Raw genomic sequence first — 56,743 nt, 5'->3', positions numbered from 1 at the left:
ACCTCGCCGGCCTGAGCATGCTGGGTTATCTGGCGACCGATATGTACCTGCCCGCCTTCGGCGCCATGCGGGAGGAACTGCAAATTTCCGCCGGCGCGGTCAGCGCCAGCCTGAGCATCTTTTTGGCCGGCTTCGCCTTCGCGCAGCTGCTGTGGGGGCCGCTCTCCGACCGTCTGGGGCGCAAACCGGTATTGTTGATTGGCCTGACGCTGTTCGCGCTCGGCTGCCTAGGCATGCTGTGGGTGGAAAATGCCGCGCAGCTCTGGATACTGCGCTTTATTCAGGCCGTAGGCGTCTGTTCCGCCGCCGCCATCTGGCAAGCGCTGGTGGTCGACCGCTATCGTGAAGGCCAGGCCAACCGCGTATTCGCCACCATCATGCCGCTGGTGGCGCTATCGCCGGCGCTGGCGCCGCTGCTGGGCGCCTGGCTGCTGAACCACGCCAGCTGGCGCGCGATCTTCGCCGTGCTGCTGGCCATCACCGCCTTGTTGCTGCTGCCGACGCTGCTGCTCAAAGAGAACGCCAGGCCAAAACCCGCCGTCGACGCGCCAAAAAGCAGCGTCAGTTTTTGGCAATTATTGAAATCCCCGGTATTCAGCGGCAATGTCGCCATGTACGCCGCCTGTTCGGCCGGTTTCTTCGCCTGGCTGACCGGCTCGCCGTTTATCCTCGGTGATATGGGCTACGGCCCGAGCGACATCGGCCTGAGCTATGTGCCGCAGACGCTGGCCTTCCTGCTGGGCGGTTACGGGTGCCGCGCCGCGCTCAAGCGCATCAATGGCAAAACCCTGCTGCCGTGGCTGCTGGTAGCTTATGCTGTCAGCATGGTGGCCCTGTATCTGGTGGCAACCCTGACCAATCCGACGCTCACCACGCTCCTGATCCCGTTCTGCGTGATGGCGCTGGTCAACGGCGCCGGCTATCCGATCATGGTGGCCAACGCGCTGATGCCGTTCCCGGACAGCAGCGGCAAAGCCGCCGCGCTGCAAAATACGCTGCAGCTGGGGCTGTGTTTCGTGGCGAGCATGCTGGTATCGACGTTTATTGCGCAGCCGCTGTTGGCGACGGTGACGGTGATGGTGTCCACGGTGATACTGGCCGCGCTGGGGTATTTCCTGCAGCGGGGAAAAGCGGCCAAGGCGCCGCAAGAAACGCCGCGCGAACATGCTAACTCAGCGTCATAATTGCCAAGCTAAATAATCACTTAAAGAATATGCGTGCCGAGTGCGATTTACAGTTGAGTCAATGCCTCGGCGCGCCTATACTCAAAAACAACCTTGTAAAGTAACACCTTATAATCTCTATATCTCAATTAGCTGTTGTGTACGCGTCTTGCGTCACACTCTTTTTTTGAAGAGGCGTTTATCCTGCGCCGTTTGCGTCGGGTCGCTTCTTTAAATTTCCTCTGTTCATAGTCGGATATCAGACGCCGCGGGCTTATTTCCCGTCGGTATACGTATGCACCCGCAGAAATTGTCTAAGCTGTTTCCTAACGGGTCATCAGTCAGAAGAAGGTGATGGAGAAGCTATGAGTTCATCGTGTATAGAAGATCTGAGCATCCAGGATAACCAGTGGTACCGTATCGCGCACGAAATGCTCGGTCTGGCCGGTATCGAAATTAACGGATCGCGCCCTTTCGATATTCAGGTTAAAAACCCCGAATTCTTTAAACGCGTTTTGCAGCAAGGCTCCCTGGGTCTAGGCGAGAGCTATATGGATGGTTGGTGGGAATGCGAGCGGCTGGATATATTCTTCCAGCGCGTGGTCAGCGCCGGGCTGGAGAAGAAGCTCCCCCACCACCTGAAAGATACCCTGCGTATCGCCGCGGCGCGCCTGACCAATCTGCAATCGAAAAAGCGCGCCTGGATCGTCGGCAAAGAGCATTACGATCTTGGCAACGATCTGTTTACGCTGATGCTCGATCCTTACATGCAGTACTCCTGCGGCTACTGGAAAGACGCCGCCACGCTGGAGGAAGCGCAAGAAGCGAAATTGCGGATGATCTGCGAAAAACTGCAGCTGCAGCCGGGCATGCGCTTGCTGGACATCGGCTGCGGCTGGGGCGGCCTCTCCGCCTATGCGGCGAAAAATTACGGCGTGTCGGTGGTCGGCGTGACCATTTCCGCCGAGCAGCAGAAGCTGGCTCAGGCACGCTGCGCCGGGCTGGACGTGCAGATCCTGCTGCAGGACTATCGCGATCTGCATCAGCAGTTCGATCGTATCGTCTCGGTCGGCATGTTCGAGCACGTCGGGCCGAAAAACTATCGCACCTATTTCAACGTGGTAGAGCGCAATCTGGCGCCGCACGGCCTGTTCCTGCTGCACACCATCGGTTCCAACAAGACCGACATGAACGTCGATCCGTGGATCAACAAATATATCTTCCCGAACGGCTGCCTGCCCTCGGTGAGGCATATCGCCGAGGCCAGCGAAGGCCATTTCGTGATGGAAGACTGGCACAACATCGGCGCCGACTACGATCGCACGCTGATGGCCTGGTTCGAGCGCTTCAAGCAGGCGTGGCCGCAGCTTGCTCCACGTTATTCCGAGCGCTTCGAGCGGATGTTCAGCTATTACCTGAACGCCTGCGCCGGCGCGTTTCGGGCGCGCGATCTGCAGCTGTGGCAGGTGGTGTTCAGCCCGAAAGGCGTTGAAGGCGGCATCCGCGTCGCACGCTGAACGCTCCCCTAATAAAAAAAGCCCCGGCAACCTCATCGCCGGGGCTTTTTTTGCTCTTTCGAACCAGGCGGCTTAGCCGCAGTAAACGCGGATGATTTTATCGTTGCTATCGCCGAGGAAGTTCAGACGGCGCAGGTTGAAATCCATGGTGACGGCAGAGTTGTACGGAATGGCGCGCACCTTGGATTCGATCCGCACGCCTTCCAGCGACGTCATCGGCTTGCCGACGTAGTTTTGATACTGCGAAGCGCCGCAGGTATCGTCCGCATCGGCCACTTGCGCGCCGCCGCCCTGCTCAGGTGAACTGCTGCAGGCGCTCAGCGCCAGCAACGCGGTTAACAACAACGTTTTCCCATAAAACTTCACGCGTTTCTCCTCTCTGCTTATGATTCGACTCCGGCGGCAACGCCCGAATCGCTGTCAGTCTTTGTGCGCCGGCGCCACCGCCGCCGCCAGCGTCGCTTCCCGATTGGCCAGCACGCGTTCGACGGTGTCCACTACCGCCTGCGTCTGCGGATCGATCTCGATGTTCACCTTATCGCCCAGGCGTTTTTTACCCAGCGTAGTGCGCTCCAGGGTTTCCGGGATCAGATGCACGCAGAAACGGTTATTCACCACTTCGCCGATGGTCAGGCTAATGCCGTCGATGCCGATGAAACCTTTGTGCAGCACATATTTCATCAATTCCGCATTCGGCATGCGCAGCCATACCTGACGGTTATTTTCCGAGGTATAAATTTTGGCCACTTCCGCCGTGCAGATAATATGGCCGGACATCAAATGACCGCCAATTTCATCATTGAATTTCGCCGCGCGCTCGATATTGACGATGTCGCCCAACGCCAGATCACCGAGGTTGGTCAGGCGCAACGTTTCCTTGATCAAATCGAAGCTGACGCGGTTGCCTTCCACCGCGGTGACGGTCAGGCAGCAGCCGTTATGGGCCACCGACGCGCCCAGCTCCAGCCCCGGCAGCAGTTCTGCAGGCATCTCGATCACATGGGTGCGGAAATTGGGTTTCTCATCAATGGCGACCAGCGGCGCGGTGCCTTGTACGATACCGGTGAACATATGTGCCTCTTCTTACTCAATAGATTAAAACGCTTCCGGCAGTTTGCCCCAGTTGGCGCTGAAAACCAAATCCGCGACGGCAAAAAACGCGTCCCTGCGCATTTAATAACTATTTATCTGCGGCGTTTGCTTAACGACGCCGAGCAGGTACAATATTTTTGACAAAATTCCGCTATTTTAATTGTTGTCCTCTCGCGGCAGCCCTCCCTCCCACATATATAAAATAGAAAGGTGTATGCGTGCAGAAGTACTTAATTGAAGCGCGTAGTTTATTGGCTCTCGCTATCCCGGTGATCATCGCGCAAATCTCGCAAACCGCCATGGGCGTGGTGGATACCATCATGGCCGGCGCTTACAGCGCCACCGATATGGCGGCGGTTGCGGTCGGCACCTCTATCTGGCTGCCGGCCATCCTGTTCGGTCACGGCCTGCTGCTGGCGCTGACCCCAGTGATCGCCCAGTTAAACGGCGCCGGCCGTCGCGATCGCATCGCCCATCAGGTGCGTCAGGGCTTCTGGCTGGCCTCCGGCGTTTCCGTACTGTTGATCGTCGTGCTGTATAACTGCAAATTCGTCATCGACATGATGCACAACATCGATCCGCAGCTGGCGGATAAAGCCGTCGGTTATCTGCACGCCATCATGTGGGGCGCGCCGGGCTATCTGTTCTTCCAGGTGATGCGCAACCAGTGCGAAGGGCTGTCCAAAACCAAGCCCGGCATGGTGATCGGCTTCCTCGGCCTGCTGGTGAATATCCCGATCAACTACATCTTTATCTACGGCAAGTTCGGCATGCCGGAACTGGGCGGCGTGGGCTGCGGCGTCGCCACCGGCAGCGTCTACTGGATCATGTTCCTGATGATGCGCTGGTACGTGAAGCGCGCACCGTCGCAGCGCGACATCAAGCGCCAGACAGGCGATCTCGGCGGCCCTGACTGGGCGGCGCTGAAGCGCCTGATCGGCATCGGTATGCCGGTGGCGCTGGCGCTGTTCTTCGAAGTCACCCTGTTCGCCGTGGTGGCGCTGCTGGTATCGCCGCTCGGGATCGTCGCGGTCGCCGGCCACCAGATCGCGCTTAACTTCAGCGCGCTGATGTTCGTGTTGCCGCTGTCGCTGGGCGTCGGCGCCACCATTCGCGTCGGTTATCGTCTGGGAGAAGGGTCGGTAGAAGGCGCGCGCGTCGCCGCATACTCCGCCATCGGCGTCGGCATCACCATGGCCGTCTGCACTGCGCTGTTTACCGCCACCTTCCGCGAACCGATCGCCCTGCTGTACAACGACAGCCCGGCGGTGGTGGCGATGGCCTCGCAGCTGATGCTGCTGGCGGCGCTGTATCAAATCTCGGATTCAATCCAGGTGATCGGCAGCGGCGTGCTGCGCGGTTATAAAGATACTCGCGCGATCTTCTTCATCACCTTCATCGCTTACTGGGTGTTGGGCCTGCCGAGCGGCTATCTGCTGGCGCTGACCGATGCGGTGGTGCCGGCGATGGGGCCGAGTGGTTTCTGGATCGGCTTTATCATCGGCCTGACCTTCGCCGCCATCATGATGGCGCTGCGCATGCGCTGGCTGCAGAAACAGCCGACCACCGTCATCCTGCAGCGTTCTACCCGCTGAGTCCGTTCCCGGCCGGTTTTCTCCCCGGCCGGGCAGCGGGTTGCGGAAAAAAACGCCTGTCTGCGCACAACCTCAGCAATCGCGTGAAATACCGAATAAAATTGCGTTTTTCCCCTTGCCAGCACGCGGGTAGCTCGTTAATATTCGTCCCCGCTGTCAGCCATGACAGACAGGAAAAGATGCGTCCGTAGCTCAGTTGGTTAGAGCACCACCTTGACATGGTGGGGGTCGGTGGTTCGAGTCCACTCGGACGCACCAAATTCCAGAAGCAGTACAGTGCGTCCGTAGCTCAGTTGGTTAGAGCACCACCTTGACATGGTGGGGGTCGGTGGTTCGAGTCCACTCGGACGCACCAAATTTCAGAAGCAGTGCAGTGCGTCCGTAGCTCAGTTGGTTAGAGCACCACCTTGACATGGTGGGGGTCGGTGGTTCGAGTCCACTCGGACGCACCATATTGCTGATTCACCTCTCCCCCTATCGCGTTATAATTCTCGCTGTTTCGTCTCTGCCCGACCGCTCGATTTTTCATGTCGATTGCGCCGAACTATCGCCATCAGCCATCAGGAACGCCACATGACCACCTTCACCGCCAACACCCCCTTTTTACCGCTCGACAATGGCCTTGCCCGTCGTGAAGGCGTGATGAGCGACGGTTCGCCGGCAGCGGAAGTGCGTTTCGAGACCGGGGCCTTCGGCCAGCTGCAAAAGCCCGCGCACGCGCTGCAAACCCGGGTGATATCGGGTGAATTCGAGTTCACCCTCGGCGGCGACACGCGGATAGTGCGGACCGGCGAGAGCCTGACCCTGCCGGCCAACGTCGCCAGCGGCTGCTTCTGCCTGAGCGCCGGTGTGCTGCTGGAAATCCCGCAAACGCGCTAAGCCGCATTTACAGCAAGGTTATTTGCGCAACAAGCCGTACGCAACGCGTTGCATTTGCGCCACATTTGCCCTCGTTTTGACATATCCGCCGCACCGCCGCGGTTTTTTATTTTGTTTCCCGCCGCTTAGCCTTTATAATGCGCAACGTCTATCAGTTGAATGGTTTCAGCCCTTGATCTGCGAAAACGCAATAACAACACGATTTAATCTCACCCCGTTGCGCAGCATCCCCGCGCCCCCGCGCGGGCTGAATTTTTCCGCCCCACATCAACTGTCGTCACCTATCCTTAACTATGTTTTTCACCACCAGGCACGGCTCAAATTCCCTATCGGCGTAAACAACGCCGGTCAAATTCGTTTTTTTATCCATCACAACTTGTAGAAAACTCCGCCATGAAAAAGACCAAAATTGTTTGTACCATCGGTCCAAAAACCGAATCGGAAGAAATGCTGACCAACCTGCTCAATGCGGGCATGAACGTGATGCGTCTCAACTTCTCTCACGGCGACTATGAAGAGCACGGCAACCGCATCAAGAACATGCGCGCCGTGATGGCGAAAACCGGTATCAACGCCGGCATCCTGCTGGATACCAAAGGCCCGGAAATTCGCACCATGAAACTGGAAGGCGGCAAAGACGCCTCTCTGGTCGCCGGCCAAACCTTCACCTTCACCACCGACCAGAGCGTGATCGGCAACAGCGAACGCGTGGCGGTGACCTACGCCGGCTTCGCCGCCGACCTGAAGATCGGCAACACCGTGCTGGTTGACGACGGCCTGATCGGCATGGAAGTCACCAACGTGACCGAGAACGAAGTCGTTTGCAAGGTGCTGAACAACGGCGACCTGGGCGAGAACAAAGGCGTCAACCTGCCGGGCGTGTCCATCCAGCTGCCTGCGCTGGCCGAGAAAGACAAACGCGACCTGATCTTCGGCTGCGAGCAAGGCGTCGACTTCGTGGCGGCGTCCTTCATCCGTAAACGCTCCGACGTGCTGGAGATCCGCGAGCACCTGAAAGCGCACGGCGGCGAGCAGATCCAGATCATCTCCAAGATCGAGAACCAGGAAGGCCTGAACAACTTCGACGAAATTCTCGAAGCGTCCGACGGCATCATGGTTGCCCGCGGCGATCTGGGCGTTGAAATCCCGGTAGAAGAAGTGATCTTCGCCCAGAAGATGATGATCGAAAAATGCAACCGTGCGCGTAAAGTGGTGATCACCGCCACCCAGATGCTCGATTCCATGATCAAGAACCCGCGCCCTACCCGTGCGGAAGCCGGTGACGTCGCCAACGCCATTCTGGACGGCACCGACGCCGTCATGCTGTCCGGCGAAAGCGCCAAGGGCAAATACCCGCTGGAAGCGGTCAACATCATGGCGACCATCTGCGAACGCACCGATCGCGTGATGCCAAGCCGCATCGATACCCTGAACGATCGCCGCAAGCTGCGCATCACCGAAGCGGTATGCCGCGGCGCGGTTGAAACCGCCGAAAAACTGGACGCGCCGCTGATCGTCGTCGCCACCAGCGGCGGCAAGTCAGCGAAATCCGTGCGTAAATACTTCCCGAACGCCGTGATCCTGGCGCTGACCACCAACCAGACCACCGCGCATCAGCTGGTGCTGAGCAAGGGCGTTATCCCGCAGATGGTCAAAGAAATCGCCTCCACCGATGACTTCTACCGCATTGGTAAAGAAGCCGCGCTGGCCAGCGGCCTGGCGCAAAAAGGCGACGTCGTGGTGATGGTTTCCGGCGCGCTGGTGCCGAGCGGCACCACCAACACCGCCTCGGTACACGTGCTGTAATATAAAACGTGACATAATTATCTTGATCAAAACGCCGCTTTGCGGCGTTTTTTTTATCGGCAGTAAACTATTTTTCTCAAAACGCAACCGCGATCTGCTCATTATTTAGCTAATAACAAATCGGAGTAGTCCCATGGAAGCCGGCTGTTTTCCCTCGTTTTTTTAACTAATTTGTAAAACCAGATGCAAGTTTGAGCGAACGATCAAAATAAAGCACCTCAACACTAAAAAATTATTCTCTTTCGAAAAAAGTTTGTGTAATACTTGTAACGCTACATGGAGATTAACTCAATCTAGAGGGTGTTATAATGAATCGTACTAAACTGGTACTGGGCGCGGTAATCCTGGGTTCCACTCTGCTGGCTGGCTGCTCTAGCAACGCTAAAATCGATCAACTGTCTTCTGACGTTCAGACTCTGAACGCTAAAGTTGATCAGCTGAGCAACGACGTGAACGCAATGCGTTCTGACGTTCAAGCGGCTAAAGACGACGCAGCACGCGCTAACCAGCGTCTGGACAACCAAGCTCACGCTTACAAAAAGTAAGATAGCTTTGGTTATTGAAAACGGCGCACATTGTGCGCCGTTTTTTTTGTCTGTTTGTCGGCCTGGGCTTTCCAGCGCGGCGGGCAAAAAAAAGAGGTTCAGCACGCTGAACCCCTCTTCGACCGCTCAATCCGGCAAACTTAGTTCACCGAGCTGATTGGCGCTGCCTTGAATGGGCTCTTATTCGCCGCAGGAGCCGCTGCAGGCGTTAAACTCACCTCAGACGGGCTCTCCCCTACGTTGACCAGCACCGGCATGCCAGAGCGGCGTACAACCGCGCTATCGAACACGGCGCGATCGGTTTGCCCATCGGCAGCAAAGGCTTTCTCCGCTTTAGACAACGCGATCGGCATGGTCTGCGGATCGTCGCTTTCCACCCGCGACAGCGGCTGGTGCACTTCCACATAGCGTTTGCCGTCCGGCTCGACCGAAATCTTCACCGGATCGTTGATCACTTGCACCCGCGTACCGCGCGGCACCATGTTGAACAGCGCCTCGATATCCGTCGGACGCAGGCGAATACAGCCGGAGCTGACGCGCATGCCGATACCGAAGTTGGCGTTGGTGCCGTGGATCAGGTATTCACCGCGCCCCATCGCCAGACGCAGGGCGAACAGCCCCATCGGGTTCTCAGGGCCGGCCGGCACCACCGCAGGCAGCGTCACGCCCTGGGATTGATAGCGCTTGCGGATGTTGGCGGTGGGCGTCCAGGTCGGGTTAGGGATCTTTTGGCTGATGGAAGTCACCTCCAGCGGCGTGTGCATCCCGGTCTGGCCGATACCGATCGGATAGACGATCACTTTATTCTCGCCTTTCGGATAGTAGTAAAGGCGCAGCTCGGCCAGGTTGACGATGATCCCTTCACGCTTGGTGTCAGGCAGCAGCATTTGGGTCGGAATGGTCAGCACCGTACCCGGCTTAGGCAGGAACGGATCGGTGCCGGGGTTGGCTTCCAGCATGCCCAGCAGGCCAATCTTGTAGTCGGCGGCGATCGCCTCCAGCGGACGGCCGTCGTTTGGCACGGTATAAGTGGTGTTTTCGCCGATCAGACGGCTGTCCGGCGGCGGCAGCGGGTATTCGGTCGCACTGGCGGCCTGCGTGCCGGCCAGTACGGTGGCGAAGACCATGCCCATTAAACTCAACGCACGTTTCATTATCATCCCTATATTTTTTATGACGGTTCGCCCCCAAGGCTAACGAGCGCCTGGCGGTGGGTAAATCAGACAATACCTGATTAATACTAGCAACGCTGGCATCAAAGGCAATAAGTTCTCTAAAAATCAACACGTTATAACGTAATCGCCGTCGTTGATTGTCAACGAAACGTCAATGGGTAAGCTGCTGAAATATCACTGAATTGGGGGATAATCCCTAGGGGAAACGGTGTATTGTAAAGACTCATTGACAAAGCGAATATATCAATGAGCCTTTAAAGAGCAGTGGCGTTAAGGATCAGGCCAGCTGAGCGGCTTTACTGCGAATGGCGCGGATCATCGCCTCCAGCCCCTGTGAGCGCGAAGGCGTCAGATGTTGGCTGAGCGCCAGCTCGGTGAAAAACGGCCGCACGTCGAGCTCGACGATTTGCTGTGGCGTCAATTGACGATAAAGAATAAACACCACCGCCAGCAGCCCTTTGACGATCGCCGCGTCGCTATCGCCATGGAATTCGACCTGCCCTTGCTCATCGCAGCGCATCACGATCCACACCTGGCTCTGGCAGCCGGAAATCAGGTTCTCGGCCTGCCGCTCGGCCTCGTCCAGCGGCGGCAATTTGGCGCCGAGTTCAATCACGTACAGGTATTTCTCCTCCCAGTTCAAACAGCGGGAGAAATTACGCACCAATTTGTCTTTGTCCGGCAAATTCGCCATGGGGATCCTTTTGTACCGCCGAGGACGCGCCCCGGCTAGCCTAACAGCTGATGAATGCGTTGCAGCCCGGCCACCAGCCGGTCCACCTCTTCGCGGGTATTATATAACGCCAGCGACGCGCGGCACATGCTCGGCACCTGATAAAACGCCATCAGCGGCATGGCGCAATGGTGGCCGGTGCGAATAGCGATGCCGTACTGATCGAGGAAGCTGCCGACGTCATAGGCGTGGTGTTCCCCCAAATTGAAGGCGATCACCCCGGCCCGATGCGCCGGACCATAGATTTTCAGCGTCGGCACCTGCTTGAGCGCCTCAAGCGCGTAATGCATCAGCGACTGTTCATAATCGCGGATCGCATTCAGCCCCAGGGCTTCGACGTAATCGAACGCCGCGCCCAGCCCCATGATGCCGGCGGTGTTCGGCGAACCGGCCTCGAAGCGCCAGGGTGGATCGGCGAAGGTGGTGCCCGCCGTCAGGCTGACCTGACGGATCATCGAACCGCCCCCTTCCCACGGCGGCATCTGCTGCAGCAGCGCCTGGCGCCCATACAGCATGCCGATGCCGGAAGGGCCATACAGCTTATGCCCGGAAAATACGTAGAAATCGCAGTCCAGCGCCTGAACATCGACGCGTTGGTGCATCACCGCCTGCGCGCCGTCCACCAGCACGGTCAGATCCGGCGCCAGGGCTCTGGCGCGGGCGATGATGTCGCGCACCGGGTTGACGGTGCCCAGCACGTTGGAGACCTCGGTCAGCGCCAGCAGTTTACAGGACGCGTCGATCAGTTCCGGCAACTGCGCCAGATCCAGCGTGCCGTCGGGCTGCAGCGGCCAAACCCGCAGCTGCAGACCGCGCTCCTGCGCCAGCATCTGCCAGGGCACGATGTTGGCGTGGTGCTCCATCTCGGTGATGAGAATCGCGTCGCCCGGCTGCAGCCGGTGGCGGCCAAAACTGTTGGCCACCAGGTTGATGCCTTCGGTGGTGCCCTTGACGAACACCATCTCTTCCGCCGAGGCGGCGTTGATAAAGCGCGCCGCCTGTTCCCGCACCGCTTCCATCTGCTGAGTCGCCTCGGCGCTCAGGGTGTGGATGCCGCGATGCACCGCGGCATAGCCGTGGCGATAGAAATCCAGTTCGCGGTCGATCACCGTCTGCGGTTTCTGCGCGCTGGCGGCGCTGTCGAGGTAGGCCAGCGGTTGGCCGTTCACCTCGCGCGCCAGCAGCGGGAAGTCACCACGCACGCGTTCAATCGGATAACTCATGCAGCCTCCCCCGGCAGGCGCTGGGCGATGCGCGCCAGCACCCGTTCCCGGATGGTGTCGTTGGCGATGCCTTCGGTCAGCTCGGCGGCGAAGGCGAAGATAATCATCTGCTGCGCCGCGCGTTTGTCGATGCCGCGCGACTGCAGATAAAACAGCTGTTCTTCATCGATACGCCCCACGGTGGCGCCGTGGCTGCACTTGACGTCGTCAGCGTAGATCTCCAGCTGCGGCTTGGTATCCACTTCCGCCACTTTCCCCAACAACAGATTGTGGTTGGTCATCTGCCCGTCGGTTTTGATGGCGTGTTTGGCCACTTTGATCATGCCGTTGAACACCGCTTTGCCGCGATCGCTGACCACGGTTTTATGCAGCTGGCGGCTTTCGCAGTAGCCCTTGTTGTGTTCCAGATAGGTGCGGGTATCGCAGATCTCCTTGCCCACCGGCAGCACCAGGCTGTTGATCACCAGATTGGCACCTTCGCCGTTCAGCTGCGCGCTGGTGTTGTGGCGCGTCAGGCCTGCGCCCAACAGGAAGCTGTCGCTTTTCACCCGCGCGTCGCGGCCGATGACCAGATCGTTATGGGCAAAGTGGTAGCTCGGCCGGCTTTCAAACGCCAGCTTGCAGTGCAACAGCCCGGCGTTGTCCGCCACGTTGGCGGTCAGGCGCGCGCCGGTAAAGTGCGCGGCCTCGCCCAGGCTGACATAGTGTTCAATCACTTCCGCCTCGGCCCCGCGCCCGATCTCCAGATGATGACGATGATGCACGGTATTCACTTCCCCCGTCACGCCGCGGCCGCTGCTGATATGCAGCAGGTACAACGGACGAGCCGGGGCCTTGCCGGCCGGCAAGCGAATCAGGCTGGTTTCCTGCGCCAGGCTTTCGGTCAGATGCAGGAAGACTTCGGGCTGAATGGGCTCCGGCAGCGCCTGCGGCGTGCCGTAGGCGGTCAGCTCGAACTGGTAGTCGCCCAGATCGCCATCGCTGAGCGCGGCACTGTAGCGGCCATCGATAAACACCAGCCGGCAGGCGTCGATACCGAGCGCCAGCGCCTCGAGCTGCGCGGCGTTCACGGATGCGGGCTGCGGCTCAAGGAATTGCTGCTCCAGCAGCCCCTCGAGCGGCGTGTATTTCCAGTTCTCATGTTTGCGCGTCGGCCAGCCGAGTCTCAGCGCCTGCTGCCAGTGCGCCAGCGCATGGGGCGAACGCTCGCCGCCGCGGCCTTCGAACAGACGATACAGCTGCTGCAACGCGTTGGCGTTACTGTTGGTCGGTAAGCCAGCCATAGCCTTGCTCCTCCAACTGTTTCACCAGCGAGAAATCGCCGGATTTGACGATGCGCCCCTGGGACAGCACGTGTACGTAATCCGGCTGGATGTAGTCCAAAATGCGCTGGTAGTGCGTGACGATGATAAAGGCGCGCTTGCCGTCCCGCAGCGAGTTGACGCCGTTGGCGACGATTTTGAGCGCATCGATGTCCAGACCGGAGTCGGTTTCATCGAGAATGCACAGATCCGGCTCCAGCGCCGCCATCTGCAGAATGTCGTTGCGCTTTTTCTCGCCGCCGGAGAAACCGACGTTGACCGAACGCGTCAGCAGATCGGCCGGCATATCCAGCAGCGCGATCTTCTCTTCGATGAAATCGGCGAAATCGAAGCGATCCAGCGGCTCCTGTTCGCGGTATTTGCGCACCGCGTTGACCGACGTCTGCAGGAAGAAGTGGTTGCTGACGCCGGGGATCTCCACCGGGTACTGGAACGCCAGGAACACGCCTTCGCCCGCGCGATCTTCCGGATCCAGCTCCAGCAGATCCTTGCCCTTGAAGGTGACTTCCCCTTCGGTCACTTCGTACTCTTCACGCCCGGCCAGCGTGGCGGACAGCGTGCTCTTACCCGAGCCGTTCGGCCCCATGATGGCGTGCACTTCGCCCGGTTTGATCTCCAGATCCAATCCCTTGAGGATCTCGTTGCCTTCCACGCTGACTTTCAAATTCTTGATGCTTAACATGCTGTGTCCTCAGATAGCGCCGACGGCGCTAAAAATGCGGCGATTAGCCCACGCTGTGTTCCAGGCTGATGGCCAAAAGTTTCTGCGCCTCGACGGCGAACTCCAGCGGCAGCTCGGAGAAAACGTCCTTGCAGAAACCGTTGACGATCATCGAAATGGCGTCATCCTCGCTGATGCCCCGCTGCAAGCAGTAGAACAGCTGGTCGTCGCCAATCTTCGAGGTGGTGGCTTCGTGCTCCAGCTGCGCGCTGTTGTTGCGCGCTTCAACGTAAGGGAACGTGTGGGCACCGCTGTCCGGCCCGATCAGCATCGAGTCGCACTGGGTAAAGTTACGGGCGTTTTCCGCCCCCGGCAGGATTTTCACCAGGCCGCGATAGGTGTTCTCGCTGTGGCCGGCGGAAATGCCTTTGGCGATGATGGTCGACCTGGTGTTTTTGCCGATGTGGATCATCTTGGTGCCGGTGTCCGCCTGCTGATGGCCGCTGGTCAGCGCCACCGAGAAGAATTCGCCGATCGAATTGTCGCCCTGCAGGATCACGCTCGGGTATTTCCAGGTGATGGCCGAGCCGGTTTCCGACTGGGTCCAGGACATTTTCGAGCCGGCGCCTTCGCACAGCGCGCGCTTGGTGACGAAGTTGAGGATGCCGCCCTTGCTCTCGCCGCCGGAGAACCAGTTCTGCACCGTCGAGTATTTCACTTCGGCGTCTTTATGCAGGATCACTTCCACCACCGCCGCGTGCAGCTGATAGCTGTCGCGAACCGGGGCGGAACAGCCTTCGATGTAGCTGACGTAGCTGCCTTCGTCGGCGATCAGAATGGTGCGCTCGAACTGGCCGGTTTTGGCGGCGTTGATACGGAAATAGGTCGACAGCTCCATCGGACAGCGCACGCCCTTCGGCACGTAGACGAAGGTGCCGTCGGAGGCCACCGCGGCGTTCAGCGCGGCGAAGAAATTATCGTTGGACGGCACCACGCGCCCCAGATACTGGCGCACCAGATCCGGGTATTCCTGGATCGCTTCGCCGAACGAGCAGAAGATCACCCCGCTCTCCGCCAGTTTTTCACTGTAAGTGGTGGCGACCGAGACCGAGTCGAAGATAGCATCCACCGCCACCTCGCTGCCCTCGCGCACCGGCACGCCGAGCTGGTTGAACGCCAGCTCCACTTCGCTGGTCAGGTAATCTTTTTCCGTCGCCGCGCCCGGTTGCTGCTCGGCGCCGGGCTGCGAACCGCAGGCGTCGTCGCAGCTGCCGCAGGACGGCGCCGAATAATAACTGTAGTCCTGGTAGTTAAGGCGTTCGTAATTGGCCTTCAGCCAGTGCGGCTCTTCCATCTGCAGCCAGGCGCGGTAGGCCTCGAGGCGGAATTCCAGCATCCACTCGGGTTCGTTGCGCTTGGCCGAGATAGCGCGCACCACCTCTTCGTTGATGCCCTTGGCCAACTCATCGGTTGCCAGCTGGGTGAAGAAACCTTCTTTGTAGCGACCTTCGCTGACCCAAGCCTGCACTTCATTAGGCATTTCTACATTGCTTCGTGTCATGTTGATTGCATCGCTCAAACGCCAAAACTCTCGCCGCACCCGCAGGCATGCTGAGCTTTAGGGTTATTGAATTTGAATATCTGATTCAGCCCTTCGCGGACATAATCTACCGTGGTGCCGTCAATAAACGGCATCGCCTTCAGCGGCACATAGAGTTTGGCGCCGTCGCGCTCAAACAGCAGATCGTCATCGGCGGGTTCGCGGGTCAGATCCAGCACATAGGCAAAGCCGGCGCAGCCGGATTGTTTTACCCCTAGCTGCAGCCCTTTCACCTGCGGATCCTGCTGCATCAGTTTCGTTATTTGTCGTACGGCGCTGTCGCTGAGCGAAATGCCTTGCCAGACATTCTCGTCCAAAGAAAAAGTGCCGACATTTTCCGTTTGCATAGGGTCTACCTCACACTCGTGTTTGGCCACAGCCAATCTGGGTTACTTATATGTTAGTGATAACGATTATCACTTCAACCGTTTGTTTTGCGGGGGTATCCGCCGCGAGCGCGGTTTTTCGCTGCGGCGTGCGGCAAGCCAGCGGGACATCCGTGGCGGCTTGCGGCGTGTGGCGGCAAGGCGTGCATGCTATCCCTATGAATTTGTTCTTTATCCTGCATCACCGTACCGCACTCCCCGGTGGCCCGTCAGCGTTACAGCGCCGCGGTGCGTTGCCGATCTAAACATTCATAGAAAATACCTATTTCTGCATTCTGTCTGTCGTAAATGTGCGTTTATCGGCATTTTGCGCCGCGGCGCAAGGCGCGGCCTTTAAGTTAAAGTTTAGTCGCTCTGGGTTAAGTTGGGCCGTCGATGGCCTTTTACCCCCATGGAATGAAAAAACGCCGCCACGGGGATTGATCGGCAACGCGGCAGTTTATATGATAATGATTATCATTCAATTTGAATTTGAGCGCGAAGCCAATGACTCTTTCGATCAACGCATGGTTGCTGGGCAAGATTGATGACTACAAATTCAGCGTGCGCGACGCCACGGTGGACTTTTATATGGCCGAAGCGGCGCTGCGCCGCCCGGAATGCAATATTGATCATCTGAAGCGGTACAACAGCGTCAGCCTCACCATGGCCAATCTTTGCCTGGAGAACGGCGATGATGACAGCTATCTGCACGCGCTCAGCAAGCTGCACAACCGGCTGATCGTCGAGATCAACAATCCGCAGCGCTGCCAGCTGTTTCGGGTGCAAAGCTACCACTTCGCCCGCCACACGCTGACGCTGATCTGCCAAAAATATGCGATGGAAGGCACCTGGGAGAAGGCGAACGCGTTTCAGAAGGACTTCGTCAAACGCGTGCCGTTTCAGCTGTAAAACGAAGCGCTCCGCAGGCCGATCGCCTGCGGAAACCGGCGGGGATCAGTCGATGACCGCCGTGGTCAGACGCGAGGTGCAGCACAGCCGATCGCGCGCGTCGAAGATCTCTATCTGCCACACCTGATGACGGCGGCCAACGTGCAGTGCGCGGCACACCCCGCGCACCTGGCCATCGAACACCGCCCGCAGGTGGTTGGCGTTGATCTCCAGCCCTACCACCTTCTGTTCGCCTTCGCTGCACAGGTAGCCGGCCATCGAGCCCATCGATTCCGCCAGCACCACCGACGCCCCGCCGTGCAACAGCCCGAACGGCTGCCGGGTGCGGCCGTCCACCGGCATGGTGGCTTCCAGGAAATCCTCGCCCAGCTGAGTAAACTCGATGCCCACATGGCTGACCATGCAGCCGTCGCCGGCGCGGTTCAGCTGCTCCAGCGATGTTTCACGTTTCCACAATTTCACTCAATCATCTCCAGAAGTGCCTGTAATGGGTGGCGCACGCCATTGCCCTCAATGCGTTTCACCTGGCTGCGGCAGGAATAGCCGGTCGCCAGGCAGCGCTGACGCGGCAAACGCTGCAGCGTCGGATGCCATGATAGCTCATAAATACCGAGCGAGTTTTGCAGGTTCTTGGCTTCATGGCCGTAAGTGCCGGCCATGCCGCAGCAGCCGACGCTGACGTTCTCCAGTTTGGCGCCGAAGCGGGCGAAGATCGCCGCCCACTGTTGGCCGCTGGCCGGCAGCGCGGTGGTTTCAGTGCAGTGACCGAACAGATACCAGGGTTCGCCGGTCGCCGGCTGTTCGGCGCGATCCGCGATCCGCTGCTGCAGCCATTCATGCACCAGCTGCACCTGAAAATCGCCGCGCTCGGGGCCGAGGATCTCGCGGTATTCGTCGCGATAGCACAGCACCAGCGCCGGATCGACGCCCACCAGCGGCATGCCGAGCTGCGCCACGCGGTTGAGGAAATCGGCGGTTTTGCGCGCGGTGCGGGCGAACCGCGTCAGGAAGCCCTTCACATGCTGCGCCTTGCCGTTCGGCGAGAACGGCAGCAGCACCGGTTTATAGCCGAGCTTTTCCACCAGCCGAACGAAATCCGCCACCACTTTGGCGTCGTAATAGCTGGTGAACGGATCCTGAACAATCAGCACGTGTTCTTCGCGTTGCTCGGCGTTCAACCCTTCCAACTGTTCCAGCGTCAGCGTGGTCGCCCGGTGGCCTGACAGCTGCTGACGCAGCGTCGGGCTGGACAACAGCGGCAGATCGACCATGCCGACGGCGTTGCGGCTCATCTCCCGCAGCCACGGCTGGCGGAAGAAGAAGTTGAACACCTTCGGCGCGCGGGCCATCAACGGGGTATAGCTCTCTACGCCGGCGACCATGTAGTCGCTCACCGGGCGCAGGTAGCGGGTATGGTAAAGCTGCAGGAAGCGCGAACGGAACCCCGGCACGTCAATTTTGATCGGGCACTGGGTGGAACAGGCCTTGCAGGCCAGACAGCCGGACATCGCCTCTTTCACTTCGTGCGAAAAGTCGTACTCGCCCTTGCCGGCATGCCAGCTGTTGCGGGTTTTCTCGATTAGACCGCGCAAGCTGAGGCGCTGCTGCGGCAGCTGTTTCTCCAGCGCCAACGGATCGACGCCCTGCTCGGCCAACAGACGCAGCCACTCGCGCACCAGCGTCGCCCGCCCTTTCGGCGAATGGATGCGGTTGCCGCTGATCTTCATCGACGGGCACATCGGGCTGCGCACGTCGAAGTTGAAGCACAGACCGTTGCCGTTACACTCCAGCGCGCCGCGGAACGAGGTGCGCACCTCGACCGGTATCTGGCGATCGAAGGTGCCGCGTTTGACCGCATCCACCTGCATCATCGGCGCATCCACCGCCAGCGGCGCACAGATCTTGCCCGGGTTAAGACGGTTATCCGGATCGAACGCCGTCTTGATGCGGCGCAGCTCCTCGTACAGCGTTTCCCCGAAGAATTCAGGGCTGTACTCGGCGCGGAACCCCTTGCCGTGCTCGCCCCACAGCAGGCCGCCGTATTTGGCGGTGAGCGCCACCACCCGATCGGAGATCTGCTTCATCAGCACTTCCTGCTGGGGGTCGCACATGTCGAGCGCCGGACGCACGTGCAGCACCCCGGCATCGACGTGGCCGAACATGCCATAGCTCAGCTTGTGGTCGTCGAGCAGTTGGCGGAACTCGACGATATAGTCCGCCAGGTGCTGCGGCGGCACGCAAGTATCCTCGGCGAACGGGATCGGCTTGGCGCGCCCTTTGGCGTTGCCCAGCAGCCCGACCGCCTTCTTGCGCATGTTGTAAATGCGCTCGATGCCCGCCAGGTCGCCGCAGATCTGGTACCCGATCACGCCGGCCTGCCGCTGGGCGATCAGTTCATCCAGCCGTTGGCACAGGGTCTCCATCTGGCCGTCGATCAGCGCGCGATCGTCGCCGGCGAATTCGACGATGTTCAGCCCAAGCATCTCTTTGTCCGGCACGTCGGCGATCAGTTCGCTTACCGAATGCCAAACGATATCTTCACGCGCCAGATTCAGCACCTTGGAGTCGATGGTTTCCACCGACAGCGCCTTGGCCTCGACCATAAAGGGCGCATTACGCAGCGCCGAGTCGAAGGAGTCGTATTTCACGTTAACCAGACGACGCACCTTCGGCAGCGGCGTGATGTCCAGCCGCGCTTCGGTGATAAAGGCCAGCGTGCCTTCCGCACCGGTGAGGATGCGCGTCAGATCGAAGGTTTGCAGATCGTCGCTCAGCACGTGGCGCAGATCGTAACCGGTGAGGAAGCGGTTGAGTTTGGGGAATTTTTCCAGGATCAGCGCGCGCTGCTCGCGGCAGCGATTCAGCACCGTGCGGTAGATGCGCCCTTCGGCTGTCTCTTCCAGGGCAATCGTTTCCGCCAGCGCCGTCGGCATGGCGCGGGTGTCGATCATCTCGCCGCCCAGCAGCACCGCCCGCAGGCCCAACACGTGATCGGAGGTTTTGCCGTATACCAGCGAGCCCTGGCCGGAGGCGTCGGTATTGATCATGCCGCCCAAGGTGGCGCGGTTGCTGGTGGACAGTTCCGGCGAGAAGAAGTAGCCGAACGGCCGCAAATATTGATTCAGCTGATCCTTGATGACCCCGGCTTCGACTTTCACCCAGCCCTGTTCGACGTTGATCTCCAGAATGCGGTTCATATGACGCGACATATCGACCACGATGCCGGTATTGAGCGACTGACCGTTGGTGCCGGTGCCGCCGCCGCGCGGGCTGAAGGTCAGCGTATTGAAACGCTCTTCCCCCGCCAGGCGGGCGATCAGCGCCACGTCGGCGGTGGAACGGGGAAACACCACCGCATCGGGCAACAGCTGGTAAATGCTGTTGTCGGTGGCCATCGTCAGCCGGTCGGCGTAGCTGGTGGCGGTATCGCCGTTGAATCCGTTTTGCTTCAGTGCTTCCAAAAAGTCGAGCACCCGTTGAACGAGGCCGGGCGCCTGAGAAATCTGTGGGATCATTCGCTTTTTTGACCCTGTCCGTCTATTTTTTATGCGCTGATGTACGCTGAATCGGGCCTTTAATTCAGACCCACCCTATTTTTTAGTGACACTAAAAACTAACATACTCGTTTAGTGAAGGCATTCACATTATTACCGCCCTGCGAGCGCCGCCACAGGCGGCCGCCCGGCGGTGATAAACCGACCGACAGGCACCCCGATTCGCCGGTGCCAGGGATTTAATTGACCAGGATGAGAACCCACTGATGCCACTCCCGCAATCGCGTTACGACTTACCGCGAATTATTTTCGGCGTGCTGTTTATCGCCATCATGATCGTCGCCTGTTTCTGGGTGATCCAACCGTTTATTCTCGGCTTCGCCTGGGCGGGCATGGTGGTCATCGCCACCTGGCCGCTGCTACTCAAACTGCAAAAGCTGCTGTGGGGACGCCGCTCGCTGGCGGTGCTGGTCATGACCCTGCTGTTGATCCTGCTGTTCATTCTGCCCATCTCCCTGCTGATCAGCAGCGTGGTGGATAACAGCGCGCCGTTGATCGCCTGGGCCAGCTCGCCAGGCAAGTTGCATATTCCCGACCTCGCCTGGCTGCAATCCGTCCCGATGATCGGCGACAAGCTCTATACCAGCTACCATACGCTGGTTAACGCCGGCGGCGCCGCGCTGCTGGCGAAGGTACAGCCATACTTCGGCCAGACCGCCACCTGGTTCGTGGCGCAGGCGGCGCATATCGGCCGCCTGCTGCTGCACTGCGCACTGATGCTGCTGTTCAGCGCCTTGTTGTACGCGCGCGGCGAACAGGTCGCGCTGGGTATCCGTCACTTTGCGGTACGCCTCGGTTCCGCGCGCGGCGATGCGGCGGTGCTGCTGGGCGGCCAGGCGATCCGCGCGGTCGCGCTGGGCGTGGTAGTGACGGCGCTGGTGCAGTCGGTGCTGGGCGGCATCGGTCTGGCGGTAAGCGGCATTCCGGCCGCCACCCTGTTGACGATGCTGATCTTCATCTGCTGTGTGGCGCAATTGGGGCCGCTGTTGGTGCTGGTGCCGGCCATCATTTGGCTGTACTGGCACGGCGACACCACCTGGGGCACCGTGCTGCTGGTCTGGAGCTGCGTGGTGGCCACGCTGGATAACGTGCTGCGCCCGGTGCTGATCCGCATGGGCGCCGATCTGCCGCTGCTGCTGATCCTGTCCGGCGTTATCGGCGGTTTGCTGGCCTTCGGCATGATCGGCCTGTTCATCGGCCCGGTGGTGTTGGCGGTGTCTTATCGACTGCTGACCGCCTGGATGGATGAAGCGCCGGAGCCGACCACCGCGCCGGAGCAAGTGATCGAAGAACTGGAAAAACGTTAATCGCCCTCCCTTCCGCCCGCATCGCCGGGCGGAAGAGTTTCCCCTCTCACTACGCCTACCTCATTCGGGTAATATCTTCGCCAAATATAATGCCGTTGTTTATTGATTAAGGCGCGGCAAATGGAAAGGTGCAATGTAAATCCGTGTTTGCTGCAAAATGCAAAAAGAGATAACGCCCGCAAATAAATGGTGATACCGCTATCGATTAGGATGATTCTTAATGACTAGTCGCGTTCAAATATCTAGTATTATGGCCATCTATTGCTTCAAATCACTGATTTTAAAGCAACCTTTCTGAACAATGTAATGCCATACATGTGAATTGCTGTGTGTAGTCTTTGCCCATCTCCTACGATGGGCTTTTTTTTATTCTTTTTTCGCCAAATTGATTATTTAACGCGCCGTTATTTACATTCAGAAATAAAAAGGCCGCAGCGTAAACTGCGGCCGGGTATTAATGCCTTAGCAACGCCGAAGCCTTATTTCTTTTTCGACAAGTTGATCCAGGTCTGCACTACGGTATCCGGATTGAGCGACAGGCTATCGATGCCCTGCTCCATCAACCACTCGGCGAAGTCTTCATGGTCGGACGGCCCCTGGCCGCAGATACCGACGTATTTGCCGTGGCGTTTGGCCGCCTGGATCGCCATCGACAGCAGCGCTTTCACCGCGTCGTTGCGTTCGTCGAACAGTTCCGACACCACGCCGGAGTCGCGATCCAGCCCCAGCGCCAGCTGGGTCATGTCGTTGGAGCCGATGGAGAAGCCGTCGAAGTGCTCAAGGAACTGATCCGCGAGCAGCGCATTGGACGGGATCTCGCACATCATGATCACTTTCAGCCCGTTTTCGCCGCGCTTCAGCCCCTGACGCGCCAGCTCGGCCACCACCGCTTCCGCCTGCGCCACGGTGCGCACGAACGGCACCATGATTTCGACGTTGGTCAGCCCCATTTCGTTACGCACGCGTTTCACCGCTTCGCACTCCAGCGCGAAGCAATCGCGGAAGCTGTCGGCCACGTAGCGGCCGGCCCCGCGGAAGCCCAGCATCGGGTTCTCTTCGTGCGGTTCATACTTGTCGCCGCCCACCAGGTTGGCGTACTCGTTGGATTTGAAGTCGGACAGACGCACGATCACGCGCTTCGGCCAGAAGGCGGCGCCCAGCGTCGCGATCCCTTCGGTCAAACGACCGACGTAGAACTCGACCGGGTGGTCATAGCCCTGCATCAACGCGCGAATTTCGTTTTGCAACGCCGGCGTTTGCTGATCGAACTCCAGCAGCGCGCGCGGGTGCACGCCAATCATGCGGTTGATGATGAATTCCAGCCGCGCCAGGCCCACGCCTTCGTTCGGCAAACGCGCGAAGTCGAAAGCGCGATCCGGGTTGCCGACGTTCATCATGATCTTCAGCGGCAGATCCGGCAGTTCGGTCACTTCGGAGCTCTGCACGCTGAAGTCCAGCATGTCGCTGTAAACGAAGCCGGTGTCGCCTTCCGCACAGGATACGGTGACTTTCTGGCCGTCTTTCAGCACGTCGGTGGCGTGGCCACAGCCCACCACCGCCGGAATGCCCAGCTCACGGGCGATGATCGCCGCGTGGCAGGTGCGCCCGCCGCGGTTGGTGACGATCGCAGCGGCCTTCTTCATGATCGGCTCCCAGTCCGGGTCGGTCATGTCGGTCACCAGCACGTCGCCCGGCTGGATGCGATCCATTTCGCTGATGTCGTGGATCACTTTCACCGGGCCGGCGCCGATGCGGTGGCCGATGGCGCGGCCTTCCACCAGCACCGGGCTGGAGCCGTTCAGCTGGTAGCGCTCCATGGTCTGCTCGTTGGAGCGTACGGTCTCCGGGCGTGCCTGCACGATCAGCAGCTTGCCGGTATGGCCGTCTTTCGCCCACTCGATATCCATCGGGCGACCGTAATGTTTTTCGATCAGGATCGCCTGCTGCGCCAGCGCCTGCACTTCTTCATCCGTCAGCGAGAAACGGCTGCGCTGCGCTTCCGGCACGTCTTCGATGCGCACCTGCTTGCCGTGATCCTGCGACGGCGCGTACACCATGCGGATTTTTTTCGAGCCCAGGTTGCGGCGCACGATCGCCGGCTTGCCTTTTTGCAACGTCGGCTTGTGCACATAGAACTCATCCGGGTTCACCGCGCCCTGCACCACCATCTCACCCAGACCGAAGGCGGAGGTGATGAACACCACCTGATCAAAGCCGGACTCGGTGTCGATGGTGAACATCACGCCCGAGGAGGCCAGATCGGAGCGCACCATGCGCTGTACGCCCGCCGACAGCGCGACGCCGCGGTGGTCGTAACCCTGGTGCACGCGATAAGAGATGGCGCGGTCATTGAACAGCGACGCGAACACGTGCTTGATCGCCACCATCACGGCGTCGATGCCCTGCACGTTGAGGAAGGTTTCCTGCTGGCCGGCGAAGGAAGCGTCCGGCATGTCTTCCGCCGTGGCGGAGGAACGCACCGCAAAGGAGGCTTCCGGTTCGCCGTCGGCGAGCTGTTGGTAAGCCTGATGAATTTCACGCTCGAACTCGGCGTGGAACGGCGTGTCGATCACCCATTGGCGGATCTGGGCACCGGCCTTGGCCAGTTGTGCAACGTCGTCAACGTCAGTCTGATCCAGTAACTGATAGATGCGCTGGTTAACACCGCTTTGTTCGAGGAAATCGTTAAACGCCTGCGCGGTGGTGGCAAAACCGTTCGGCACGGCCACGCCCAAATCGGAAAGATTGGTGATCATTTCACCGAGGGAAGCGTTTTTGCCGCCGACACGGTCAACGTCGTGCATGCCAAGCTGGTTGTACCAAAGCACATTACGCAAGTCTGGGCCATTGTTGGACATCGAGACAATCCTTATTGCTATCAGTAGGGTAAAGACGGATTTAATTCGCTTGCTTTACGGCGCCGCTAAACGCGGAGCCGAATCAGACTAGCACACTGATCCGGGGAAAATGGAAAGGTGAATCGATCAACCCACTGAAGAAAGTGGTTTTTAAGAGAATGTCCTAACCGGCTGATTTGCCTGGGAACCGTTCCCAAACGCACGAAAAGCTTAGTTCTCAACAAATTACGTTCTTTTTAAACTTCTGTTTTAATGACCGCGCAAACGCTACCGTTTTTGGTGAAAATAACGGCAAACTCGCGCTTCAGGTGGAAAAGCGCCGCTGGGCCGCACTTTTTATGGCCGCTAATCGCGCTTTCCGCCAGCGCCGCCGCATGGCGGTTTATCGCCCCGCCGTCACAATTTTTTCTCTCGCCCCTTTACCGACGGATCGTCTGCGGCCCATGATATTGACAGTGATGACAGCAGGAACACCGTTTTCAGGTAAGGAGCCTCGGGTGGAAAGAAGCGTTTTTTATATTTCGGATGGTACGGCGATCACCGCCGAAGTGCTGGGACACGCGGTGCTGTCGCAGTTCCCGGTCACGGCGACCACCTATACCCTGCCGTTTGTCGAAACCGAGGCCCGCGCACGCGCAGTTCGCCAGCAAATCGATGATATTTACCATGAAACCGGCGTGCGCCCGTTGGTGTTTTACTCCATCATCTCGCCGGAAGTGCGCGATGTGATCGTCCAGAGCCAGGGCTTCTGCCAGGATATCGTGCAGGCGCTGGTCGGCCCGCTGCAGGGCGAACTGGACGTGGAACCGACGCCGGTGCCGAACCGCACCCACGGCCTGACCGCCAGCAACCTCGGCAAGTACGACGCCCGCATCGCCGCCATCGACTATACTCTGGCGCACGATGACGGCATTTCGCTGCGCAACCTCGATCAGGCACAGGTGATCCTGCTCGGCGTCTCGCGCTGCGGCAAAACCCCCACCAGCCTCTATCTGGCGATGCAGTTCGGCATCCGCGCCGCCAACTATCCGTTTATCGCCGACGATATGGACAATTTGCATCTGCCGGCCTCGCTGAAACCGTTTCAGCATAAATTATTCGGCCTGACCATCGATCCGGAGCGCCTGGCGGCGATCCGTGAAGAGCGGCGCGAAAACAGCCGTTACGCCTCCTTGCGCCAGTGCCGCATGGAAATCGCCGAGGTCGAGGCGCTGTTCCGCAAAAACCAGATCCGCTACCTCAACACCACCAACTATTCGGTCGAAGAGATCTCCACCAAAATCCTCGATATCCTCGGCATGAGCCGCCGCATGTTCTGATCTTTCCCCGCGGGGCCATCGCGCCCCGCCGCCTGCCGTTTATTTCAGCAGCAGCTGATTTTTTTGTGCTTTTTTTCGCGGCTTTGATCAACAGAACGCAATCTCTACGGTTGAATTCAGCGCTTTTTGCGTTATTGTGATCGCCATCACTTCCCGGCGCTCCTGCCGCAGAGAAGAACAGTTTCCAGGGAACAACATGCACAAAACAGATGAACTGCGGACCGCGCGCATCGACAGCCTCGTCACGCCGCAAGCGTTGGCGGATAAGCTGCCGATCTCGGCGGCCGTCGCCGATAACGTGACATCGTCACGTAAACGCATTGAAAAAATCCTTACCGGTGAAGACCGCCGCCTGCTGGTGGTGATCGGCCCCTGCTCCATCCACGATCTCGACGCCGCCGTCGATTACGCCGGCCGGCTGAACACCCTGCGCGAACGCTACCAGGATCGCCTGGAGATCGTGATGCGCACCTACTTCGAAAAACCGCGCACCGTTGTCGGCTGGAAAGGCCTGATCTCCGATCCGGCACTGGACGGCACCTTCCAGGTCAACCGCGGCATCGAAATGGCGCGCCGCCTGCTGCTGGAGGTGAACCAGCTCGGCCTGCCGACCGCCACCGAATTTCTGGACATGGTCGTCGGCCAATACATCGCCGATCTGATCAGCTGGGGCGCCATCGGTGCGCGCACCACCGAAAGCCAGATCCACCGTGAAATGGCCTCGGCGCTCTCCTGCCCGGTCGGCTTCAAAAACGGCACCGACGGCAACACCCGCATCGCCATCGACGCCATTCGCGCGGCGCGTGCCGGGCACATGTTCCTGTCGCCGGACAAACATGGTCAGATGACCATCTACCAGACCAGCGGCAACCCGTACGGCCACATCATCATGCGCGGCGGCAAAACGCCGAACTACCACGCCAGCGATATCGCCGCCGCCTGTGACAGCCTGCGTGAATTCGATCTGCCGGAGCACCTGGTGATCGACTTCAGCCACGGCAACTGCCAGAAGATGCATCGCCGTCAGTTGGAAGTGGCCGACAATGTCTGCCAGCAGATCCGCGCCGGCTCTGCCGCCATCACCGGCGTGATGGCGGAAAGCTTCCTGGTGGAAGGCACGCAGAAAATCGTCGCCGGCCAGCCGCTGACCTATGGCCAGTCGATCACCGATCCTTGCCTGAGCTGGTCCGACAGCGAACAACTGCTGGCGATGCTGGCGGATGCCATCGATAGCCGCTTCTAGCCTATCGCAGGCCGGGGCCACGCCCCGGCTTTATCTCCCCTGTTTCGCTCATCTATACTGATCGCAATCCTTTAACACCCGCCGCAACGCACTGGGAGCCCCGGCATGATTCACTCTCTGTTATCCATCCCCTGCGTCACGCTGCAGGGCGAGCAAAAAACGCTGGGCGATTTCCCGGCGCGCGCTTACCTGGTGGTCAACACCGCCAGCAAGTGCGGCTTCACCCCGCAATACCGCGGGCTGGAAAATTTGTGGCAATACTATCGCGAACGCGGGTTGATGGTGCTCGGCTTCCCTTGCAACCAGTTTGGTTCTCAGGAGCCGGGCAGTCCGCTTGAGATCGCCAATTTTTGCAGCCTCAACTACGGCGTCAGTTTCCCGCTGTTCAACAAAATAGAGGTCAACGGCCCCGGCGCCCATCCGCTGTTCAACGAACTGAAACGCCTGGCGCCCGGCATTCTGGGCAGCCGCCGCATCAAATGGAATTTCACCAAATTCCTGCTCACCGCCGATGGTCAACGTGTCACGCGCTTTGCGCCGATCACCAAACCTGAGCGTCTGTTCGACCGTATCGAAACCCTGCTGAAATAATCCCCTCTTTTTTACGGGCCGAGCGCGTTCGGCCCGTCGCCGGATGTCCGTTCGGCAAAAAGGTTCCATCGGTAAGAAAATTTTCCTTGATGTAACCTTTCCATCACATGATAATGATTCTCAATTTGATATTAATTACCATTTAATGGTCTGTTTTATAAGCACAAAGATGATGGATACTGCCAACACGCCAACTCCCGCCGCCGCGGCCCCGACCGAGCACAGCGCAAACGCGCCGCCCAGCTACGACAGCGCACAGCTGCTCGGCGCCGACGGCATCGCGTTCATTACCCATCAGGGCCAGCGCTATCAACTGCGGCAGACCAAGGCAGGGAAATTGATCCTGACCAAATAACCACAGAATCCTCAAACGCCAGCCACCCCGATCTTGTGATCCAGGCAGCCAGCAAATCTATTGATATGTTTCATTACATACGGAGAGTTGCACCATGCCTCTGACATTTTCCACCCGGCTGCGTTTTTCCGCGTTGAGTCTGGCGATTGCCTGCGCTCTGCCTACGGTGGCCTTGGCACAAAACACCAGCACGACACCCTCTTCTTCCCCCGCGACGCCGGCCAAAAAAGCCAAAGCCGCTGACGAAACCATGACCGTGGTCGCCACCGGCAATCAGCGCAGCAGCTTTGAAGCGCCGATGATGGTGACGGTCATCGAAGGCAGTTCGCCGGAAAGCCAAACTGCGGGGACCGCTGCCGATATGCTGCGCCGCGTGCCGGGCATCACCGTCACGGGCTCCGGCCGCAGCAATGGGCAGGATCTCATGATGCGCGGTTACGACCGACGCGGCGTGCTGACGCTGGTCGACGGCATCCGCCAGGGCACCGATACCGGCCATATTAACGGCACATTTTTAGATCCTGCGTTGGTGAAGCGCATCGAAATCGTGCGCGGCCCTTCTGCCCTGCTGTACGGCAGCGGCGCGTTGGGTGGCGTAGTGTCTTATGAAACTGTCGACGCCGCCGACCTGCTGTTGCCAGGCCACGACAGCGGGTTCCGCGTCTACGGCACCGCCGGCAGCGGCGATCACAGCTTGGGCATGGGCGCCAGCGCCTACGGCAAGACCGATAACCTCGACGGCCTGCTGTCGTTCGGCACCCGCGACGTCGGCAATCTGCGCCAGGGCAATGGCTTCGATGCCCCCAACGACGAAACCATCAACAACGTGCTGGCCAAAGGCACCTGGAAGATCGACGACAACCAGTCGCTGGGCGGCAACCTTCGTTACTACAACAACAGCGCCCAAGAGCCGAAAAACCCACAAACGCCAGCCAGCTCCGCTGGAAACTTAATGACCGATCGTTCGACGATCCAACGCGACGCGGCTCTGAGTTACAAACTGAAGCCGGTCGGCCAGGATTGGCTGGATGCTGAAGCGAAAGTGTATTACTCGGACGTGAAAATTAACGCGCACGCCAGCGGCAGCGAAGATGAAGCGCGCAAACAAACCACTAAAGGCGCCAAACTCGAAAACCGCACACGCCTGTTTGCAGATACTTTCGCTTCGCACCTGTTGACCTACGGCACCGAGGCTTACAAACAGGAGCAAACGCCGGGCGGAGCGACCGAAAGTTTCCCGCACGCAAAAATCAACTTCGCTTCAGGCTGGCTGCAGGACGAAATCACGCTGCGCGATCTGCCCGTCACCCTGCTCGCCGGCACCCGCTATGACAATTACAAGGGCTCAAGTGACGGCTATGCCGATGTGGATGCGAACAAATGGTCCTCACGCGGCGCAGTCAGCATTACCCCCACCGACTGGCTGATGCTGTTCGGCTCCTATTCTCAGGCGTTCCGCGCACCGACGATGGGTGAGATGTACAACGACTCCAAACACTTCTCCATCCCAATGGGGCCTACCACCATCACCAACTATTGGGTGCCGAACCCTAATTTGAAACCGGAAACCAATGAAACTCAAGAGTACGGATTTGGCCTGCGTTTCGACGATCTGCTGCTCGCCGATGATAGCTTGCAGTTCAAAGCGAGCTATTTCGATACCAAAGCCAAGGATTACATCACAACCGACGTCACCATGGAGCTGGGACGCGGCCCGCGCGGCCCTTACTGCATCAGTTGCACCACCTTCTCGACCAATATCGATCGCGCAAAAATCTGGGGATGGGACGCTACGCTCAGCTATAAAACCTCTTGGTTCGGCTGGGATTTGGCTTATAACCGCACCCGCGGCAAAAATGAAGCGACCGGTGACTGGTTGAGCAGCATCAATCCGGACACCGTCACCAGCTCGCTGGATGTGCCGCTGGGCGAAACCGGTCTGTCCGCCGGTTGGGTCGCCACCTTCGCCGAACGCGCCACCCGCGTGCAGACGGGGACGCCGGAGCAAGGCGGCTACGGGGTTAACGACTTCTATCTGAGCTACAAAGGCCGCGACCGTCTGCAGGGCGTCACCACCACCGTGGTGCTGGGCAACGCCTTCGACAAAGAATATTACTCGCCGCAGGGCGTCCCGCAGGATGGCCGCAACGCCAAACTGCTGGTCAGCTACCAGTGGTGATCATTTGACTATCTGGCGGACATCCGGTGTGTCCGCCATTCGCATCACAGCGCAGGAGAATCCCGCATGAGCAACACCCTGTACGAACGTTACCAACAGGCTAAAATCGACCATCCCGGCAAATACGCCCGCGATCTGGCGGCGATCCTTGGCGTCAGCGAAGCGGAGCTGACGCACGCCCGCGTTGGCCACGACGCACGCCGCCTGCAGGCCGACGCCCGCACATTGCTGACCGAACTCGAGCAAGTGGGCGTCACCAAGTCCATCACCCGCAACAGCTATGCGGTGCATGAGCAGATGGGCCGCTACCGCAACCAGCACCTCAACGGCCACGCCGGGCTGATCCTCAACCCGCGCGAGCTGGATCTGCGCCTGTTCCTCAACCACTGGACCAGCGTCTTCGCCATGAGCGAAACCAACAAGCGCGGCGTGCGCCACAGCATTCAGTTCTTTGACCCGCAGGGCGATGCGCTGCACAAGGTCTACACCACCGAGGAAACCGATCTGCCGGCCTGGATGGCGCTGGTGGAACGCCACCTGAGCGAAGAAAACCCGGCGCTGGCGCTGCAGCCCGCCGAGGCGGCCACCTCCGATGAAGCCACGCAGGATCAGGCCAAAATCGACGCTGAATGGCGCGCGATGACCGACGTGCACCAGTTCTTCCAGCTGCTGAGCCGCAATAAGCTGACGCGCCAGCAGGCCTTCCGCGCCGTCGGCGACGATCTGGCCTATCAGGTGGACAACAGCGCGCTGTCGCAACTGCTGGAGACAGCGCAGCAACAGCAAAATGAGATCATGATCTTCGTCGGCAACCGTGGCTGCGTGCAGATCTTCACCGGCCAGATCGAACGCTTGATGCCGCAGGAAGGCTGGATCAACGTGTTCAACCGCCGCTTCACGCTGCACCTGATTGAAAACGCCATCGCCGAAAGCTGGATCACCCGCAAACCGACCAAAGACGGCATCGTCACCAGCCTGGAGCTGTTCGCCGCAGATGGCACGCAGATCGCGCAGCTGTATGGCCAGCGCACCGAAGGCCAACCGGAACAAACCCAGTGGCGCGAGCAGGTCGCCGCGCTCGCCGCCAAGGACATCGCCGCATGAAATCCTCCTTGATCCGCCGCCTGGCGTTGATGGTGACGCTGACGCTGCCGCTCACCGCCGCCGCCGCGCAGCGCATCGTCTCGATCGGCGGCGACGTGACGGAAATCGCCTTTGCGCTCGGCGCCGGCGACGACGTGATCGCCCGCGACAGCACCAGCCTGCATCCGGAAGCGGTGAAAAAGCTGCCGGACGTCGGCTACATGCGCCAGCTGAACGCCGAAGGCATTCTGGCGCTGAAACCGACGCTGGTGCTGACGACCGAGCTGGCGCAGCCGGCGCTGGTGCTCAAACAACTGGCGGACAGCGGCGTCAAGGTCGTCAGCGTGCCGGGTGACACCACCCTGCAGGCGGTGCCGCAAAAAATCGCCGCGATCGCCGCCGCGCTGCAGCGTGATGAGCAAGGCAAGCAGTTGAGCGAGCGCTATCAACAGCAGCTGGCGGCGGTCGATACCACTCCGCTGCCGGTCAAGGTGCTGTTTGTGATGAGCCACGGCGGCATTACGCCGATGGCGGCCGGGCAACACACCGCCGCCGACGCGGTGATCGCCGCCGCCGGACTGAAAAACGCCATGCAGGGTTTTGACCGCTACCGTCCGCTGTCGCAGGAAGGCGTCATCGCCAGCGCGCCGGACCTGTTGCTGGTCACCACCGACGGCGTACGCACCCTCGGCGGCGAACAGCAACTGTGGACGTTGCCGGGTCTGGCGTTGACGCCGGCAGGCAAGCAGCGTCGCGTGCTGATCGTCGATGACATGGCGCTGCTGGGCTTCGGTCTGGAAACGCCGGCGGCGCTGGCCAAACTGCGCCACGCGGCGGAGCAAAAGTAATGCGCTGTCGCACCTCGCCTCAGTTAGCCATCATCGGCCTGCTGGTGCTGCTGACGCTGCTGGCGCTGGTCGCCGCTAACCTGGGCGCGCTCACGCTGTCGTTTGGCACCCTGTGGCGCGAACCCTTCAGCGACGCCGCCTGGCACATCTGGCTGAACATTCGTCTGCCGCGCGTGCTGTTGGCGGTGGTGATCGGCTGTGCGCTGGCGGTATCCGGCGCGGTGATGCAGGGGCTGTTCCGCAATCCGCTGGCGGATCCGAGCCTGCTGGGCATCAGCAGCGGCGGCGCGCTGTTTGTCGCGCTGTTCATCGTGATGCCGCTGGCGTTGCCGGTGACGATCGCGTTGTATGGCCACATGCTGGCGGCGTTCCTCGGCAGCCTGCTGGTATCACTGTTGATCTACGGCATCAGCCGCAGCGGGCACGGCAATCTGTCGCGGCTGCTGCTGGCGGGCATCGCGATCAACGCCCTGTGTATGGCTGCCATCGGCGTGCTCTCCTACATCAGCAGCGATCAACAGCTGCGCCAATTCTCGCTGTGGATGATGGGCAGCCTCAGCCAGTCGCAATGGCCGACGCTGGCCGTTTCCGCCTCGCTGATCCTGCCCACGGCACTGCTGACGCTGCTGCAGGCGCGTCGTCTGAACCTGTTACAGCTGGGGGACGAAGAGGCACACTACCTCGGGGTGAACGTTCAGCGCGCCAAGCTGCAGCTGCTGCTGTTGAGCGCCCTGTTGATCGGCGCGGCGGTGGCGATGAGCGGCGTGATCGGCTTCGTCGGTCTGGTGGTGCCGCATCTGGTGCGCATGCGCCTCGGCGGGGATCACCGCTGGCTGCTGCCCTGCTCTGCTCTGGGCGGCGCCTGCCTGCTACTGGTCAGCGACACGCTGGCGCGCACGCTGGTGGCGCCGGCCGAAATGCCGGTGGGATTGATGACCAGCCTGATCGGCGGCCCTTACTTCTTGTGGCTGGTGATGCGCCAGCGGGAGCGAACCAGTGGATAACGCCGCCAACCTCACGGCCCGGGAGTTGCGCTACAGCCTCGGTACGCGCCGCTTGATCAACGATGTTTCGCTCAGCCTCGCCGGCGGTGAAATGGTGGCGATTATCGGCCCTAACGGCGCCGGCAAATCGACGCTGCTGCGTTTGCTGACCGGCTATTTGACGCCGGACTGTGGCGAATGCCGGCTGCTTGGCCGCCCGCTGGAACACTGGGCGCCGCAGCAGTTGGCCAAAGTCCGAGCCGTGATGCGTCAATACAGCGATCTGGCGTTCCCCTTCAGCGTGGAAGAAGTGGTCAGCATGGGACGCGCGCCGCACGGCAAACGCGACGAGCACCAGGCGATCCAACAGGTTATGGCGCAGACCGATTGCCTGGCGCTGGCGCAGCGCGACTATCGTCAGCTGTCCGGCGGCGAACAGCAGCGGGTGCAACTGGCGCGGGTATTGGCACAGCTGTGGCAGCCGCAGCCGTCCCCCGCCTGGCTGTTCCTCGACGAGCCGACTTCGGCGTTGGATCTTTACCACCAGCAGCATACCCTGCGCCTGCTGCGCTCGTTGACGCGCCAACAGCCGCTGGGCGTCTGCTGTGTGCTGCACGATCTCAATCTGGCGGCGCTGTACGCCGACCGCATCCTGCTGTTGCATCAGGGGCGCCTGGTGGCGAGCGGCACACCGCAGGAAGTGTTGCAGACGGAAATCCTCACCCGCTGGTACCAGGCCGATCTCGGCGTGATTCATCATCCCGAAGTGTCGTTGCCGCAGGTCTATCTGCGCCAATGAAACGTTCAAGGGCGCCATGAGGCGTAATGCCGCTCAGTTAATCCTGAGTGGCATTTTTTTATCCAGCCTCTGGGCGTTCTGTGCAGGGGAATTGCCGTAAATGTCCCGCATTTCTCTGTGGCCAACATGAACGGCAATTGGAGGGGCCGATGGCGCGGCCCCTCCACCCGCGCCTTTGCTTAACACCGTCTGTCCGCTATGCGGATACCCTCGCCGCGTCTGCGTTGTCGGGCGGGTCGGCTGCGACAAACGTCCCTGTTAGTCTCGCCTCAACCGGCCTTCCCTGGCCGGTTGCCCCTGACAACGCCGTCTTGCTCGGCAGCCGGTGATGCGCGCCCAAGGTCAACACCTGAGCTGGCTGCTATCGGGAAATCTGTCGCTTATGAGGTTGTGGTAGAGAAGTTGGAGATGAGCGCGGTGTTGGGCGCCCTTGAAGACGCCGAACGCAGGCATAGCGCATTAGGAGAAACCGCCATGGACGGCGGTTTCAGGTGAGACAGGCAGGGACGCCTGTCGCAACCGGCCTCAATGCGCTATGGCGGAGAGAGGGCAGTTGGCAAAGCCAACCGTCTGACAGGGCAAAGGCGCGGGTTGCCAGGGGCCGCGCCTTCGGCCCCTGGCTCGGTCGAGGTGCGTGAGCCACATGAGGCATCTCACTTTTATCGACCGAAAATTTCACGAACGCCTGCATAAAAACGCTAACTGACCAGCATTACGCCATGAGGCGCCCTTTTTTCATCTCAGCTGGAGCAGGAAATCTCCAGATGTTTGCCCCAGTCCGGCGGCAGCGCGGCGAGATCGTCATACTCCGGCGCATCGTCGAACGGCCGCAGCAAGGCCTGATGCAACCGCTGCAAACGGCCGACGTCGTCTTTCTCCGCATCCTCAATCGCTTGCTGGGCCAGGTAGTTGCGCAGGATCAGCCGCGGGTTCACCGCCTTCATCGCCCGTTGCCGCTCCGCGTCGCTGACCTGCTCCTGCAGCAAACGCTGACGATATTGCTGATACCAGGCGTCGAAGGCCGCGCGGTCGATAAACTCATCGCGCAGCGGCGACTGCGCCTGTTGCTGTTCGGTTTCGCTCAACAGGCGGAACGTGCGGGTATAGTCCCGCCCTTCCTGGGCCATCAGGCTCAACAGGCCGGTCAGCACGTCGTTATCCTGCGCCGTCGGCGTGAAGAAGCCCAGTTTGGCGCGCATCTGTTCGCCATAGGCGCGCATCAACGCCGGTTCATACGCCGCCAACGCCTGCTGCAGCTGTTCGGCAGTCATCAGCCCCGACAAGGTTTGCGCCAGGCGATGCAGGTTCCATAACGCCACCGCCGGCTGATTATCAAAGGCGTAACGCCCTTGATGGTCGGAATGGTTACAGATGTAGCCGGGCTGATAGTCATCGAGGAAGCCGTAAGGGCCGTAATCGATGGTGATGCCGAGAATCGACATGTTGTCGGTGTTCATCACGCCGTGGGCGAATCCGACGGTTTGCCAATGGGCGATCAGGCGCGCCGTGCGTTCGACCACGTCGGTAAACCACAACAGGTAACGATCGGCCTGATCCTGCAACTGCGGCCAGTGACGGGCGATGACGAAATCCGCCAGCTGCCGCACCTGCTCCGGCTGTTTGCGGTAATAAAAGTGTTCGAAGTGGCCGAAGCGCACATGGCTTTCCGCCACCCGCAGCAGCATCGCGCCGCGTTCCGGCTGCTCGCGGTATACCGGTTGTTGACTGGTGACAATAGTTAACGCACGCGTGGTGGGGATCCCCAGATGGTGCAACGCCTCAGAGGCCAGAAACTCGCGGACAACCGAACGCAGCACCGCGCGGCCATCCCCCATGCGTGAATACGGCGTCAGCCCGGCGCCCTTCAGGTGCCAGTCACGGTGACTGCCGTCCGCCAGGACTTGTTCGCCCAGCAAAATGCCGCGCCCATCGCCCAGTTGCCCGGCCCAGACGCCGAACTGGTGGCCACTGTACACCTGTGCCAACGGCTGCATGCCCGGCAGCAGCGTTTCCCCCGCCCAAATCGGGGTTTTATCCTGAGTAAACCAACTGTCATCCAGCCCCAGCTCGCGCGCCAGCGGCTCACTGTGGTACAGCAGGCGCGCATCCTTAAGCGGCGTCGGGTTCAGGGCGGTGTAGAAACCGGGTAATTGTTGGTAGTAAGCGTTATCGAATTGCGGCATAGGCCCTCCGTTTCAGCGTAGTGTAGAGCCTGAACGGGAGGATTAACACCGAAGGAATGCAGGGAGAACGCATCCGCCTGTCACCAGAACGGATGCGGGAGGTTTCGCGTGAGGAAACGCGCTGAACGTCGGCTGACAAACGCGGTTATCAGCAAAACGTGGGGGAATAACGGCGACTGAATCACGCTAAACATCACCCCGTCGCTTATTTACCTCATTGTGTGTAGTTTTTTTGTATCACTTCTTAATTATTAAACTCGCTGGGCATCGCCAGCAAAGCTTGCAGATTATCCACACCAACGCTGGGCCATAAAAAACCTTGCAGGCCTAAAACACCGGCGTATCTGAGTTTATTAAAGTACTCTTTTTTCTCTATTCCTCCGACGATCACGCCTTTACACAACAGGTTGATATTCTTTAACAACGAGTCGATGACCACGTCATACCCCTGATGGGTAAACAGCTGCCAGTAAAAACGCTTGTCTATCTTTACGTAGTCAAACAAACCATCGTACAACGCGGTCAGCGTGGCTTTACCGGAACCGAAATCATCGAGCCACAGCGTAAACAATTCGCTTAATCGCCGCACGCTCGTATTGTTCTTTCCGGCAGAAAGATTCGGAAAACTCTCACTCATTTCAAATGCAATAAAAGGATATTGCCGGATCCTCTGGCACAAGGCCGGATCGGAAAGAATAAGCTCGACGATGGTTTCTTCGATATTGATGGTCAACTGCACGCTGTTACCGGTAAACCAGGCAGCATGCTGCTCCGCCAGTCTCAATTGCTCATTAAATAACTCAATCCTTTGTTCAGGCGCCAATAAATTAATCCCAATTTCGGCCGGCATGGCTAAATCACCGTCGAGACTGTTGAAACGGCTCAACATTTCCACCGCCAACAGCCCGCCCTCCATTGAGTAAACAGGTTGAAAAACATAGCTACTAATAAAGTCAGCTTCGAGTTGGATGTTCATTTTAATGCCACAGGATGAATGGCTAGCGTATCATCGTATATCAATATATTTTATCGATCAATCCTTCTGGGATTAATCGGAAATATCAATGCAAATGCTCGTAAAATATCATTTAATTGATAGATTAAAGCTATACGACAATCGCGAACGGCGCAAAGAAAAGCAGCCGCACTTATGCCAGTTTTCTCGTTCGGCGCGTGATGCGAAAAGATATTTGGCTTAAGTGGAATGGATTTGAGGTCAAATTTGACTTATCTCCTTTGTTTTAATTAAGAAAAATCCTAAATAAAGTAAAATAATCTTTCTGACTTAACGCCAATTTTTCCGGCCGTTAACGATGACTGATTAAATTTAATAACGCATCAATTCCGCCCGTTATTCGCAGCATTGAAAACCTGAAAAAATGCCCACCTTGATTTTCAGAAAATCTGCGCTACGCCCAGCGAAACGTCGCTTTCAGCGATAAAAAAAGGGATGAGCACGCTCATCCCCTCGCAGCCAGACCGCCCGGCTAGCGGATGGTATCGCTCAGCCATTGCCGCAGCTCGGTCAATTCAGCCGCCTGTTGCGGATAGGCCGCCACCAGGCGGTCGCAGCAGGCGGCGACGGGCTCACTGCGGTACGCGCAGCCCACCAGCATGTCCGCCAACCGCTGTAGCGGAGCCGGATTCAGGCTGTCGGTGAATACCTGCGCACGAACAATTGTCCCCTTCTCGACATCGAAGAACAGGTCCACGCCGCCCCAGACGAAGCGTTCATTTAGCAGATGGCTGAACGCCGGCGCCTTGCCGAAATTCCATTCCCAACTGCTCTGTTTGGCGAACTGCGCGGCAAAATCGGGCAGATCGGGGAATACATCCGGCGAAATGATCTCCGGCTCGGCCGTCTCGCCATAGTGGGCGAAGAAGGCCTGCACGATCGCCTCACACACCTGCTCATGGCTGATGCCCGGCAAAAACTCCGCCAGGTTGGCGACGCGTGAACGCACCGAGGTGATGCCCTTGGCCTGCAGTTTTTTGGGATCCGGATTGAGGTAGTCCGCCAGCCGCTCCAGATCGGCATTCAGCAACAGCGTGCCGTGGTGGAAACCGCGATCCTGCGTTTCGCGATAGGCGGAGCCGGATATTTTGCGCGGCCCGTCGGCGGTTTCCATCACCAGGTCATTGCGCCCCGATGCGTCGGCCGTTACGCCCAACTGCCGCAGCGCTTGCAGAATGATGTTCGTAGAGACGCTTTTATCGTACCCCGGCTTGCCGGCCATAAAGGTGAAGCAGGTGTTGCCCAAATCGTGGAATACCGCCCCGCCGCCGCTGCTGCGCCGCGCCAGCCGAATGCCATCCTGTTCCATACGCCGGGTGTTGCACTCTTTCCAGGGGTTCTGCGACTGGCCGATCACCACCGTTTCGGCATTGCGCCACAGGAAGAGGATTTTTTGCGTGGTCATTTCGCGGAAGATGCACTCTTCCACCGCCAGGTTGAACCAGGGATCGTAGGAGTCGGAGATCAGTAAACGCAAACTGTTCATGGCAGGCACCGTTCAAAACACGTGATGCCGCCATGATACACCAAATCAACGGGTTAAGGCTAAATGCGCCGCGCCTGCCAGTACACCCGTTTCCAGTAAACGTTATCGAGCGAGGAGCGGATCACCCCGCGGCTGGTCGAAGCGTGGATAAATTGGTCGTTGGTATCGTAAATGCCGACGTGCAGACCGTTCTCACCGCCGCCGGTTTTGAAAAACACCAGATCGCCCGGCATCAGTTCGTCGCGCGAGACCTTGGTGCCCAGCGAGGTTTGCTCTTCGGTCGAACGGGGCAGCTGCATATCGAAGCGATCGCGGAACGTGCGGTAAACAAAGCCGGAGCAATCGACGCCGCCGCGATCCAGGCCGCCGTAACGGTATGGCGTGCCGTACCACTGGCGCAGTTGTTCATTGAGCTGAGCCACCACCACGATAGAATCCGCCAGGCGGCCGCTGGGTGGCGGCGCATGGCTGCTGCAACCGGCGAGGATTAAACTGGCTAATAAAAACCACACACGCATCCGCATAATATCCCTTCATTGAACACGTTGCCGCATTATGCCATTCGGTACACCACTACACTGCCTGCGAGGCAAAGCCGGCACCACGTAAGGAAAGCGCTATTTTGCGTTAATTTATCTCCCGCACGGGGAAAAAGGCAAGCGCCATGAGGGAGATAATAGCAGGATCGCCGGTTTTGGCCCTATTGCGGCGATTTGGTCTCGGATTTGCTGTTAATCAGCCAGACGCCGAACAGAATAAACAGCGTGCCCAACGTTTTCAGCAGCGTAGCGGATTCGTTAAACCACGGCAGGATCACCGCCGCCAGATAGACCAGCGCGTAGCTGACGCTTAGCAGAGGATAAGCGCGGTTTAACGGCAGGTGGCGCAGCGCAAAGAACCAACACAGCATCGACAGCGCATAACCGAAGATGCCGCCGCCCACCGCCAGAAGCGGCAGCCAGTAGTCGCCGATCAACGCCAACGAGACGTCGGCGAACGACATCAGCGGGATTTGCACCATGCCCCACTTCATCAGCAACTGCGCCAGCGTCACCAGCAGTACGCTGGCGGCGCCCCAGGCATAGCCCCTCATGAATGCACGCTCATCAGCAGGATCCCCAACATAATCGACGCTACGCCACACCAGTGGCGCACGGTCGTCGGCTCATGAAACAGCCAGCGCGCCGCCAGCGTCACCATCACGAAGTTCAGGCTGAGCATCGGGTAAGCCAGGCTGAGCGGCAGGCGTTGCAGCACATTGAGCCACACCGCCATGCCCAGCCCCAGCAGCAGCACCGCCAGCGCCAGCCAACGCAGCGTCTGCTTCAGCCGCGCCTTGTCCGCCCGTTCCCAGCAGTGCGCCGCCTGCTTCTGGCACAGCTGCCCACCACAGGTGAGCAGACTGACCACTATCACCAACAGAAAACCGATCATGGTTGCTGTTTATACCACATCAGCACCAGACGGTTCATGCGATCCACCTTATCTGCGGCAGGCAGTTCCTGCGGCAGCGCTTCGCCGCGGGAGAGCTGCAACACCAGCGACACATTCCCCTGCTTGCGCGCCTGCGCCAGCCACTGCGGGAAGTCGGCGTCGCTGATCAGGTGGCCTTTGGCGTCCGGATACTCCAGACCATAAGCTACCTCGCCTTTCTGGCTGTACATCAGCACGTCGCTACGCTTCAGTTCCCAGGCCAAACCGGCCGCTACCCCGACGCTGTCGGTCAGCACGTAACGGCTGTCGCCCAGCTCGGCCATCGTGGCGCGCGCGAAGTTCTGCGGCAGCTTGGAATCGGTCACCTGTTGCGGGATGGCGTAGCCGATCACCAGGCACAGCAATACCGGGCAGGCCGCCGCCCAGCGCCATTGACGGCCGTTATCGCGTGCGGAAACCAGCGCGAACAGGAGCCAGCCGCCGAAGGCGATCAGGCCGAGCACCACCTTCGGCCACTCTTGCGCGGTAAACAGATGGGCTTTCGGCAGCAGGCCGGAGCTCAACACCACCAGTGCCACGATGCCGATCAGCCCGAACAGGCCGTTCAGCCAGGCATTGGCCTTGAACAGTCTGGCGCGCAGGGTGGCGGCGTAGTCTTCCGCATAGGCGGTCATCAGCAGCGCCAGCGGCGCCATGCACGGCAGAATGTAGGTCGGCAGCTTGCCTTTGGCGATGCTGAAGAAGATCAGCGGCATCATCGCCCAGCTCAGCAGGAAGAACAGCTCCGGGCGCTGTACGCGTTCGCGCCAGCCCTTGAGCAGCGCACCGGGCAGCAGCGCAAGCCACGGCAGCACCGCCGCCAGCAGGATCGGCAGGTAATACCAGAACGGCGCCTTGTGCTGGGCGTTATCTTCGGCGAAACGCTGAATATGTTCGACCCAGAAGAAGTAATTCCAGAAATCGGGTTCGCGTTGCGCGATCGCCAGCGCCCACGGCAGGCTGAGCAACGTAGCGGTCACGATCGCCACCGGGCCGTAGCACAGCAGATCCTTGATGCGACGTTGCTGGATGACGATCGGGATCACCGCGATCACCGGCACCGCCAGCGCCAGGAAGCCCTTGGTCATAAAGCCCATACCGCAGGCCAAGCCCAATAGCGCGTAGGCGCCCAGCTTGCCTTTGACCGAGGTGGCTTTCAGCGTCAGGTAGTAGCTGACCATCGCCGCCGCCAGCCACAGCGAGATCATCGGATCCAGCACGCTGTAGGTGCCGATGCTGAACACCAGCACCATCGACAGGAATATCAGCGCCGCCAGGCTAGCGCGGCGCGCATTGCGCCACATCAGCATCGCCAGCGCGAACACCAGCAGTGCGGTCATGCCGGTGCTGAACACCGAGCCGAAGCGCACCGCAAAGTTGTTTTCGCCGAACAGCCACTGGCTGATGTTATTGAACCAGTAACCCGCCACCGGCTTTTCGAAGTAGCGCAGCCCCAGCAGGTGCGGCACAACCCAATCGCCGCGCTGCAGCATTTCACGGCTGATCTCGGCATAACGCGTCTCGTCCGGCTGCCACAGCAGGCGGCCGTTAAGCGGGATCAGGTAAACCAGAGCAAAAAAAACGGCCAGCAGAATGGCCCAGGATCCTTTTAGCGCCTTCATGTAACGTCCTTCACATCGGTTTGACAGCCCAGCCAACCTTCGCGGCCGGGGAAAGGAGCACGCTTGATGCGGCCCAACGGCAGTGACGCCAAATCTTGTGGTAACAGCGCGCTCAGCGGGCAGAATTCGATGCCCTGCTGCCGTGCGCGTTGCAATAACTGTTCGAACATCGCCGCTTGCGACATGCCTTCCACTTCGGTGTGAATGGTGTACACCGGCACGCCGCGATCGTTCTCGATGGCGCGCAGAATGTAGTCGTTGAAGTCGGCCATGCTGACTTCGCTGCCGATCACTTCGTCGAAGGTCGGCAACGTCACCGGGATCTGCACCGTGCCGTGACGCCCGTCGCTCAGCACCGGACGGAACGGATGGGTGCCGCGGCAATCGCTGTTGTAATGGAAGCCGAAGCGTTGCTTGACCTCCAGCACGCGCGTATCGGCACGCCAGCCCGCCACGGCGGAGCATTTCACCGGCTGGCCGGTGCTGGCGCTCAGGGCATCGACGCCCCGCTGCACTTGTTCGGTCAGCTGCGCCTCGCTCCACTTGCCGACCTTGGCCTGCCACCCCTGGTGATCCCAGGCGTGCAGCCCGACTTCATGGCCGGCTTCGGCGGTGCGCTTCATCAGCGGCCCCAGCGCGCGTGAAATGTTGCGCCCCGGCCACGCGGTGCCGGCCAGCAGAATATCCAGGCCGTACAGCGAAGCGGCGTTCGATCGCAGCATTTTCCACAGAAATTTCGGACGCAAAAGGCGCCAAAGATGGCGCCCCATGTTGTCCGGTCCCACGCTGAAGAAGAAGCTGGCCTGAATGTCGTACTTTTCGAACAGGTCCAGCAACTGCGGCACCCCTTCACGGGTGCCGCTGAAGGTATCTACATCAACCCGCAGACCGACTTTCTTCATGCATCGTTCCCTTCCTGAACGGTAGTGCGCAGGAAGTAGTCCAGCGTATCGGCGACGGTTTGCTTCATCTCGATGGTCGGCTGCCAGCCCAGCAGGCGGCGCGCGTTCTTGATGCTCGGCGTGCGGTGCTCGACGTCCTGGTAACCTTTACCGTAGTAGCTGCTGCTCTCCACGTCCTTGAAGCCGGCAAACGGCGGGAAGCGGTCGCGCAGCGGGTGGTTGTTGAAGCTTTCCAGCAGCATTTCCGCCAGCTCGCGGATGCTCGCTTCGTTGGTCGGGTTGCCGATGTTGACGATCTGGCCGTCGCACAGGCCGTCGCGGTTCTCGATGATGCGGAACAGCGCTTCGATGCCGTCGTTGATGTCGGTGAAGCAACGTTTCTGCGCGCCGCCGTCCATCAGTTTGATCGGCGAACCTTCCACCAGGTTGAGGATCAGCTGGGTGATGGCACGGGAAGAGCCGATACGCGCGGCGTCCAGGTTATCCAGGCGCGGCCCCATCCAGTTGAATGGACGGAACAGCGTGAACTTCAGGCCTTCTTTAGCGCCGTAAGCCCAGATCACCCGATCCAGCAGCTGTTTGGAGACCGAGTAGATCCAGCGCTGTTTGTTGATTGGCCCGACGATCAGGCGCGAATGGTCTTCGTCGAACTCTTTGTCGTCGCACATGCCGTACACTTCTGAGGTGGACGGGAAGATGATGCGCTTGTTGTATTTCACGCAGTCGCGAACGATCTTCAGGTTCTCTTCGAAATCCAGCTCGAACACGCGCAGCGGGTTACGGGTGTATTCGATCGGCGTCGCGATCGCCACCAGCGGCAGCACCACGTCGCATTTCTTGATGTGATACTCGATCCACTCGGAGTGGATGCTGATGTCGCCTTCCACGAAGTGGAAACGCGGGTTGTCGAGGAAACGGCTGATGGCGTCAGAGCCGATATCCAGACCGTAGATGTCGTAACGATCGTCGCGCAGCAGACGCTCGGTCAGGTGGTTGCCGATGAAACCGTTGACCCCGAGGATCAGCACGCGAGTGCGGCGTTTCATCACGGCGTTAGGCTTGGCGGCCAGACGCACGTCGGTGACGATGCCCATTTCCTGCGCCAGGCGGCTGCCCTGCACGTACAGGCCACTTTCGTTCTGCCCGGCGACGATTTCCAGCGCGCCTTCGCCACAGGCGATGACCAGCGGGGCGGTGCTCAGCACGGTGCCCGGTTGTTTATCGTGTTGGGTATCCAGCACGCGGGAACGCCAGACGATCAGCTTGCGCTGGCCGAGGTAGCTGAATGCCCCCGGGTACGGTTCAGTGACGGCGCGCACCAGGTTGTTGATCTCTTTGGCGGATTTGTGCCACAAGATCTCGCCGTCCGCCGCGGTGCGGCGCCCGAAGTAGCTGGCCTGAGACTCATCCTGCTTGGTAAAAGTGGCGGTGCCGTTCTTCAGCTTCGGCAGCTGCTCTTTCAACACGGCCTGCGCGGCTTCCAGCACTTTTTTGTGCAGCGTCAGCGCGGTGTCGTTGTCGGCGATAGCCACTTTCTGCTGGCCCACAATGTCGCCGGCGTCAGGGCGTTTCACCATTTTGTGCAGGGTGGCGCCGGTTTCGGTTTCGCCATTCACCAACGCCCAGTTCACCGGCGCGCGGCCACGGTAGCGCGGCAGCAGCGAACCATGCAGGTTGAAACCGCCCAACGGGGCCAGCGACAAGATCTCGTCGCTCAGCATGTGACGGTAGTAGAACGAGAAGATCACGTCCGGCTGCAGTTCGCGAATGCGATCAACCCACAGCGGGTGGTTCACGTCTTCCGGCGCATAGACCGGCAGATCCAATTCGGCGCCCAAACGGGCCACGGAGGAGAAGAAGTTGTTCTCACCTGGGTCGTCGGTGTGCGTGAACACAGCCTGCACGTCATAACCCGCCTCAGTCAGCGCTTTCAGACCTGCGCAGCCAATATCATGGTAAGCAAATACAATAGCTTTCATCATTCTTCTTCCTGAGTATTGTGGTCTTGCTGTACGCCGACCACTTTCTGAACAAAATAGCGAGGACGTGCGCGCACGTCGGTATAGATGCGGCCGATGTATTCACCCAGCAGCCCCATGCCGACAAACTGGGCGCCGATAAAGGTGAACAGGACGGCGAAAAGCGTGAACACGCCGCCGGCGGCCCATTCAGGACCGAGCAGCAGACGCAGCGCGATCAGCACCAGCGCCAACACGAACCCGGACAGCGCCACGATGCTGCCGACCACGCTGAGCAAACGCAGCGGCGTAGTGGTCAGACAGGTGATCAGGTCATACATCAGGTTGATCAGCTTCATCAGGCTGTATTTGGAGTCGCCGAACTCGCGCTCGGCGTGACGCACGTCGATCTCGGTCGTGCGACGGGCGAAGGTATTCGCCAGGATCGGGATGAAGGTGCTGCGCTCATGACAGTGCAGCATCGCCTCAACGATATGACGACGGTAGGCGCGCAGCATGCAGCCGTAGTCCCCCATCGATTTACCGGTGGCGCGTTGAATCATCATGTTGATTACGCGCGAAGCGCTTTTGCGGAACCAGGAGTCCTGACGGTTGGCGCGCACGGTGCCCACCACGTCATAGCCCTCTTCCGCCACGCTGACCAGCCGAGGGATTTCCTCCGGCGGGTTCTGCAGATCGGCGTCAAGGGTAATCACCAGATCGCCGGTCACCTGATTGAAACCGGCCATGATCGCCGAATGTTGGCCATAGTTGCGGTTAAGCAGGACGGCAATCACGTGACTGTCCGGCTTTTCGGCCGCCGCGGTCAGCATGTCAGCGGAGTTGTCGCTGCTGCCATCGTCGACGAGAATGATTTCATAAGGTTGGGATAACTGCTTACAGGCGGCGGTAGTGCGCTCCAGCAACGCAGGCAGGCTTTCCTGCTCGTTGTATACCGGGATGACTATCGACACTTTTTTGATCGGTTCAACGCGAGACACGTAAAGACTCCACAACAGAAGACAAGGCATTGACCACGCGATCCACATCGGCGTCGGTCATATCAGGGAATAGCGGTAAGGTGCACAGCCGCGCCGAGTTCCATTCGGTATTCGGCAACGACAGCTGCGGATAGCGCTCACGGTAGAATTTCTGGGTGTGCGCCGCACGGAAATGCAGCCCGGTGCCGATGCCAACCTCTTTCAGGCGCTCCATCAGCTGGTCGCGATCGAGGCCGCAGCGCTCGGCATCGACGCGCACCATAAACAGGTGCCAGGCGTGGTCATGCGGATAATCCGGCACGCCCAACGGCTGGAACGGCGAGCCTTCCAGCGCGCTCAGGTAGCGCTGCGCCAGCGCCTTACGGCGCGCGTTCAGCTCGGCGAAGCGCGACAGTTGCACCACGGCGATCGCCGCGTGAATGTCGGACAAGTTGTATTTGTACCCCGGCTCCACCACTTCGGCCTGCGGTTTGCGGCCAAGCTGCTGGCGATCGAAGGCATCGACGGCCAGGCCGTGGAACTTCAGGCAACGCAGGCGATCCGCCAGCGCATTGTCGTCGGTGGCGATCAGGCCGCCTTCGGCGCAGGTCACGTTCTTAATCGCGTGGAACGAGAAAATCGCCGTGCCGCGCGCGCCGACCCATTCGCCGTTGTAACGCGTGCCGACCGCATGGGCGGCGTCTTCGATTAACGGCAGACCATGGCGTTCGGCCACGGCGCGCAAAGCGTCCATCTGCAGGGGGGCGCCGGCATAATGCACCGGAACAATCGCTTTGGTTTTCGGGGTGATGGCAGCCTCGACGTCGGCGGCACTGACCATCAAGGTCTCACGGTCAACGTCGATCATCACCGGCGTAGCGCCCAGCAGTTCGATCATGTTGAGGGTGGAAACCCAGGTTTGGGAAGGGGTGATGACTTCATCGCCGGGCCCCACGCCCAGCGCCATCAAAGTGATGTGCATGCCTGCTGTGGCGGAACTGACGGCGATGGCGTGCTTACAGCCGAAGGTGGAACAGAAGTCGCTTTCCAGTTGCTGATTTTGCGGGCCGGTGGTGATCCAACCGGAACGCAACACTTTCTCTACCGCGGCGATTTCTTCGTCGCCGATGGCTGGACGAGAGAAAGGTAAAAATTGATCCATAGTTAACCCCAAACGTATCGGACTGCTTTTGATGACACTGTAAATCCCTTTCGTTTAACGAATATTAAACGCCAGAGAAGAATCGTTTCCGTGGATTAACTGCCAATGTAAGGCCGCAAGCTTAACTAAACCTTAAGACGAGACTTGTCATCAGTGGGAGAACTGATAGGAAGGTGCCGTCATCATTAATATAATTTTATTATGTAAATCAATTTCTTATATTTTTTAATAATTACTTACGTGTTTTATTTTTGCCGAATCAAGCGTAGCACGTCATCGACGTTTTTCAAGAAAATCGGTATGAAAATGAGAGACCGCACAATATTCGCCGATGCTTATCTGACTATTTATATTCACTATGTTTAGTTTCCGTTTACGTTGCGCCCCGCCGACTGGGTTAATTAAGCCGTGCGGGTCATGATCCAACGCTGGTCCCCTACCCATTGCAGCTGGAAATCCACTTCATAAATCTGCGACAGCAGCGCGGGCGCCATCACTTCACGCGTGACGCCCTGCGCCACAAGCCGGCCGGCATGCAGCAACCAAACCCGATCGGCCTGCTGCAGGGTGTGATTCAGATCGTGCGCGCATACCAGCGCGCTGCGCCCGCTCTGGCAGAATTCGCGCAGCAGGCGATCCAGCGCGACTTTCTGCGCCACATCCAGGCTGTTGGTCGGCTCATCCAGCAACAACAGGCGGCTGTGCGGATTGACGCTGGGCCACACCTGCAGCAAGACCGCCGCCAGCCGCACCCGTTGCCATTCGCCTCCAGAAAGCTGCGTCAGCATGCGTGACAGCTTATCCACCAGCTTCAACCGCCGGCACAGATAGAGGATGGCGTGCTCCACATCGGTTTGCGTTGCCGCCGCAGGCCGGTGCAGCGCCAAATACTGAAACACCGGCATCAGCGACACCGGCGGCTGTTGCTGGCTGAGGTAACCGCGCCGGGATGCCAGTTCGCTCCCCGGATAATCGGAGAGCGCGCGTCCGTCCAGACGAACCTCGCCCAGCCCCGGCAGCATGCCCGCCACCCGCGCCAGCAGAGTGCTCTTCCCGGCGCCGTTTGGGCCGATCAGGTGAACCTGCAACCCGCCGTCAATCTGTGCCGAAAAAGGCGCCAGGCGCCCCGCCACCCCAACCTCAACGAGTTGCAGCATCCGTCTTACCCTGCCAGCGCTTGTTTCACCGCCGCCACCAGCGCCGGATCTTCCGGCGTGGTGTCAGGCGAGAAGCGCTGGATCACCGTGCCGTCGCGCGCGATGAGGAATTTCTCGAAGTTCCACAGAATATCGCCGGCGTGCTTCGGCGCACGCCCTTTGCTGGTCATCCGCGCCAGGAACTCGCTGCCCTGCGGCGCGACAGCAGCCGGCTGCGCGGCAATCAGCGCCTGATACAGCGGATGACGGTGTTCGCCGTTCACCTCAATCTTGGCGAACATCGGGAATTGCACGCCGAAAGTGCCGCGGCAAAACGCCAGGATCTCTTCGTTGCTGCCCGGCTCCTGCCCCAGGAATTCATTGGACGGGAACCCCAGCACTTCCAGCCCCCGATCGCGATAGGTTTCGTACAGCGCTTCCAGCCCTTCATATTGCTTCGTCAGGCCGCACTCCGAGGCCACGTTGACCACCAGCAGCACCTTGCCCTGATAGGCCCCCAGCGTGGTAGCCTGATTTTCGATGGTCTGTAACGGCAGGTTATAAATTGGATTGCTCATCGGTTGTCATCCTGTAGTTTTTTAATGGCAGGTGAATGAAGAAAACTACCTTACGCCTTTTGCCCGGGTCAGTAACCAGATAAATAGCGGCGCTCCCAGCGTAGCGGTCACCACGCCGATCGGCAGTTCGGCCGCCAGCAGCGCAACGCGGGCAATCACATCGGCCACCAGCAACACGCCGGCCCCCGCCAGTGCGCAGGCCGGCAACAGATAGCGTTGGTCGGTCAGGCCGGTGAGCCGCAAAATATGCGGGATCACCAGCCCGACGAAGCCGATCACCCCGGCGAGCGCCACGCTGACGCCCACCAGCCAGCCGATCGCCAGCACCAGCAGGTTGCGCCACAGATGCAGCGACAGCCCGAGCTGCCGCGCCTGCACCTCGCCCAGCGCCATCAGGTTAAGCGCTCGCCCCTGGCCGCACAGCCACAGCAGTACCGGCAGCAGCGCCAACACCAGCCACTTTTGGCGCCAGTCGACGCCGCCGAAGCCCCCCATCATCCAGTACATCAACTGCCGCAGATCGAGACTGGTGCTGAAATAGACCGCCCAGGTCATCAGCGCGCTGCACACGATGCCCAGCGCCACTCCCACCAGCAACAGCCGCGCATTGGTCAGGCGGCGCCGGCGAGCGAAGCCCAGCAGCAAGAACGTCATCGCCAGCGCGCCTGCTATCGCGGCGGCGCTCATCAGCGCTACCGGCAGCAGACCGTGGCCCAGCAGCACCGTCAGCACCAGCGCGACGCCGGCGCCGTTCGCCACCCCCAGCAGGCCAGGTTCCGCCAACGGGTTTTCAAATAGCGCCTGCATCACCGCCCCGGCTACCGCCAGGGCGGCGCCGACCAACATCACCGCCAGCGCACGCGGCAATCGCAGTTGCCAGACGAACAGCTGCGCCCGATCGCTGAACCATTCTGACGGCCATATCCATCGATCGCCGGCGCAAAGGCTAAACAGCAATGCCAGCACCACACCCAGCGCCAACAGAATGACCTGGCGTTTATCGCGGTAACGTTGATGTTGCAACAGTAAGGTGAAGGTACGGCTGGTTGGCATGGCGCGGCGATTCCCTGCCGGCCGCTGTCGTGGCCGGATAATTGACGTCTGAGTCAAATATTAGGGGGTTAACGCCGCAAGGGGAAGCCTTGCGTAAGCGATGGCGCAGGAAAGCAGCGGCTGGCCCTGCCCGTCATCGCCAGGATGATGGCAAAACCAGCCGCCGATAAACTCAGGGGTTAACGATGCTGACCGGGGTTGCCCTGCGGATAGGGCCGGCCGCGGCCGTCATCGCGCCGGTCATGGTCGCCGCGATCGTCATGATCACGATTATCGCGATCGCCGTGGAAAGGATTGCCGCTGCGCGCCGGCTCGCGATGCTCATAGCCGCGCGGCGGCGAAGGCTGCCAGCGCCCGCCGTCCCAGTACAGGCCGCGCGCATTGCGCTCCCCCAAACCGCGGCCCTGGTGTGCATGCCACCATTGCGGGGGACGCCAGTCGTAGCCATCCCAGTAGTAACCACGGCGGTCCTGATCCCCCAAATGTAGGGAAACGCCCGGCACGTTGATATCGACAGAGACATCGGCCTGTGCCGCCAGCGGCAGCAACAGAGGGAAACACACCAGCAACAGGAGCTTTTTCATTTTGCCTTCTCACTCTATTTTTCTTGCTGCAGTGGTTATATCAGTGCGCTTATTTAGCGACTATCTCACCGGTGCCTATTTTCAGATCGTTTTCGACGGCCTTACACAATCCCGACACTGTTTGCCGACGTCTTTAATTATTATTGCCTCTGCCAAGGCTTAACGAATAACTGACATCGCTTAAGCGGCGCGACAATGATAATTAAACGGATCCCCACCGGAGGATAATAAGATGATTAAACGACTCGGTATGCTGCTGGCCGTGGTCGCACTGGCCTCAACCCTTAGCGCCTGCTGCTGGGGCCCTCACGGAGGCGGCGGCCACCGTGGCGATGGCCCTGGCCATTATTACGGGCGTTATTGAAGTGAGAAATAAAAGCCACGCATTACATGAAATAAGATATAAGAATATTCCGCAATTAAGGACAATGATTTTCGCCGTGCCGACTTAACGGCTCAATGAAGTCATGTCTTATCGATTAGGAATAAACTGAATTTTGTCCCAGAAAAGAAAAAGGCCGCGCAAGCGGCCTTTTTTGATGTCACGTCACTCACCCTTTCGGGCTGGCGTTTTCTACCCGGCTTTTCAGCTTCTGCCCCGGACGGAAGGTCACCACGCGGCGCGCCGTAATCGGAATGTCTTCGCCGGTCTTCGGGTTACGCCCCGGACGTTGGTTCTTGTCACGCAGATCAAAGTTGCCAAAACCCGACAGTTTTACCTGTTCGCCATTCTCAAGGGCCCGACGGACCTCTTCAAAGAACAGTTCCACCAGGTCTTTGGCGTCCCGTTTGCTAAGCCCAAGCTTCTCAAACAGGTGTTCTGACATTTCAGCTTTAGTAAGCGCCATAGGTTCAATCCCTCAAGGATGCTTGGAATCGCTGTTTTAGAGCCTCTACGCATTTTGCAACGGTAGCGGCTATCTCCTCTTCTTCCAGTGTACGAGCGGTATCCTGCAATACCAGACTGATAGCCAGGCTCTTGTCACCTTCTGCCACGCCCTTGCCACGGTACACGTCAAACAAGTTTACGCCAACTACCTGATTTGCGCCAACTTTCTTACACTCGGCCAAAATATCTTCTGCGGGGACGTTTTCAGCCACCACAATGGCGATATCACGGCGGTTTGCCGGGAAGCGCGAAATCTCCCGCGCCTGAGGCACGGCGCGGCTCGCAAGCTTGTTCCACTCCAGTTCAAACACCACGGTGCGGCCGTTAAGATCCAGTTTACGTTCAAGTTCCGGGTGAACCACACCGATGAAACCAACGCGTTCGCCGTGCAAATAAATCGCCGCACTTTGCCCTGGATGCAGGGCCGGATTGGCTTCCGCCCGGAACTGAATTTCGGATAATTTACCGGTCAGCTCGAGGACAGACTCCAGATCCCCTTTTAAATCATAGAAGTCGACGGGCTTGCGCGCCAGATCCCAATGTTCATCGTGCGTATGGCCGGCGATCACGCCCGCCAGCATGACGTCCTGACGGATACCCAGATCTGCCGCACTATCAGGCACAAAGCGCAGGCCGCTTTCGAACAGGCGCAGGCGCGTCTGCTGGCGGTTCTGGTTGTACACCACCGCAGACAGCAGGCCGGTCCACAGCGACAGACGCATCGCCGACATTTCGACCGAAATCGGGCTCGGCAGGATCAGCGCTTCTTCATTCGGGTGCAGCAGCGCCTGCACTTTCGGATCGACGAAGCTGTAGGTGATCGCTTCCTGATAACCGTGATCGACCAGCATGGTCTTCACGCGCTTGAGCGTCAGATCGGCTTCGCGATGCTGGGTCATCACCAAATCGGCGCGCACCGGTACATCCGGAATGTTGTCGTAGCCGTAAACGCGCGCCACTTCTTCCACCAGATCCTCTTCGATCTCCATATCGAAACGCCAGCTCGGCGCGACCGCTTGCCAGCTGTCGCTCTGTTCGGTCACCTGGCAACCCAGGCGGCGCAGAATGTCGCTGACCTGCTCGCTCGGCACCACGTGGCCGATCAGGCGATCCAGCTTCTCGCGGCGCAGCGTGATGGTGGCGCGCTTCGGCAGTTCATTCTCGTGAGTCACGTCGATAATCGGGCCTGCCTGGCCGCCGCAGATGTCGAGCAGCAGGCGCGTGGCGCGCTCCATGGCTTTGTACTGCAGCGCCGGATCGACGCCGCGCTCATAGCGGTGAGAAGCATCGGTGTGCAGGCCGTGACGGCGCGCGCGGCCGGTGATCGACAGCGGGCTGAAGAAAGCGCACTCCAGCAGCACGTCCTGGGTTTCGCCGTTGACGCCGGAATGCTCGCCGCCGAAGATGCCGCCCATCGCCAATGCTTTTTGGTGATCGGCGATCACTAAGGTGTCGGCGTTCAGTTTGGCTTCGTTGCCGTCCAACAACGTCAAGGTTTCCCCTTCTTCCGCCATGCGCACCACGATGCCGCCGTCGATGCGGCTCAGATCGAAAGCGTGCATCGGCTGGCCAAGTTCCAACAGCACATAGTTGGTGACGTCGACGACGGCATCGATAGAACGGATACCGCAACGACGCAGTTTTTCACGCATCCACAGCGGGCTTGGCGCCTTGACGTTGATGCCTTTCACCACGCGGCCCAGATAACGCGGGCACGCCTGCGGCGCGTCAACGCGGATCGGCAGCGTGGCGTCAATCGTCGCGGGCACCGGGCTCATGTCCGGCTCGGTCAGCGCAACCTGGTTCAGTACGCCCACGTCACGCGCGACGCCGATGATGCCCAGGCAGTCGGCGCGGTTCGGGGTGACGCTGATCTCGATGGTGTTGTCGTTCAGTTTCAGATAGTCACGGATGTCGGTGCCGATCGGCGCATCCAGCGGCAGTTCGATAATGCCGTCATGATCGTCGGAAATGCCCAGCTCGGAGAACGAACACAGCATGCCTTCCGAAGGTTCGCCGCGCAGTTTGGCGGCCTTGATTTTGAAATCGCCCGGCAGCACCGCGCCCACGGTGGCGACCGCCACTTTCAGGCCGGTGCGGCAGTTCGGCGCGCCGCAGACGATGTCGAGCAAGCGATCGCCGCCCACGTTAACTTTAGTGACGCGCAGTTTATCGGCGTTCGGGTGCTGACCGCACTCGACAACCTCACCCACCACGACGCCGTTAAACGCGCCGGCAACCGGATCCACGCCGTCCACTTCCAAACCGGCCATGGTGATTTGATCGGATAATGCTTCGCTGCTGATGGCCGGGTTTACCCACTCGCGCAACCAGAGTTCACTGAATTTCATGTGATATTCCCGCCTTACTTAAACTGTTTGAGGAAACGCAGATCGTTTTCGAAGAATGCGCGCAGGTCGGTGACGCCGTAACGCAGCATCGTCAGGCGCTCCATGCCCATACCGAAGGCGAAGCCGGAGTAAACTTCCGGATCGATGCCCACGTTGCGCAGCACGTTCGGATGCACCATGCCGCAGCCCAGCACTTCCAGCCATTTACCGTTTTTACCCATCACGTCCACTTCGGCGGACGGCTCGGTGAACGGGAAGTAGGACGGACGGAAACGAACCTGCAGGTCTTCTTCAAAGAAGTTATTCAGGAAATCGTGCAGCGTGCCCTTTAGGTTGGTGAAGCTGATGTCTTTATCGACGATCAGCCCTTCCATCTGGTGGAACATCGGGGTGTGAGTCTGATCGTAGTCGTTACGATAAACGCGGCCCGGCGCAATGATGCGGATTGGTGGCTGCTGGTTCTTCATGGTGCGGATCTGCACGCCGGAGGTCTGAGTGCGCAGCAGGCGCGTCGCGTCGAACCAGAAAGTATCGTGGTCGGCGCGCGCCGGGTGATGCCCTGGAATGTTCAGCGCGTCGAAGTTATGGTAATCGTCTTCAATCTCCGGGCCGGTAGCGACGGAGAAGCCCAGCTCGCCGAAGAAGGTTTCGATGCGGTCGATGGTGCGGGTCACCGGGTGCAGGCCGCCGTTTTCCATGCGACGGCCCGGCAGGGAGACGTCGATGGTTTCAGCCGCCAGGCGCGCGTTCAGCGCGGCGCTTTCCAGCGCGTTCTTGCGCGCGTTCAGGGCGTCTTGCACCTCTTGCTTGGCCTGGTTGATCACCGCGCCGGCCGCCGGACGGTCTTCCGCCGGTACGTCGCGCAGAGACTGCATCTGCAAGGTGAAATGACCTTTCTTGCCAAAATATTCGACGCGCACCAAATCTAACGCGGCAACATCCTGGGCATCTTCTACGGCTGCCTTGGCATTGGCAACCAGCTCTGCGAGATGTGGCATTGCTTTCCTCTTCCTCTGGCCGGGATGGCCCTAAGTAATTGTTATCTATTATTCGAACACGCCTTTGAGCAATCTTCAAAGACTTTTCAATGCGTTGCCGGCCAGGCAGCTCGCCTGCGCGGCGCAGGGCCGGCTGAGTACCCGCCGTTCTCACCGCAACGCTTTGCAAGGCGGGACGATGGCCAAAAACAAAAAAGCCTCCACGAGGGAGGCTTAGGCGCTACTTTTCGTTTCTTTTCTTACGCGCAAAGCCTCCTGAAGTCAGGCGCTAAAGTAAAAAAAGAAACGAAAAATAGCTGCGTGCATGATTGCGGTACCTTGTCGATGATTGTCCACCAGTGATATAGCGGCGGGCAATGAAAGTCAATATTTGTCGCTGAAAACAAAGATTAAAAGAGGGAGCAAGCTCCCTCTTCTACTGACTTACGCCAGAGCTGCTTTCGCTTTCTCAACCAGTGCGCCGAAGGCCACTTTGTCGAAGACTGCGATGTCAGCCAGGATCTTACGGTCAATTTCGATCGAGGCTTTTTTCAGGCCGTTGATGAACTTGCTGTAAGACAGACCGTTCTGACGAGCAGCTGCGTTGATACGTGCAATCCACAGCTGACGGAACTGACGCTTACGTTGACGACGGTCACGGTAAGCATACTGACCTGCTTTGATTACTGCCTGGAAGGCAACACGATATACGCGCGAACGGGCACCGTAGTAACCTTTCGCCTGCTTCATGATTTTCTTGTGACGTGCGCGTGCAATTACACCACGTTTTACGCGAGCCATATGCTCTCTCCTAAAGTCTTATTCTAAATTCAAAAAAAATGGCTTATGCGTACGGCAGGCACGCGGTAACCAGGACCAGATCGTTTTTAGACACCATGCCTTTCGGACGCAGGTGACGTTTACGCTTGGTTGCTTTTTTGGTCAGAATATGACGCAGGTTGGCATGTTTACGCTTAAAACCACCGCTGCCGGTTTTTTTGAAGCGCTTGGCTGCACCACGTACAGTTTTAATCTTTGGCATTTTAATTAAATCCACTTCGCATTGTTAAACAACGAATCAGTTGGGCGAATAAAACCCACACAGCGCAAGCGCCGCGCGGGTTCCATTACTTGTAAGCCTTACTGTTTCTTCTTAGGAGCGAGCACCATAATCATCTGGCGGCCTTCGATCTTCGTAGGGAAGGACTCGACCACTGCCAGATCCATATCTTCACACAGGTCTTTACGGACGCGGTTAAGCACTTCCATGCCGATCTGCTGGTGCGCCATCTCACGCCCGCGGAAACGCAGGGTGATTTTGGCTTTATCGCCATCTTCCAGAAAGCGAATCAGGTTGCGTAGTTTGACCTGATAGTCGCCATCATCGGTGCCAGGACGGAATTTGATTTCCTTGACCTGGATAACTTTTTGCTTCTTCTTCTGTTCTTTCGTCGACTTGCTCTTCTCGTAGAGGAATTTGCCGTAATCCATGATTCGGCAAACTGGCGGTTCGGCATTTGGGCTGATTTCTACTAAATCAACGCCCGCTTCCTCAGCTTTTTCAAGAGCTTCATTCAGACTGACAATACCAATCTGCTCGCCATCGACGCCGGTTAGGCGAACTTCTTGCGCGCGAATTTCTCTGTTAATGCGATTAGGACGCGCCGGTTGAACTCGTTTTCCGCCTTTAATACTTTATTCCTCCAGTTGATGAAGACTACGGCTGCGAATCTCTTTCAGCAGCTTGTCTACGACTTCGTTTACGTCCAGGCTTCCCAAGTCTTTGCCACGGCGGGTACGAACGGCAACTTTGCCTGCTTCGACCTCTTTGTCACCGCACACCAACATGTAAGGGACTCGACGTAAAGTATGTTCGCGAATTTTAAAGCCAATCTTCTCATTTCTCAAGTCCGCTTTCACGCGAATACCTGCATCCTGCAGTTTTTTGGTCAATTGCTGGACGTAATCAGACTGGCTGTCGGTGATATTCATCACCACCACCTGCACCGGAGCGATCCAGGTCGGGTAGAACCCGGCATATTCTTCGGTAAGGATACCGATGAAGCGTTCCATGGAGCCCAAAATGGCGCGGTGAATCATTACCGGCACGACGCGATCGTTGTTTTCGCCAACGTACGATGCGCCCAAACGGCCCGGCAAGAAGAAATCGAGCTGCACGGTACCACATTGCCATGCGCGATCCAAACAATCATGCAGGGTAAATTCAATTTTCGGTCCGTAGAAGGCGCCCTCGCCCGGCTGGTACTCGAACGGAATGCCGTTCTCGGTGAGCGCGGCGGCCAGGTCTTCTTCTGCACGGGTCCACATGTCGTCGGTGCCGATACGTTTTTCCGGACGCGTGGACAGCTTGACGGCGATCTTGTCGAAGCCGAAAGTGCCGTACACGTCATAGACCATGCGAATGCATTCGTTCACTTCGGCGCGCACCTGCTCTTCGGTACAGAAGATGTGGGCGTCATCCTGCGTGAAGCCGCGCACGCGCATCAGGCCGTGCAGGGAACCCGAAGGCTCGTTGCGGTGGCAGCTGCCGAATTCGCCCATGCGCAGCGGCAAATCGCGGTACGACTTCAGGCCCTGGTTGAAGATCTGCACGTGACCCGGGCAGTTCATCGGCTTGATGCAGTATTCGCGGTTTTCCGACGCGGTGGTGAACATGGCGTCTTTGT

At 59.2% G+C, this 56,743-nt stretch carries 52 protein-coding genes, 3 tRNA genes, 1 other RNA gene and 1 other annotated feature (2 of these 57 only partly in view); of the genes, 21 read left to right on the top strand and 35 right to left on the bottom strand.

Annotated features, from left to right (window positions below):
• Both punC and cfa read left to right on the top strand, forming a co-directional pair.
• Nucleotides 1-1,184: the 3' portion of a purine nucleoside transporter PunC gene (gene punC, locus ACP3TA_RS16915; RefSeq protein WP_042784368.1), read on the top strand. The gene continues 28 nt to the left of window position 1, outside the view; 1,184 of the gene's 1,212 nt are visible here — the last part of the coding sequence; its start codon lies beyond the left edge, outside the window; it ends in the stop codon at nucleotides 1,182-1,184.
• 344 nt (nucleotides 1,185-1,528) lie between these two features.
• A complete protein-coding gene (gene cfa, locus ACP3TA_RS16910; RefSeq protein WP_033642914.1) occupies nucleotides 1,529-2,680 on the top strand; it encodes a cyclopropane fatty acyl phospholipid synthase in 1,152 nt (383 codons plus the stop codon).
• A gap of 72 nt (nucleotides 2,681-2,752) precedes the next feature.
• On the opposite strand, the gene ACP3TA_RS16905 is transcribed toward cfa, so the two are convergent.
• Both ACP3TA_RS16905 and ACP3TA_RS16900 read right to left on the bottom strand, forming a co-directional pair.
• Entirely contained in the window at nucleotides 2,753-3,046 is a 294-nt protein-coding gene (locus ACP3TA_RS16905) for an I78 family peptidase inhibitor (protein WP_033642913.1), read from the bottom strand.
• 54 nt (nucleotides 3,047-3,100) lie between these two features.
• Nucleotides 3,101-3,751 carry a riboflavin synthase gene (locus ACP3TA_RS16900; RefSeq protein ID WP_033642912.1) on the bottom strand — a complete coding sequence of 217 codons (651 nt, stop codon included), beginning with the start codon at nucleotides 3,749-3,751 and terminating at the stop codon, nucleotides 3,101-3,103.
• 239 nt (nucleotides 3,752-3,990) lie between these two features.
• On the opposite strand from ACP3TA_RS16900, the gene ACP3TA_RS16895 reads away from it, so the two are divergent.
• The 7 genes from ACP3TA_RS16895 to ACP3TA_RS16865 all read left to right on the top strand — a co-directional run bounded on the left by ACP3TA_RS16895 (nucleotide 3,991) and on the right by ACP3TA_RS16865 (nucleotide 8,597).
• On the top strand, nucleotides 3,991-5,367 hold the full coding sequence (locus tag ACP3TA_RS16895) for an MATE family efflux transporter (protein ID WP_033642911.1): 1,377 nt from the start codon (nucleotides 3,991-3,993) through the stop codon (nucleotides 5,365-5,367).
• A 181-nt stretch (nucleotides 5,368-5,548) separates the two neighbouring features.
• Nucleotides 5,549-5,625, top strand: a tRNA-Val gene (locus tag ACP3TA_RS16890).
• Nucleotides 5,626-5,645: 20 nt separating this feature from the next.
• Nucleotides 5,646-5,722 (top strand) — tRNA-Val (locus ACP3TA_RS16885).
• Nucleotides 5,723-5,742: 20 nt separating this feature from the next.
• Nucleotides 5,743-5,819: transfer RNA gene (locus ACP3TA_RS16880), tRNA-Val, on the top strand.
• Nucleotides 5,820-5,940: 121 nt separating this feature from the next.
• A complete protein-coding gene (locus tag ACP3TA_RS16875) occupies nucleotides 5,941-6,246 on the top strand; it encodes a cupin (RefSeq protein WP_046686960.1) in 306 nt (101 codons plus the stop codon).
• A 393-nt stretch (nucleotides 6,247-6,639) separates the two neighbouring features.
• Nucleotides 6,640-8,052: a pyruvate kinase PykF gene (gene pykF, locus ACP3TA_RS16870; protein WP_033642909.1), complete on the top strand. Its 1,413-nt coding sequence runs from the start codon at nucleotides 6,640-6,642 to the stop codon at nucleotides 8,050-8,052.
• Nucleotides 8,053-8,360: 308 nt separating this feature from the next.
• Nucleotides 8,361-8,597 (top strand): major outer membrane lipoprotein, encoded by a 237-nt coding sequence (locus ACP3TA_RS16865; RefSeq protein WP_004931354.1) that lies wholly within the window; start codon nucleotides 8,361-8,363, stop codon nucleotides 8,595-8,597.
• Between the two features lie 140 nt (nucleotides 8,598-8,737).
• On the opposite strand, the gene ACP3TA_RS16860 is transcribed toward ACP3TA_RS16865, so the two are convergent.
• The 7 genes from ACP3TA_RS16860 to sufA all read right to left on the bottom strand — a co-directional run bounded on the left by ACP3TA_RS16860 (nucleotide 8,738) and on the right by sufA (nucleotide 15,658).
• On the bottom strand, nucleotides 8,738-9,751 hold the full coding sequence (locus ACP3TA_RS16860; protein WP_033652724.1) for a L,D-transpeptidase family protein: 1,014 nt from the start codon (nucleotides 9,749-9,751) through the stop codon (nucleotides 8,738-8,740).
• Nucleotides 9,752-10,049: 298 nt separating this feature from the next.
• Nucleotides 10,050-10,466 (bottom strand): cysteine desulfuration protein SufE, encoded by a 417-nt coding sequence (gene sufE / locus ACP3TA_RS16855; protein ID WP_033642907.1) that lies wholly within the window; start codon nucleotides 10,464-10,466, stop codon nucleotides 10,050-10,052.
• A gap of 35 nt (nucleotides 10,467-10,501) precedes the next feature.
• A complete protein-coding gene (sufS, locus tag ACP3TA_RS16850) occupies nucleotides 10,502-11,728 on the bottom strand; it encodes a cysteine desulfurase SufS (RefSeq protein ID WP_047026201.1) in 1,227 nt (408 codons plus the stop codon).
• Nucleotides 11,725-13,011, bottom strand: a complete 1,287-nt coding sequence (gene sufD, locus ACP3TA_RS16845; RefSeq protein WP_046686958.1) for a Fe-S cluster assembly protein SufD — start codon at nucleotides 13,009-13,011, stop codon at nucleotides 11,725-11,727. The genes sufS and sufD overlap by 4 nt, the downstream gene beginning before the upstream one ends.
• Complete coding sequence (sufC, locus tag ACP3TA_RS16840) at nucleotides 12,986-13,732, bottom strand: Fe-S cluster assembly ATPase SufC (RefSeq protein ID WP_016927936.1); 747 nt, start codon at nucleotides 13,730-13,732, stop codon at nucleotides 12,986-12,988. The genes sufD and sufC overlap by 26 nt, the downstream gene beginning before the upstream one ends.
• Before the next feature lie 43 nt (nucleotides 13,733-13,775).
• A complete protein-coding gene (gene sufB / locus ACP3TA_RS16835) occupies nucleotides 13,776-15,272 on the bottom strand; it encodes a Fe-S cluster assembly protein SufB (protein ID WP_206195912.1) in 1,497 nt (498 codons plus the stop codon).
• Nucleotides 15,273-15,286: 14 nt separating this feature from the next.
• On the bottom strand, nucleotides 15,287-15,658 hold the full coding sequence (sufA, locus tag ACP3TA_RS16830) for a Fe-S cluster assembly scaffold SufA (RefSeq protein ID WP_004931368.1): 372 nt from the start codon (nucleotides 15,656-15,658) through the stop codon (nucleotides 15,287-15,289).
• Between the two features lie 525 nt (nucleotides 15,659-16,183).
• Between sufA and ACP3TA_RS16825 the strand changes: the two genes are divergently transcribed.
• A complete protein-coding gene (locus tag ACP3TA_RS16825; RefSeq protein ID WP_004931369.1) occupies nucleotides 16,184-16,588 on the top strand; it encodes a hypothetical protein in 405 nt (134 codons plus the stop codon).
• Nucleotides 16,589-16,633: 45 nt separating this feature from the next.
• Here the strand turns inward: ACP3TA_RS16825 and menI are convergent, their stop codons facing one another.
• On the bottom strand, nucleotides 16,634-17,050 hold the full coding sequence (gene menI, locus ACP3TA_RS16820) for a 1,4-dihydroxy-2-naphthoyl-CoA hydrolase (protein ID WP_016927938.1): 417 nt from the start codon (nucleotides 17,048-17,050) through the stop codon (nucleotides 16,634-16,636).
• Complete coding sequence (gene ydiJ, locus ACP3TA_RS16815; RefSeq protein WP_116286372.1) at nucleotides 17,047-20,103, bottom strand: D-2-hydroxyglutarate dehydrogenase YdiJ; 3,057 nt, start codon at nucleotides 20,101-20,103, stop codon at nucleotides 17,047-17,049. The genes menI and ydiJ overlap by 4 nt, the downstream gene beginning before the upstream one ends.
• A 245-nt stretch (nucleotides 20,104-20,348) precedes the next feature.
• Here ydiJ and ydiK point away from each other — a divergent pair, with 245 nt between their 5' ends.
• Nucleotides 20,349-21,449 (top strand): AI-2E family transporter YdiK, encoded by a 1,101-nt coding sequence (gene ydiK, locus ACP3TA_RS16810; RefSeq protein WP_042784360.1) that lies wholly within the window; start codon nucleotides 20,349-20,351, stop codon nucleotides 21,447-21,449.
• Nucleotides 21,450-21,709: 260 nt separating this feature from the next.
• An RNA gene (rprA, locus tag ACP3TA_RS16805) (antisense sRNA RprA) lies at nucleotides 21,710-21,819 on the top strand.
• Between the two features lie 109 nt (nucleotides 21,820-21,928).
• Here rprA and ppsA read toward each other — a convergent pair.
• Nucleotides 21,929-24,307 (bottom strand): phosphoenolpyruvate synthase, encoded by a 2,379-nt coding sequence (gene ppsA / locus ACP3TA_RS16800; protein WP_033652719.1) that lies wholly within the window; start codon nucleotides 24,305-24,307, stop codon nucleotides 21,929-21,931.
• A 458-nt stretch (nucleotides 24,308-24,765) separates the two neighbouring features.
• On the opposite strand from ppsA, the gene ppsR reads away from it, so the two are divergent.
• From ppsR to ACP3TA_RS16755, 9 genes are all read left to right on the top strand, one after another.
• Entirely contained in the window at nucleotides 24,766-25,626 is an 861-nt protein-coding gene (ppsR, locus tag ACP3TA_RS16795) for a posphoenolpyruvate synthetase regulatory kinase/phosphorylase PpsR (protein ID WP_160880175.1), read from the top strand.
• Nucleotides 25,627-25,822: 196 nt separating this feature from the next.
• Nucleotides 25,823-26,869 (top strand): 3-deoxy-7-phosphoheptulonate synthase, encoded by a 1,047-nt coding sequence (locus ACP3TA_RS16790; RefSeq protein WP_206195913.1) that lies wholly within the window; start codon nucleotides 25,823-25,825, stop codon nucleotides 26,867-26,869.
• Between the two features lie 105 nt (nucleotides 26,870-26,974).
• On the top strand, nucleotides 26,975-27,460 hold the full coding sequence (locus ACP3TA_RS16785) for a glutathione peroxidase (protein ID WP_033642898.1): 486 nt from the start codon (nucleotides 26,975-26,977) through the stop codon (nucleotides 27,458-27,460).
• A gap of 172 nt (nucleotides 27,461-27,632) precedes the next feature.
• The gene (gene hemP / locus ACP3TA_RS16780; protein ID WP_016927944.1) at nucleotides 27,633-27,815 is read left to right on the top strand and encodes a hemin uptake protein HemP; all 183 of its coding nucleotides are present in this window, start codon (nucleotides 27,633-27,635) and stop codon (nucleotides 27,813-27,815) included.
• Between the two features lie 94 nt (nucleotides 27,816-27,909).
• Nucleotides 27,910-29,994 (top strand): TonB-dependent hemoglobin/transferrin/lactoferrin family receptor, encoded by a 2,085-nt coding sequence (locus tag ACP3TA_RS16775; RefSeq protein ID WP_033642897.1) that lies wholly within the window; start codon nucleotides 27,910-27,912, stop codon nucleotides 29,992-29,994.
• A 66-nt stretch (nucleotides 29,995-30,060) separates the two neighbouring features.
• Nucleotides 30,061-31,098 carry a hemin-degrading factor gene (locus ACP3TA_RS16770; RefSeq protein ID WP_060660784.1) on the top strand — a complete coding sequence of 346 codons (1,038 nt, stop codon included), beginning with the start codon at nucleotides 30,061-30,063 and terminating at the stop codon, nucleotides 31,096-31,098.
• On the top strand, nucleotides 31,095-31,925 hold the full coding sequence (locus tag ACP3TA_RS16765) for a heme/hemin ABC transporter substrate-binding protein (RefSeq protein WP_033642895.1): 831 nt from the start codon (nucleotides 31,095-31,097) through the stop codon (nucleotides 31,923-31,925). The genes ACP3TA_RS16770 and ACP3TA_RS16765 overlap by 4 nt, the downstream gene beginning before the upstream one ends.
• Nucleotides 31,925-32,929: a FecCD family ABC transporter permease gene (locus ACP3TA_RS16760; RefSeq protein ID WP_033642894.1), complete on the top strand. Its 1,005-nt coding sequence runs from the start codon at nucleotides 31,925-31,927 to the stop codon at nucleotides 32,927-32,929. Before ACP3TA_RS16765 ends, ACP3TA_RS16760 begins: the two co-directional genes overlap by 1 nt.
• Nucleotides 32,922-33,707: a heme ABC transporter ATP-binding protein gene (locus ACP3TA_RS16755; RefSeq protein WP_033642893.1), complete on the top strand. Its 786-nt coding sequence runs from the start codon at nucleotides 32,922-32,924 to the stop codon at nucleotides 33,705-33,707. The genes ACP3TA_RS16760 and ACP3TA_RS16755 overlap by 8 nt, the downstream gene beginning before the upstream one ends.
• A gap of 740 nt (nucleotides 33,708-34,447) precedes the next feature.
• Here the strand turns inward: ACP3TA_RS16755 and ACP3TA_RS16750 are convergent.
• From ACP3TA_RS16750 to thrS, 23 genes are all read right to left on the bottom strand, one after another.
• The gene (locus ACP3TA_RS16750; RefSeq protein ID WP_164120458.1) at nucleotides 34,448-35,890 is read right to left on the bottom strand and encodes a protein adenylyltransferase SelO; all 1,443 of its coding nucleotides are present in this window, start codon (nucleotides 35,888-35,890) and stop codon (nucleotides 34,448-34,450) included.
• Between the two features lie 244 nt (nucleotides 35,891-36,134).
• Nucleotides 36,135-36,866, bottom strand: a complete 732-nt coding sequence (locus tag ACP3TA_RS16745) for an EAL domain-containing protein (protein WP_033642891.1) — start codon at nucleotides 36,864-36,866, stop codon at nucleotides 36,135-36,137.
• A gap of 511 nt (nucleotides 36,867-37,377) precedes the next feature.
• Complete coding sequence (locus ACP3TA_RS16740; RefSeq protein WP_033642890.1) at nucleotides 37,378-38,391, bottom strand: lipoate--protein ligase A; 1,014 nt, start codon at nucleotides 38,389-38,391, stop codon at nucleotides 37,378-37,380.
• 59 nt (nucleotides 38,392-38,450) lie between these two features.
• Complete coding sequence (locus ACP3TA_RS16735) at nucleotides 38,451-38,915, bottom strand: NlpC/P60 family protein (protein WP_016927954.1); 465 nt, start codon at nucleotides 38,913-38,915, stop codon at nucleotides 38,451-38,453.
• 176 nt (nucleotides 38,916-39,091) lie between these two features.
• The gene (arnF, locus tag ACP3TA_RS16730) at nucleotides 39,092-39,484 is read right to left on the bottom strand and encodes a 4-amino-4-deoxy-L-arabinose-phosphoundecaprenol flippase subunit ArnF (protein WP_044031356.1); all 393 of its coding nucleotides are present in this window, start codon (nucleotides 39,482-39,484) and stop codon (nucleotides 39,092-39,094) included.
• Nucleotides 39,481-39,825 (bottom strand): 4-amino-4-deoxy-L-arabinose-phosphoundecaprenol flippase subunit ArnE, encoded by a 345-nt coding sequence (gene arnE, locus ACP3TA_RS16725; protein ID WP_142002358.1) that lies wholly within the window; start codon nucleotides 39,823-39,825, stop codon nucleotides 39,481-39,483. Before arnE ends, arnF begins: the two co-directional genes overlap by 4 nt.
• Entirely contained in the window at nucleotides 39,822-41,486 is a 1,665-nt protein-coding gene (gene arnT / locus ACP3TA_RS16720) for a lipid IV(A) 4-amino-4-deoxy-L-arabinosyltransferase (protein ID WP_060440070.1), read from the bottom strand. Before arnT ends, arnE begins: the two co-directional genes overlap by 4 nt.
• The gene (gene arnD, locus ACP3TA_RS16715; protein ID WP_015377704.1) at nucleotides 41,483-42,388 is read right to left on the bottom strand and encodes a 4-deoxy-4-formamido-L-arabinose-phosphoundecaprenol deformylase; all 906 of its coding nucleotides are present in this window, start codon (nucleotides 42,386-42,388) and stop codon (nucleotides 41,483-41,485) included. The genes arnT and arnD overlap by 4 nt, the downstream gene beginning before the upstream one ends.
• Complete coding sequence (gene arnA, locus ACP3TA_RS16710) at nucleotides 42,385-44,367, bottom strand: bifunctional UDP-4-amino-4-deoxy-L-arabinose formyltransferase/UDP-glucuronic acid oxidase ArnA (RefSeq protein WP_033644264.1); 1,983 nt, start codon at nucleotides 44,365-44,367, stop codon at nucleotides 42,385-42,387. Before arnA ends, arnD begins: the two co-directional genes overlap by 4 nt.
• Nucleotides 44,367-45,347 carry an undecaprenyl-phosphate 4-deoxy-4-formamido-L-arabinose transferase gene (arnC, locus tag ACP3TA_RS16705; protein ID WP_033642884.1) on the bottom strand — a complete coding sequence of 327 codons (981 nt, stop codon included), beginning with the start codon at nucleotides 45,345-45,347 and terminating at the stop codon, nucleotides 44,367-44,369. Before arnC ends, arnA begins: the two co-directional genes overlap by 1 nt.
• Complete coding sequence (gene arnB, locus ACP3TA_RS16700; protein ID WP_089196986.1) at nucleotides 45,334-46,488, bottom strand: UDP-4-amino-4-deoxy-L-arabinose aminotransferase; 1,155 nt, start codon at nucleotides 46,486-46,488, stop codon at nucleotides 45,334-45,336. Before arnB ends, arnC begins: the two co-directional genes overlap by 14 nt.
• Before the next feature lie 401 nt (nucleotides 46,489-46,889).
• A complete protein-coding gene (gene btuD / locus ACP3TA_RS16695; RefSeq protein ID WP_033642882.1) occupies nucleotides 46,890-47,645 on the bottom strand; it encodes a vitamin B12 ABC transporter ATP-binding protein BtuD in 756 nt (251 codons plus the stop codon).
• 5 nt (nucleotides 47,646-47,650) lie between these two features.
• Nucleotides 47,651-48,202 carry a glutathione peroxidase gene (locus tag ACP3TA_RS16690; protein ID WP_033642881.1) on the bottom strand — a complete coding sequence of 184 codons (552 nt, stop codon included), beginning with the start codon at nucleotides 48,200-48,202 and terminating at the stop codon, nucleotides 47,651-47,653.
• Between the two features lie 45 nt (nucleotides 48,203-48,247).
• Nucleotides 48,248-49,255, bottom strand: coding sequence for a vitamin B12 ABC transporter permease BtuC (gene btuC / locus ACP3TA_RS16685; protein ID WP_033652456.1), 1,008 nt, complete (start codon nucleotides 49,253-49,255; stop codon nucleotides 48,248-48,250).
• A 179-nt stretch (nucleotides 49,256-49,434) separates the two neighbouring features.
• Nucleotides 49,435-49,839: a DUF2502 domain-containing protein gene (locus ACP3TA_RS16680; protein ID WP_089196985.1), complete on the bottom strand. Its 405-nt coding sequence runs from the start codon at nucleotides 49,837-49,839 to the stop codon at nucleotides 49,435-49,437.
• Between the two features lie 551 nt (nucleotides 49,840-50,390).
• On the bottom strand, nucleotides 50,391-50,687 hold the full coding sequence (ihfA, locus tag ACP3TA_RS16675) for an integration host factor subunit alpha (protein WP_004931414.1): 297 nt from the start codon (nucleotides 50,685-50,687) through the stop codon (nucleotides 50,391-50,393).
• 4 nt (nucleotides 50,688-50,691) lie between these two features.
• Entirely contained in the window at nucleotides 50,692-53,079 is a 2,388-nt protein-coding gene (pheT, locus tag ACP3TA_RS16670) for a phenylalanine--tRNA ligase subunit beta (protein ID WP_142075452.1), read from the bottom strand.
• 14 nt (nucleotides 53,080-53,093) lie between these two features.
• Complete coding sequence (gene pheS / locus ACP3TA_RS16665; RefSeq protein ID WP_004931416.1) at nucleotides 53,094-54,077, bottom strand: phenylalanine--tRNA ligase subunit alpha; 984 nt, start codon at nucleotides 54,075-54,077, stop codon at nucleotides 53,094-53,096.
• Between the two features lie 187 nt (nucleotides 54,078-54,264).
• Nucleotides 54,265-54,387, bottom strand: a sequence feature (Phe leader region).
• On the bottom strand, nucleotides 54,339-54,383 hold the full coding sequence (pheM, locus tag ACP3TA_RS16660; RefSeq protein ID WP_121626058.1) for a pheST operon leader peptide PheM: 45 nt from the start codon (nucleotides 54,381-54,383) through the stop codon (nucleotides 54,339-54,341). Its footprint overlaps the feature before it by 45 nt.
• A gap of 113 nt (nucleotides 54,388-54,500) precedes the next feature.
• Nucleotides 54,501-54,857, bottom strand: a complete 357-nt coding sequence (gene rplT, locus ACP3TA_RS16655) for a 50S ribosomal protein L20 (protein WP_004931417.1) — start codon at nucleotides 54,855-54,857, stop codon at nucleotides 54,501-54,503.
• A 43-nt stretch (nucleotides 54,858-54,900) separates the two neighbouring features.
• The gene (rpmI, locus tag ACP3TA_RS16650) at nucleotides 54,901-55,098 is read right to left on the bottom strand and encodes a 50S ribosomal protein L35 (RefSeq protein ID WP_004931418.1); all 198 of its coding nucleotides are present in this window, start codon (nucleotides 55,096-55,098) and stop codon (nucleotides 54,901-54,903) included.
• A 98-nt stretch (nucleotides 55,099-55,196) separates the two neighbouring features.
• Nucleotides 55,197-55,748, bottom strand: coding sequence for a translation initiation factor IF-3 (gene infC, locus ACP3TA_RS16645; RefSeq protein ID WP_048233542.1), 552 nt, complete (start codon nucleotides 55,746-55,748; stop codon nucleotides 55,197-55,199).
• 3 nt (nucleotides 55,749-55,751) lie between these two features.
• Nucleotides 55,752-56,743, bottom strand: partial view of a threonine--tRNA ligase gene (gene thrS, locus ACP3TA_RS16640; RefSeq protein WP_025159696.1) — the 3' portion only. Its footprint extends 937 nt past the window's final position; 992 of the gene's 1,929 nt are visible here — the last part of the coding sequence; the start codon falls outside the window, past its right edge; the stop codon is at nucleotides 55,752-55,754.

This window comes from Serratia sp. 2C06 (assembly GCF_050037615.1).
Taxonomy (GTDB): domain Bacteria; phylum Pseudomonadota; class Gammaproteobacteria; order Enterobacterales; family Enterobacteriaceae; genus Serratia; species Serratia ureilytica.
The sequence above is the reverse complement of the archived record's forward strand: the minus strand, read 5'-3'. Positions and strand labels throughout refer to the sequence as shown.

What these genes read in the sequence shown, in the direction of transcription:
- cfa (WP_033642914.1), top strand. Translation starts at nt 1,529, where the DNA reads ATGAGTTCATCGTGTATAGAAGATCTGAGCATCCAGGATAACCAGTGG.
- ACP3TA_RS16900 (WP_033642912.1), bottom strand. Translation starts at nt 3,751, where the DNA reads ATGTTCACCGGTATCGTACAAGGCACCGCGCCGCTGGTCGCCATTGAT.
- ACP3TA_RS16875 (WP_046686960.1), top strand. Translation starts at nt 5,941, where the DNA reads ATGACCACCTTCACCGCCAACACCCCCTTTTTACCGCTCGACAATGGC.
- pykF (WP_033642909.1), top strand. Translation starts at nt 6,640, where the DNA reads ATGAAAAAGACCAAAATTGTTTGTACCATCGGTCCAAAAACCGAATCG.
- ACP3TA_RS16865 (WP_004931354.1), top strand. Translation starts at nt 8,361, where the DNA reads ATGAATCGTACTAAACTGGTACTGGGCGCGGTAATCCTGGGTTCCACT.
- ACP3TA_RS16860 (WP_033652724.1), bottom strand. Translation starts at nt 9,751, where the DNA reads ATGAAACGTGCGTTGAGTTTAATGGGCATGGTCTTCGCCACCGTACTG.
- sufE (WP_033642907.1), bottom strand. Translation starts at nt 10,466, where the DNA reads ATGGCGAATTTGCCGGACAAAGACAAATTGGTGCGTAATTTCTCCCGC.
- sufS (WP_047026201.1), bottom strand. Translation starts at nt 11,728, where the DNA reads ATGAGTTATCCGATTGAACGCGTGCGTGGTGACTTCCCGCTGCTGGCG.
- sufD (WP_046686958.1), bottom strand. Translation starts at nt 13,011, where the DNA reads ATGGCTGGCTTACCGACCAACAGTAACGCCAACGCGTTGCAGCAGCTG.
- sufC (WP_016927936.1), bottom strand. Translation starts at nt 13,732, where the DNA reads ATGTTAAGCATCAAGAATTTGAAAGTCAGCGTGGAAGGCAACGAGATC.
- sufB (WP_206195912.1), bottom strand. Translation starts at nt 15,272, where the DNA reads ATGACACGAAGCAATGTAGAAATGCCTAATGAAGTGCAGGCTTGGGTC.
- sufA (WP_004931368.1), bottom strand. Translation starts at nt 15,658, where the DNA reads ATGCAAACGGAAAATGTCGGCACTTTTTCTTTGGACGAGAATGTCTGG.
- ACP3TA_RS16825 (WP_004931369.1), top strand. Translation starts at nt 16,184, where the DNA reads ATGACTCTTTCGATCAACGCATGGTTGCTGGGCAAGATTGATGACTAC.
- ydiJ (WP_116286372.1), bottom strand. Translation starts at nt 20,103, where the DNA reads ATGATCCCACAGATTTCTCAGGCGCCCGGCCTCGTTCAACGGGTGCTC.
- ydiK (WP_042784360.1), top strand. Translation starts at nt 20,349, where the DNA reads ATGCCACTCCCGCAATCGCGTTACGACTTACCGCGAATTATTTTCGGC.
- ppsA (WP_033652719.1), bottom strand. Translation starts at nt 24,307, where the DNA reads ATGTCCAACAATGGCCCAGACTTGCGTAATGTGCTTTGGTACAACCAG.
- ppsR (WP_160880175.1), top strand. Translation starts at nt 24,766, where the DNA reads ATGACAGCAGGAACACCGTTTTCAGGTAAGGAGCCTCGGGTGGAAAGA.
- ACP3TA_RS16790 (WP_206195913.1), top strand. Translation starts at nt 25,823, where the DNA reads ATGCACAAAACAGATGAACTGCGGACCGCGCGCATCGACAGCCTCGTC.
- ACP3TA_RS16785 (WP_033642898.1), top strand. Translation starts at nt 26,975, where the DNA reads ATGATTCACTCTCTGTTATCCATCCCCTGCGTCACGCTGCAGGGCGAG.
- hemP (WP_016927944.1), top strand. Translation starts at nt 27,633, where the DNA reads ATGGATACTGCCAACACGCCAACTCCCGCCGCCGCGGCCCCGACCGAG.
- ACP3TA_RS16775 (WP_033642897.1), top strand. Translation starts at nt 27,910, where the DNA reads ATGCCTCTGACATTTTCCACCCGGCTGCGTTTTTCCGCGTTGAGTCTG.
- ACP3TA_RS16770 (WP_060660784.1), top strand. Translation starts at nt 30,061, where the DNA reads ATGAGCAACACCCTGTACGAACGTTACCAACAGGCTAAAATCGACCAT.
- ACP3TA_RS16765 (WP_033642895.1), top strand. Translation starts at nt 31,095, where the DNA reads ATGAAATCCTCCTTGATCCGCCGCCTGGCGTTGATGGTGACGCTGACG.
- ACP3TA_RS16760 (WP_033642894.1), top strand. Translation starts at nt 31,925, where the DNA reads ATGCGCTGTCGCACCTCGCCTCAGTTAGCCATCATCGGCCTGCTGGTG.
- ACP3TA_RS16750 (WP_164120458.1), bottom strand. Translation starts at nt 35,890, where the DNA reads ATGCCGCAATTCGATAACGCTTACTACCAACAATTACCCGGTTTCTAC.
- ACP3TA_RS16745 (WP_033642891.1), bottom strand. Translation starts at nt 36,866, where the DNA reads ATGAACATCCAACTCGAAGCTGACTTTATTAGTAGCTATGTTTTTCAA.
- ACP3TA_RS16740 (WP_033642890.1), bottom strand. Translation starts at nt 38,391, where the DNA reads ATGAACAGTTTGCGTTTACTGATCTCCGACTCCTACGATCCCTGGTTC.
- ACP3TA_RS16735 (WP_016927954.1), bottom strand. Translation starts at nt 38,915, where the DNA reads ATGCGGATGCGTGTGTGGTTTTTATTAGCCAGTTTAATCCTCGCCGGT.
- arnF (WP_044031356.1), bottom strand. Translation starts at nt 39,484, where the DNA reads ATGAGGGGCTATGCCTGGGGCGCCGCCAGCGTACTGCTGGTGACGCTG.
- arnE (WP_142002358.1), bottom strand. Translation starts at nt 39,825, where the DNA reads ATGATCGGTTTTCTGTTGGTGATAGTGGTCAGTCTGCTCACCTGTGGT.
- arnT (WP_060440070.1), bottom strand. Translation starts at nt 41,486, where the DNA reads ATGAAGGCGCTAAAAGGATCCTGGGCCATTCTGCTGGCCGTTTTTTTT.
- arnD (WP_015377704.1), bottom strand. Translation starts at nt 42,388, where the DNA reads ATGAAGAAAGTCGGTCTGCGGGTTGATGTAGATACCTTCAGCGGCACC.
- arnA (WP_033644264.1), bottom strand. Translation starts at nt 44,367, where the DNA reads ATGAAAGCTATTGTATTTGCTTACCATGATATTGGCTGCGCAGGTCTG.
- arnB (WP_089196986.1), bottom strand. Translation starts at nt 46,488, where the DNA reads ATGGATCAATTTTTACCTTTCTCTCGTCCAGCCATCGGCGACGAAGAA.
- btuD (WP_033642882.1), bottom strand. Translation starts at nt 47,645, where the DNA reads ATGCTGCAACTCGTTGAGGTTGGGGTGGCGGGGCGCCTGGCGCCTTTT.
- ACP3TA_RS16690 (WP_033642881.1), bottom strand. Translation starts at nt 48,202, where the DNA reads ATGAGCAATCCAATTTATAACCTGCCGTTACAGACCATCGAAAATCAG.
- btuC (WP_033652456.1), bottom strand. Translation starts at nt 49,255, where the DNA reads ATGCCAACCAGCCGTACCTTCACCTTACTGTTGCAACATCAACGTTAC.
- ACP3TA_RS16680 (WP_089196985.1), bottom strand. Translation starts at nt 49,839, where the DNA reads ATGAAAAAGCTCCTGTTGCTGGTGTGTTTCCCTCTGTTGCTGCCGCTG.
- ihfA (WP_004931414.1), bottom strand. Translation starts at nt 50,687, where the DNA reads ATGGCGCTTACTAAAGCTGAAATGTCAGAACACCTGTTTGAGAAGCTT.
- pheT (WP_142075452.1), bottom strand. Translation starts at nt 53,079, where the DNA reads ATGAAATTCAGTGAACTCTGGTTGCGCGAGTGGGTAAACCCGGCCATC.
- pheS (WP_004931416.1), bottom strand. Translation starts at nt 54,077, where the DNA reads ATGCCACATCTCGCAGAGCTGGTTGCCAATGCCAAGGCAGCCGTAGAA.
- rplT (WP_004931417.1), bottom strand. Translation starts at nt 54,857, where the DNA reads ATGGCTCGCGTAAAACGTGGTGTAATTGCACGCGCACGTCACAAGAAA.
- rpmI (WP_004931418.1), bottom strand. Translation starts at nt 55,098, where the DNA reads ATGCCAAAGATTAAAACTGTACGTGGTGCAGCCAAGCGCTTCAAAAAA.